The following is a 57,671-nucleotide window of genomic DNA, read 5'->3' as shown; positions in this document are numbered from 1 at the left end:
AAGTACCACGGTAAGCATGACATTTGACGTCAGTCCACCCTGGCTGATGTGGGGCGAGGCGGTTAGCTTAAACGCCATCTGTATCACCTTTATTATTGTCTTTGGCGGCTAGCTGAGCCGCGCGTTTGGCTTTTGCCTTGGCGACTGCGCGAGCAATGGCGGCCTTTTTCGGATCTTCAGGCATAGGCTCTGGCTCGTTTGCCGTTTGGGTTTCAACCTTGGCGGCCTGTTGTTTGGCTTTGGCCTTGGCGACTGCGCGAGCAATGGCGGCTTTTTTCGGGTCTTCTGGCACAGCCTCAGGCTCGTTTGCCGTTTGGGTTTCAACCTTAGCGGCCTGCTGCTTGGCTTTGGCCTTTGCAACCGCACGGGCAATAGCCGCTTTTTTCGGATCTTCTACAGCTTCTGTGGTTACCTCGGCGTTTTCCGCTTGAGCCGCTTGCTGCTTGGCTTTGGCCTTGGCAACCGCACGCGCAATCGCCGCCTTTTTAGGGTCTTGGCTGATCGCTTTGCCGGTTGTCGCCACTGCGTCATTCGGTTTGGTAGCTGGGCTTGCTACATCAGCATCTGGGTTGTCGCGTTTGGCTTTGGCCTTCGCAACCGCGCGGGCGATGGCTGCTTTTTTGGCATCGGCCTGTGGTGTGCTATCGGACGCTTGAGCTTGCTTTTTAGCTTTAGCTTTAGCCAAAGCTCTGGCGACAGCGGCTTTTTTCGGATCGGTTTCAGTCGCCGTCGACTGCTCAGATTCAGCGACTTGCTTTTTGGCTTTAGCGCGGGCTAATGCCTTGGCCACGGCCGCCTTCTTAGCATCACCAGGGTCGCTCTGAGGCTCTGACTCTGGTTGCGATTGCTTGGCTTTCACTCGCGCCATGGCTTGCGCGACCAAGTCTTTTTGGTCAGCTGACATACTGGCCTGACGTTTTTGCGCGGCTTTTTTGTGCTTGTTAGCACGGGCCTGTTTTTCTTGCTCTAAACGCTGGATACGAGCTTCAAAACGGATTTTCGCTTCTTCGGCGGCTTGCTGTTGTATTTGTTTGGCGCGAATGTCTGCTTTTTGAATGCGGTAGGCTTCAACCAAAGGAATATCTGACGGGCACACGTAAGCACAACAGCCACACTCGATGCAGTCAAACAGGTTGTAGGCCTGAGATTTTTCGGCGTCATTGGCTTGGGCGTACCAATACAGTTGTTGCGGCTGTAACTTAGCTGGACAGGCCACGGCACATTCGCCACAGCGGATACAAGCGCGTGCCTGAGGGCTTTCGGTCATCTCTTGTGACGATGCGGCGAGCAAGCAGTTAGTGGCCTTCACGACTGGTGAGGCGATACTTGGCAGCATAAAGCCCATCATAGGCCCGCCCATCACCACTCCGAGCTTGGCTTGAGGTTGATAGCCGCATTGCTCCAGCACCGCGTGAATTGGCGTACCTATCGGAACCCACATGTTTTGTTGTTCTGACAAGGCACCGCCGGTCACGGTAACCACCCGTTGAATCAAAGGCTCGTCATCGTATACCGCTTTTTTAACGGCGTAGGCTGTGGCGACGTTGTGGCTAACAATACCTAGAGCGCTTGGCAGCTTTCCGCTGGGCACTTCTTGGCCAGTGAGAATTTGGATCAGCTGTTTTTCACCGCCAGAAGGGTACTTGGTTGGAATGACTCGCACGCTCGCCTCGGCCGACTCAAACTCGGCTTGGTTGAGCGCGGCTTCCATCGCTTTGACGGCGGCCGGCTTATCGTCCTCGATGGCGATCAAGATGCGTTTTGGTGTTAGCAAGCGCTCTAGAATGGCAATGCCTTGAGTAATTTCTTGCGCGCACTCTTGCATCAGGCGATCGTCGGCAGTGATATAAGGCTCGCACTCGACGCCGTTAATAATCAGCAGCTCGGTTCCGCTTAAGGCTAGCTTGGTGTGGCTGGGGAATACCGCGCCACCAAGACCGGCGATACCCGCCGACTGAATGATGTTAAGCAGAGTGTCGTTTTCTAGACCTTGAAAGCCCAGTCGCGGTGAGCGGGCGCGCCAATGGTCCTGGCCATCCGCTTCGATACACAGTGTAATCTCGCTCAATCCTGAGGGGTGGCTGGCCTGCAGGGGTTCGATAGACACAACATGGCCGGAGGTGGGCGCGTGCACGGGCAGGGCGCGTGGGCCTGAGGCCTGAGTCAAAGCTTGGCCTTTGAGAACCTTATCACCCACTTTGACTAACAAACGGCCATGGTCGCCGATGTGCTGAGAAACGGGCACGTAATAGCGCGGCACTGGCGCCATGGTCGCAATTGGGCGCGCGCTAGTGTGGGCTTTGTTGGTCGGCGGATGAATGCCCCCGGGAATATTCCACAATTTCCCTTGGTCAATTTGTTCTAACAAAGTCTGCATTAATTTCTCGTCGGTGCTTCGCTGTTCACCGGAGTGGTTGGTATTTGATTCAGTTTCCAATCCCAAGTTTTGGTAGTTTGCGCAATTGGACGCATATCGATGCAATCAACAGGGCAAGGGTCGACACACAAGTCGCAACCGGTGCACTGAGATTCGATGACTGTGTGCATTAGTTTACCAGCGCCAACAATTGCATCGACTGGGCATGCCTGAATGCACTTAGTACAGCCGATGCACTCAGCTTCGCGTATGTAGGCCACTCTGGGCACCGAGGCTTCGGTTTCTTCTACTGGCTGAGGGTCTACTCCCATCAGGTCAGCGATTTTTTCCATGGTCGATGTGCCGCCCGGCGGACATTTATTGATGGCTTCACCATTGGCGATAGCTTCTGCGTATGGCTTGCAGCCGGGGTAGCCACACTGACCGCATTGAGTTTGCGGCAATATGGCGTCGATTTGATCGACTAGCGGGTTGCCCTCAACGCGAAAGCGAATCGCAGCAAAGCCCAATAGGGCGCCAAATAGCAGGGCGATAAGTGCCAGAGTGACAATGGCAATAACGACTTCAGACATGCTATTTCACCAATCCAGTAAAGCCCATGAAGGCCAGCGACATCATGCCCGCGGTGATCATGCCTATAGCGGCGCCTTGAAACGGTTGCGGCACATCGGCGGCGGCCAAGCGCTCACGCATGGCCGAAAACAAAATTAGGACAAGTGAGAAGCCGGCAGCCGCGCCAAACCCGTACAGCACGGACTCAATAAAGTTATGCTGTTCGTTGACGTTGAGAAGGGCGACACCCAAAACGGCACAGTTACTGGTAATTAGCGGCAGATAAATGCCTAGGGTTCGGTAGAGCTGGTCACTCATTTTCTGAACCAGCATTTCGGTAAATTGAACCACCACCGCAATCACCAGAATAAAGGCCATGGTGCGCAGGTAGGTCAGTTCCAGCGGGTCGAGCAAATACTGATTTATCAGGTAGCTCGTGGTAGAAGCGAGGGTCAGTACGAAGGTGGTTGCCATAGACATGCCAATGGCAGATTCCAGTTTACTGGACACCCCCATAAATGGACATAGCCCAAGGAATTTAACCAGTACGAAATTGTTGACCAATACGGTACCGACTAGTAGGAAAAAATACTCGCTCATTAACTCACAAAACTCCAAATAGTGATCTGCTTATTATCGGGGTTATGCCGATGATAAACAACACATAAGCTGTATGGATAATGCACATTTGTGCAAGTGCGAGTGTTGTCTTGATGATCTCGGTGATACACTTGCGCGCAATTTGTAAGCCTCAGAATTTATTGCCAAATGCGCCTTCAACCAGATCCGAGATTAGCCTTGGTTATCGCCACACTTTTGTGGGCCTCCAGTTTTATCGCTCTAAAGTGGGCTTTTGACGTTTACCATCCCAACTGGGTTATCGCCGGTCGAATGTTGGTTGCCTTGGCTTGTTTTAGTCTGTTTTATCGTCAAATTCTCAGGTTTCAATATCGCCAAGGTGACTGGAAAGTGCTGGTCATCATGTCTGCTTGCGAGCCGTGTCTTTATTTTATCTTTGAAAGCCAAGCTTTGCTTTACACCTCAGCGACCCAAGCGGGCATGATGACGGCTATGGCACCAGTGCTTACCGCCGCCGTTGCTTTTGTGTTTCTAGGCGAGCGCCTGACTCGTAGAAATGGCTTAGGTTTTGGCTTGGCGGCTATCGGAGTCATTTGGCTTACGCTGGCGGGCAGCGAGGACCAACACGCACCGAATCCACTATTGGGCAATACGCTTGAGTTGTTGGCTATGTTGTGCGCGGCGGTGTACGGCGTGTGTTTGAAACTGTTGAGCAAGCGCTACTCGGCACTGACCTTAACCTCTCTTCAGGCGGCGGTTGGCAGCTTGTTTTTTGTGCCATTGGCGGCCGTTAGCGAGCAAACCTGGGTGTTGGATTGGTCGGGGATAGGGGCGATAGTTTATCTCGGGGCTTGCGTCACTTTAGGGGCGTATTTGCTGTACAACTATGCGGTGAGCCAAATTCCTTTGACCCAAGCGGTCATCTACGTCAATTTAATTCCGGTGTTTACCGCGATCATGGCAATGCTGTTGTTGGGAGAGCGGCTGAATGGCTATCAATGGTTAGCGGCCATCTTGGTGATGGCCGGTGTATTCCTGGGTCAGGATAAGAAGCGCATCTAATTGGGTTGCGCTTCTTTTTGGCTGAGGTTCATCACTTCTGGCTGGCCGATGTAATAGCCTTGAAGGCCGTCGACAAGTAAGCGTTCGAGTTCCATTTTTTCTTGCTGCCTTTCCACCGAGGTGGCAAACACCAAAATCCCCATTCTTCGGGCGATATCTACGACCATTCGTACGAAAAAGGCATTGTCGCGGTTTTGGTCGATACCATGGCTGTATTCGCCAGCGAGTTTGATAAAGTCTGGACGAACTTCGCGGAAAAAGCGGAACGAGGTAAAGGCCAGACCAAAGCGCTCTACCGACACTCGAGCGCCAGTTTTATGCACTTCACGAACGAATGATTGGCTGGCAGCCAAGTTGGATTGCAAACCCGCTTCACTGATTTCAAACACTAAGCGACCTGCAAGGGCTTTGTTCTTACTGCAGGTGTCGCGCAACCATGCCACAAACTCGGTGTTGTGCGCTGACATCGCACTGATATTGATCGCAAAGGCACCTTTGAAGCCTATGTCTTGGGACAGCAATTGCAGAGCATTTTGAATGATCATTTTGTCCAGCTGAGGCGCCAATCCGTAGCGTTCGGCCATAGCAATCACAGTCGCGGTAGGGATTGGGTCGTTATTCTCATTGCTAAACCGCGCCAGCAATTCGCGATAGGCGCGAACGTCATTGCGCATCGGTTGGATGCTTTGCTGTAAAAAGAAGACTTTTCGATTGGCGATGACGTGGCGGACCACATTCTGCCATTGATGCTCGGATACCGAGGCTGATCCGTGCTGCTCTTCATAGATGGAGAAGCTATTAGGCCCCAGGGATTGCGCCAGATTGACCGTGGTGTCGGCCATTCCCAACAGCTCTAGGGCATTCATACCGCTTTCGTAGCAAACCGCTGCGGTGTATGCACAAGCGTTTAACCCCAGCGAGGCTTGCAAATCATCGTATCGAGTCTTTAACGCTTCACAAAACCGTTGCGCGTCTTTGCGGGTAGCCAGGGGTAAAATGGCCGCGAAATCGGAACTGGCGAGACGAAAAGCCTCGGCCTTGGGATGCGCACCAATTACCGCGCGTAAGGATTGAGCCACCTCGGCCAAGTAATTGTCACCGCCACCCATGCCTTGAGTCTGGTTGACCATCCCAAGTTCGCTGGCGCGCACTGTGATTAACACGCCGATTTGCTGCTGAGATTGAGACAGGGTTTGTTCCAATTGTTCGATGAATCGAACTCGAGTAGCGAGTCCTGAGACAGCATCGAGATTACTGGTTCGTGCTAGGGATTCGCATTTCTCCTGTAGTGCCTCGATTTTTTGTTTTAGTTCGACTCTCGTTTCGCTTAGCGCATCCGCTAGTGGCTGGCTTTCATTACTTAGGCGACTGACTTCTATGGATTCAAATCGAAACGATGGAATTCGCGAAATGTAGTTTGCCGCGTAGCGAATCTGATTTCGAATCCTGCGAAACGCAGAAAAGAAGGAAAAGCCAAGAAGGATGAGACTTGTTAGGACGATGATCCAGCTAACCAGCAGTTGTCTTGCTAGCAACGACTGAACGGTTTGACTGTCGGGACGAAAAGTCACCGCGCCACGACCTAAAAACTGCTTCTTGGGTTGGTTGGCTCCATACCAGCTCAGTATTTGGCCAGTAATGGATGGTTTTTCTAACAGTTGGCCAAAGGTGTAATTACGATTGAAATCTTCGGTGGCCGCGTATTGGAAGAAGCTCAGCCTTTGAGTCGCTGACAGTTGTTGGTATAAGGCGAAACCATCGCTATCGATATCATCCAGGGTGGTGACTGCGGCGGCGATGCGGCGTTGTTGCTGTTCTAGGTTGTCTTGGGCAACCACAACATAAAGATGGCTTTGGACCAAGCCAACACACAGCAAGACAATGCTAAGCATCAACAAGAAAGTTTTTGAGAAGCCCATGGCAACGTCAGTCCTTTGATTAGAGTTATTTTGCCACGGCTATCTGCAGTGGCTTTGCGCACAGTTGAAAAAGTACCACAATCCATTAACTAAGTAATCGAAAAATACCAACTGAATGCGTGAGTGAAATAGAAAGGGGGCAGGGTCGTTTTAAATGCTTTTAATCAAACGGAACTCGCAGAGCCATGAGTCTTCTCCGAGGAGACAGAAACAAAAAAGCCACTCTTGCGAGTGGCTTCTTCTTTAAAGTGGCTCCCCCGCTGGACTTGAACCAGCGACATATGCCGGATTGGTAACAGTACAGTCCACCGTTCTTTTCTTGGAGCGCTAAAAACAAAAAAGCCACTCTTGCGAATGGCTTCTTCTTTAAAGTGGCTCCCCCTGCTGGACTTGAACCAGCGACATATGCCGGATTGGTAACAGTACAGTCCACCGTTCTTTTCTTGGAGCGCTAAAAACAAAAAAGCCACTCTTGCGAATGGCTTCTTCTTTAAAGTGGCTCCCCCTGCTGGACTTGAACCAGCGACATATGCCGGATTGGTAACAGTACAGTCCACCGTTCTTTTCTTGGAGCGCTAAAAACAAAAAAGCCACTCTTGCGAATGGCTTCTTCTTTAAAGTGGCTCCCCCTGCTGGACTTGAACCAGCGACATATGGATTAACAGTCCACCGTTCTACCGACTGAACTAAGGGGGAATAGTAGCTAGTATAGCTAGCAAATCTTGCGCTAAAATTCAGCGACTTAAATAAAGTGGCTCCCCCTGCTGGACTTGATTCAGCGACATATGCCGACTTGAAACAGTACAGTCCACCGTTCGGGGAACTCGCGTTAGAAAACTAGCGACTTAAATAAAGTGGCTCCCCCTGCTGGACTTGAACCAGCGACATATGGATTAACAGTCCACCGTTCTACCGACTGAACTAAGGGGGAATCGCAGCTAGTTGAGCTAGCTAATCTTTCGCCGAAACTTCAGCGACTTTAATAAAGTGGCTCCCCCTGCTGGACTTGATTCAGCGGCATATGCCGACTTGAAACAGTACAGTCCACCGTTCGGGGAACTCGCGTTAGAAAACTAACGACTTAAATAAAGTGGCTCCCCCTGCTGGACTTGAACCAGCGACATATGGATTAACAGTCCACCGTTCTACCGACTGAACTAAGGGGGAACAAAAGTCTTTGTGACAGCAATGTCGTGAAGACGGAGCGCATAGTAAAACTAGGCAGGGCTTGAGTCAACTAGGATTGCAAAAAAAGTTGGGGATGTTAGATCGTTTGTTTAAAGCGTGTGCAGTAGGGTTAGCCTTTAATCAATTGATTGGAATATAAGCCTAATAACTGATCAAGTGTCATCTCGACTGTGTGCAATAGAATCTCACAAAGTGGGGTCTGATTTCTTAGACGGGAATGAGTTAAGCTATGGGGATATTCTGGATCCATGATCCGATGACGGCTTCGATGTGCTGCAAATGCTTGTGCTATATGGCTTTGCGCCAGTTATCCACTGTTTCTGTGGATAACCCTGTTGATTAATCTCAATTATGGCGCTAAAACCCTTGTGGAATCTGCGTTTAAGTTAAAATCAAAAAAATTAATTGCATTTAAAAAATGACAATAAAAACAATGGTTTATATATTTTGGTTTGACGGCGGATTTTTGACACTAGCCGATCGCGGTGAGTAAAATTTCAGCAGTCGATCGCTTGTGAATTAAATTTAAGTACACCGTAATATATGTTGCTGAATCGACAATTTTGAGGACAAATTTTGGCAAAGTTCTCGTTAGAAGTGGTTTTCACTAAAATTTAAACATTCTGCAACATAGTTGTCAGTAAGAAGCGTTCGTAAGTTACTCCAATGTCTAAAAATTAGGTTCGTATGTCAGACAAATCATTCCAGTTAGTCTCCCAATTTAAGCCCGCCGGAGATCAACCCAAGGCCATCGCAGAGCTAAAGGACGGCATCGAGTCTGGTCTTGCGTGTCAGACCTTGCTTGGGGTTACCGGCTCAGGTAAGACATTCACTGTCGCCAATCTGATTGCTGAGTTGGATCGTCCCGCTATTTTGCTTGCACCGAATAAAACTTTGGCGGCACAGCTCTACGGTGAGATGAAAGAATTTTTCCCACACAACTCAGTGGAATACTTCGTTTCCTACTACGACTACTACCAACCAGAAGCCTATGTCCCGACCACTGACACCTTTATCGAAAAGGACGCGTCCATTAACGCTCATATCGAGCAGATGCGTTTGTCGGCGACCAAAGCCTTGCTCGAGCGTCGCGATGTGGTGTTAGTCGCGTCGGTATCAGCCATATACGGGTTGGGCGATCCTGAGAGCTACATGCGGATGTTGCTGCACGTCAGCCTCGGCGACATCATGGGCCAGCGTGAAATATTGGCGCGACTGGCGGAAATGCAATACAACCGCAACGATATGGATTTTCAGCGGGGTACGTTTCGAGTGCGCGGGGAAGTTATCGATATCTTTCCTGCGGATTCTGAAAAAGAGGCGGTACGCGTCGAACTATTCGACGACGAGGTTGAGCGAATTAGCCTATTTGACCCCCTGACCGGTGCTGTTTCTAAAAACCTCAGCCGAACCACAATTTACCCGAAAACTCACTATGTAACGCCGAGAGAAAAAATTCAGGAGGCCTCTGAGCACATTAAAGAAGAGCTCAGAGAGCGCAAAGCTCAGTTCTTGGCCAACCACAAACTGATTGAAGAGCAGCGCATTACCGAGCGGACTCAGTACGACATAGAGATGATGAACGAGTTAGGTTATTGCTCGGGCATTGAAAACTATTCGCGCTACCTATCGGGGCGTGCGCCAGGCGAGCCTCCGCCAACCTTGCTGGACTATTTACCCAAAGACGGCTTGCTCATTATTGATGAATCCCATGTAACCGTGTCTCAAGTCGGGGGCATGTACAAAGGGGATCGCAGCCGTAAAGAAAATCTCGTGGAATACGGCTTTAGATTACCTTCAGCGTTGGATAACCGCCCGCTGAAATTTGAAGAATTCGAATCACTGATGCCGCAAACTATCTTCGTCTCGGCGACGCCCGGAAAGTACGAGTTGGAACACTCGGCGGATGACGTGGTAGAGCAGGTCGTGCGGCCAACAGGCTTACTTGACCCCGAAGTGGAAGTTCGCCCTGTGGCGGTACAAGTGGATGATTTACTGTCAGAAATCAACAAACGCAGCGCTATCAACGAAAGGGTATTGGTCACCACTTTAACCAAGCGAATGGCAGAAGACCTGACCGAGTACTTTGCTGAACACGGGGTAAGGGTTCGTTACTTGCACTCGGACATCGATACGGTGGAGCGAATGGAGATTATTCGCGATCTGCGCCTTGGTGAGTTTGATGTCCTGATTGGGATTAACTTGTTGCGAGAAGGTCTGGATATGCCGGAGGTGTCTTTGGTGGCCATTCTTGATGCCGACAAAGAGGGCTTCTTGCGCTCAGACCGCTCCTTGATCCAAACCATAGGCCGTGCTGCTCGTAACCTCAATGGCAAGGCGATTTTATACGCGGACAAGGTGACAGGCTCGATGGAAAGGGCCATTTCTGAAACCCAGCGCCGACGTCAGGTACAAAAAGAGTTCAACGAAGCCAATGGCATTACGCCAAAAGGCGTGGTCAAAAAGATTACCGACGTGATGGAAGCGCCAAGTAAAGTCACTGATTCAGTGGCAGAGAGCGTATCTGAACACTATCACGCCAGTAATCAAGGTAAGGTCAGCATCTCTGAGCTAACTCAGTCGATTGAACAGCTAGAAAAACAGATGCTGGAGCACGCTAAGAACCTAGAGTTTGAGCAAGCCGCTGCGCTTAGAGATAAGGTACAACGCTTGCGTCAGGACATGATGCTAGCGGGTTAGCTTGGTTTTCGATCCAACACCAACCAAACCAAGGCGATAAGGGTGCCCGCGAGGGCGCCCAGCCAGTGGCTTTCGGTAGCCACTCGAGCCTGAATCAAGCTTTCCAGTTGAGTGCTAGCACCCGCGCTGAGCTCGTACCCCAGTTTTACCACAAGCCCCAAAGCCAACAGATAACCGCTGCGCCAACCGCGTTTAATATCGGCAATCACGCCAAAGGCAAACAGGCCGTGTAATAAGCCACTAAGCCCCACGTAGAGCTGAGTGTCAGGGTAATAAAACCATAAGCCGGCACTGATAAGCAGGGGACCACAGAGCAACAAACTCAACAGACTGGCGTTGCGATAATGCATGCCGTGTAAAGCGGCAAGTACTAATAACCCAGCGAGGTTCATCAGTAGATGCCAGTGATTGGTGTGGGTGAAATGGCCGCTATACAAGCGCCAAAACTCGCCCTCGCCGATCAGCTGGCGATTGTAGTCTAGCCAGTCAATAGGGAGAGCTAGACTGGCCAGCAGAACGACGACACTGACGCCCATCCAGATAGGCCAAACCGGGCCAAACCACTTAGCTAATCGATTTAGCATCGACCCTGCAGTGCGCTTTGGTGTTTAGGTTTGTCGGCTAGGTACTCAGCCAAGCCTTGAGAGCGCAATTGGCAGCTTGGGCATTCGCCGCAGCCATCACCAACAATGCCGTTGTAGCAGGTTAGTGTGTCGGTTCTGACCATATCCAGGGCGCCATACTTATCGGCAAGCGCCCAAGTCTCCGCCTTGTTGAGCCACATAAGCGGAGTTTCTAATGACAATTCGCGGTCCATGCCAAGCACCAAAGCTTGTTCGAGCTTTTGTACAAAGGAATTGCGACAGTCAGGGTAACCAGAGTAATCGGTTTCACACACGCCGGTAATCACCGACTCGGCGCCCACTTGGTAAGCAAAAATACCCGCCAGAGTTAAAAACAGAATATTGCGCCCAGGAACAAAAGTGTTAGGTAGGCCATTGTCCATTAGGTCATTAGAAACAGGGATCTGGTCGCGGGTTAACGCAGAGGCCGCAAGTTGGTTGAGCAAGCCAACATCCATCACTTTGTGGCTAGCCACGCCTAAGCGTTTGCACAAGTCTTTGGCGACCTGGATTTCTTGCTTATGTCGCTGACCATAATCAAAGGTAATGGCGTGGACTAAATCGTACTCGTCCAAAGCTTTTACTAGGCAAGTGGTGGAATCTTGGCCGCCACTAAACACTACAACCGCTGTTTTCATGTTTTTTTCTCTGGGATGAACACGCGGCTAGTTTAGCCAATAAACGCAATGATTTATACTAGCGCGGTTCTCAACAAAGAGTGATCTAGCTTGTATCCTGTAAACGAAGTTTTCGAAACCATTCAAGGTGAAGGCAGTCATTGCGGCGTGCCTTCGATTTTTGTGCGCTTGCAAGGCTGTGATGTGGGTTGCCCTTGGTGTGACACCATGCACACCTGGGAATTAGACCCGGCCAATCAAGTGGTAGAAATCGAGGTAATGCAAGTGGATGGTAGTGTTGGCCGCTGGGCTAATCTATCGGCGCAGAATTTGGCGGACCGCTTGTCGCAAGGCAATTATCAGGCGAAATGGGTAGTTATCACAGGCGGTGAGCCTTGTATGCACGACTTGAGACCTTTGACTCACGCGCTTGAGGCCAAGGGGTTTCGTTGCCAAATCGAAACCAGTGGCACTTACCCGGTACTGGTCAGTGACGACACCTATGTGACCGTGTCGCCTAAAGTCGACATGAAAGGCGGCAAGGCGGTGCTAACTCAAGCGTTAGCGCGAGCGGATGAGATTAAACACCCAGTGGCTCGTCAAGCGCACATCGACCAGTTAGACCAACTCTTGGCTGACATTGATACTTCAGATAAAAGCGTTTGTTTGCAGCCCATTAGCCAAAAGCATGCGGCGACTCAACTGGCGATCGATACCTGTATTCAGCGCAATTGGCGTCTGTCTGTGCAAACCCACAAGTACCTCAACATCGACTAACCCCAAATCAAGCCGATGGCCAACAGGGTCATTAACAGGCCCAAGCAGGTTTCAAACACTCGCCACGCGCTGGGACGCTCAAAAATGGGCGTCAACAATCGCGCGCCGTAGCCTAGCGAGAAAAAGAACACGAACGAGGCGGTGATGGCGCCTGAGGTAAACTGCGGCAGGGCATCGGCAAATTGGGTGGAGATCCCGCCGATTAATAACACGGTATCTAGATATACGTGAGGGTTAAGCCAGGTAAAAGCCAAAGTGAGCGCGGCGACTTTCCACTTAGAGGCCGGCGCACGGTTGTCGGAAACGGTTAACCTGTGGCGATTCACCGCGGCGCTGTGAAAACTCAAACTGGCGTACCCCAGCAACAAAGCCGCCCCAGCGTATCGCGCCCAAGTTTCCACCCAAGGGTAGTGGCTTAAGAAAGTGGCAAAGCCTCCAACACCTGCACCAATTAAAATAGCATCGGAACCAGCGCAAATTGCGCAAACCAAGAACACGTGTTGGCGCTGAAGACCTTGTTTAAGGACAAATGCGTTTTGCGCGCCAATGGCGAAAATCAACGAAAGACCGAGGCCGAATCCGGCGAAGTAGGCGAGCACTGAGTATTTCCCTTGGTTTGAATCGCAATCGTTAGCATAACCAGTATGTGATTGGATTTATACGGAAATATGTTTGAGGTAGACAGCAAAAAGCCCAACCGAAAGGTTGGGCTTTTTGACTCGAAATAGTGGTGGAGGGGGAAGGATTCGAACCTTCGAAGGCTGAGCCGTCAGATTTACAGTCTGATCCCTTTGGCCACTCGGGAACCCCTCCACGAGTGCAGTGCATAGTAGTGAATTGGCCTGGCAAAGTAAAGCCTACCAAAGGCTAATTCTGCGCATTGGCTGCCGACTGGCTTGTTTTTGTGCAAACCACATTTCAGCCGCCACATTTCCCTAATTCGAGAAACGCGCTAAAACGAAAAAACGCCCAACCTTTCGGTTGAGCGTCTTATCGAAATAGTGGTGGAGGGGGAAGGATTCGAACCTTCGAAGGCTGAGCCGTCAGATTTACAGTCTGATCCCTTTGGCCACTCGGGAACCCCTCCACGAGTGAGGCTGCATACTAGAGAAAGCCTTTGAGCTTGTAAACCCTAATGCCAGTGTTTTTCGCAAAATTTTGAGCGTTCGCGCTGAATTTGAGCAGCAGTGATTGAAAACCGTGCAAATGCCTATCGATTGATCAGTTGCGCTAAAGGATTTTAGCAACCGGCCGTTAGTTAATGTAACTCGTTATCGGAGCGCTCTCCTTGGTAAATCTAGACAACTTATTGGTGCATGAACGCCAACTAAGCGGCCAGCTCAACGCGGCCGTGCAGCAAACTCGTCGCAGCGAGTTTGGTCTGCTGTTGTCTTTGCTTTCTGAAGAAGTGGCTTGTATGAGCCAAGCCAATGAAAGCCGTCCTGAGTTGCGCGCCAATTACCAATCACATCAGCTCAAAAACGACATATACCACAGCCATGGGTTGACGGGACAACGTTTACAAGATGCCCTGTGCCCACCACCTTTGGTGTACGACAGCGAGCCGCCAGTGTCGATGAAGCGTGCACTGAACAACTGCGCACCAATTAAGTCGCTGGAAAATCGCCTAGCCAGCAATCAGCAGCAAGTAGGCAGTGAACTTTTAAACCAGTTGCAACAAAGTCAGGTTTTGGCAAATCATATGGCGTTAGCCTAGATCCACGCTAGGCTGTAGTAATCAACCCATGCATTAACGAGGCGATTGTGTCTGAGAAAAATCCTTTAGATCAGGTGGTAGACGCCTGCAATAACGTTGTTGAAATTGGTACCGTGATTGACGAGTCTGACACCGCTCTGAGCATAACCTTTGGTGATGATACGCCAGAAAACCAGGCCGCCAGAGAGGCGGCTACGCAAGCCATTACCAAACGCTTCCCTAAGGCCACAGTAGCCGCAGAAACGCAGAATGGACAGCTGTTATTGGCGGTGACTTTTGATTGTGCGGCCGAAAAATTGATTTATCAGATGGAGCAAAGGTAGCGCTTAGGCACCGCAACACTTTTTGAATTTCTTTCCACTGAAGCAGACGCAGGGTTCGTTACGAGACGGCAAGTTGACTTTGCGCTGCTGCCCTTGGGTGTAATACCACTGCTGATTGTGGCGTACGAATTGAGACACTTCCCAAATGGCATCCACTTTGCCCGAGTCACTGTCTTTGAACCAGGCCTTGAATTCGACCCAGCCAGTGCTATCGCTGTCTTGCGCACTGCTGACAATCTCTAACCCTAGCCACTGAGTGTGCTCGAATACCTGTTGCAACTCTTCAGCACTTGGTACTTGTAAGTGCTTGTGAGTCGCAATCAAATATTCGCTGTCACGGCGACAAAAAGCTGAAAACCGAGAGCGCATGAGCGCCTCGGGTGTGTCTGCGGTGGCAGGGTCTCGGTGTTTGGGTTGGCAGCAATCCTGATAGGCCAGTTGGCTATTGCAGTAACAAGCCGAGCTCATTTCTTCTTTTTCCAGCCGTTGTTTATGGTTTCAGGAGCGGAACCGTAGTAGCTGTCCTTATGGGGTTTGGCGGACATATAGTGCTTGGTGTCGGTGTGGCTGGCAGCGTCAACTGCAATCTGCCATTTACCGTCGCTCTGTTTCTCAAACACGTAAACAAACTTACCGGCAAAGTGGGTTGTGGGTTGCTCTGAGTTTTCAGCAGGTCGAAACTCAATCAAGTAGTAGCCCACGTCGGTGACACGCTCTGGGTGATAGCGTCTTTGAGTCACGCGAAAGTCGATGCGTACTTGTGCTTGCTTTGCTTTAACTTTGGAGAAAAACTCTTCGTAGGAGGCTCGTATGGCCGGCGTTCCTACTATGGTGCTTTTTTTCGAATTGCCAGGCACGTAAACGGCGTCTTTGGTGTACAGAGTCTCGACGAAACTCAGGTCCAAATCCACAAAACTCTGTTGAGTTATTTGATAAGCCTTGTTCAGCTGACCCAGGTCTTTGTTATTATCTTTAGTGGCCGCATAGCCGAACGACATGGAAAGCATCAAAGCTCCAAACAGTCCGGTCATGGTCAGTAGTCTAGTCATGCTATTAAATATCAATCAGATAAAGTCCAGTAGACTATAAACTAGGGGCGCGAGCCTAGGTAGGATAAGATCTTTACAATTTGTGTATAGGCAAAACAACACAGTGCAAAACGACGATTTCGATGCTTTTAAAGCTGAGATGGGCGATGTCCAGCCTTTAAAGTCAAACAACAAAGTAGTTAACCGAGTAAAATCGGCTCCGACCGAGGCGCAGCTGGCCCGCAGAAATGCCGCCACCGCCGAAGAGCAAGTCAACATGCTGACTGACGATATCGCCATGATCCCTAAAGTCGACCCTGACGATTTGTTGGAGTACAAAAAGTCCGGTGTACAGGAAGGGGTGTTTAAGAACCTGCGTCTAGGCAAGTATGACGTTGAAACTCGCCTAGACCTGCACAGTATGTCGGTAAAACAAGCACGCCATGCCTTGCTCAACTTTGTGCAGGACTGCCAAAAGCGCAATATGCGTTGCGTGATCATTAATCACGGCAAGGGCCTCAACTCTAAGCCTGTCAAAGGATTAATGAAGAGTTTCATCGGTCACTGGCTAACCCAATTACCTGATGTATTGGCGTTTCACTCAGCCCAGCGTCACCATGGCGGCATGGGCGCGGTGTACGTCATGCTCAGAAAAAGTGCCGAGAAGAAAACCGAGACCAGAGAAATGCACCGCAAGGGGTAAGCACTAGTGTGCAGTCGCTATGAGTTTCAACAACACAAGGACGTATCCATTGGCTAAACAAGATGCATTAAAAGCTATCCCGACCAATATCATCACAGGGTTTTTAGGAAGCGGTAAAACCACCACCATTTTGGAACTACTCAAAAACAAACCCGCAGATGAGCGCTGGGCGGTGTTGGTTAACGAGTTTGGCGAGATAGGCATCGATGGCAATTTAATCCAAGGACAGCACTCGCAGCAAGGTGGAGTGTTCATCAAAGAGGTGCCAGGCGGGTGCATGTGCTGTAGCGCCGGGCTTCCCATGCAAGTGGCTTTGAACGCCTTACTGGTGCAAGCTCGGCCGGATCGATTGTTAATTGAACCAACAGGCTTAGGCCACCCAAAAGAAGTGTTAGATGTGTTGGCTGGAGTGCAATATCGCGACAGTTTGTCGCTGCAAAAAATCCTAACTTTAGTGGATGCACGCAATATTGCGGACAAGCGCTATACCCAACACGAAACCTTTAATCAGCAAGTGGACATAGCCGATGTGTTAATTGCCAGCAAGGCGGACAAATACTCGCAGGCAGAGGTCGATGCTTTGGCTCAATACGCAAATCAGTTGGCCGGCAGCGCCGTTCAGGTCGTAGCAGCGCAACACGGAGCGATAGACCCCGACTTACTGAAGGGGCTAACTAAATCCGTTGGAAAACCCGCTTGTGGACATAGTCACGCTCATTCATCAAAGCCGGACATCAATCAGTTAGCTTTCCCAGAAAACGGAGTGCTCAAAGTGGAGAATAGCGGCCAGGGATTTCACAGTGTTGGTTGGCGATTTGCGCCACATCTGGTGTTTGACCGGGACCGTTTGTATGGCTTTTTGTGTGGAATTAACGCGGAGCGAATGAAAGCCGTATTTGTGACCCAACAGGGCAGCTATGGTTACAATTTCAGTAAGGATGCACTGACCGAGATGGTGCTTGAAAATAGTGGTGAAAGCCGAGTTGAAATTATCGCCAACGAGATATCCAGCGAATGGGAGCGCGGTTTGTTGAATTGCTTGCTGAAACAAGCACCAAATCATTAGGTCAACACAGCCTTTACCGAGCAAATTAGCTTGTTAATTCCGTGTTGCCAGCGGTGATGGGGATTATTGTCAGTCGCATTCGCAATACCTGGTCGTTTTTCGAATACTCTAGTACGCACATCAAGGCTAAGGCTCTAGTTGCCGCCCAGTTTTGACGGCGCCTGTCGCGCTAATTCGAGGTTTTATCACAGCATGCAAAACGCTTGTATTTGGGTTTTGTGGTGACTTTTTTCGAAACTTCTAAATTTGACTCAAATCAAGTATTTATCTGTTCTTTAAAACAAACGGCTACAGGCTTTGAAATCCTCGCAATGCTCTGATAAAAAAAGGGTGTCGTTGGGTGATGTGTTGCGCAACCTTGGCCGGAAATTTGTAGGTCAACAAAAGGTGCTGCTGTAGACCTGTGTGAGGCATTGCGAATAGGCACCTAGCGTCTGAAGGTTCGTTATTTACCCAGCAGTACACAAGGAGATCGTCGTGAAGTACATAATGCTGTTGATTGCTAGTCTATTGCCAAGCCTTGCGGTTGCCCATGAAGGTCATGACCACGGCCATTGGTCCAGTGGCTTAATTCACTTGATTACGCTTGCTGCTGTTGTTGCCGTGGTTGCAGTTGCCGTGTTCTTAATCAAGCGCAACAAGGCGAAAACCTGCGAACAGTCTTAAATTCGCTTCAGCCATACGTGCAGTAGATACAAAAAGGGATAGCTTGTGCTATCCCTTTTTTGTTCGTCTTGCCGACTTTCTGAGTTCGAGTCAGCGTTAGCTCTTGTTGAGGCGAGATTCAATCAGCACATCAATCACCGAAGGATCCGCAAGCGTGGTGGCATCACCTAAGTTGGTCACTTCGTTGGCGGCAATCTTGCGCAAGAAGCGGCGCATAATCTTACCGGAGCGAGTCTTAGGCAAGCCAGATGCCCATTGAATCAGGTCTGGAGTCGCCAGCGCACCGATCTCTTTGCGTACCCATTGGCGCATTTCCTGGCGCAGCTCTTCGGTTTCTTCGATGCCGTGATTCAAAGTGACATAGGCGTAAATACCTTGTCCTTTGATGTCATGGGGGTAACCCACAACAGCAGCTTCGGCCACATCGTGGTGAGCCACAAGCGCGCTCTCAATCTCTGCGGTGCCTAAGCGGTGGCCCGATACGTTAATCACGTCGTCAACGCGGCCTGTGATCCAGTAGTAACCGTCTTCGTCGCGTTTCGCGCCATCACCGGTAAAGTACATACCGCGGAAAGTCTTGAAGTAGGTCAACACAAAGCGGTCGTGGTCGTTAAACACGGTGCGCATTTGGCCAGGCCAAGAATCTAGGATCACCAAGTTACCTTCGCCAGCACCTTCGATTAGGTTGCCCAAGTTGTCGACCAAAGCGGGTTGTACCCCAAAGAATGGGCGGGTTGCTGAACCTGGTTTGGCATCAGTCGCACCTGGAAGCGGAGTAATTAGGATGCCACCGGTTTCGGTTTGCCACCAAGTATCGACAATCGGGCAGGTGTCCTTACCGATAACGTCGTTGTACCAACGCCAGGCTTCTGGGTTAATCGGCTCACCAACCGACCCCATGATGCGCAGTGAGCTGCCATCAAAACCGTCGAACTGCTCTTCGCCTTCGGCCATCAAAGCACGGATAAGGGTTGGTGCTGTGTAGAGTATGTTGACCTTGTGACGGTCGACCATCTCGCCTAAACGGGCAGGGGATGGATAGTTTGGTACACCTTCGTGCATCAAAATGGTGGCGCCATTGGCCAGTGGACCATAAACCATGTAGCTGTGACCGGTGATCCAGCCCACATCGGCGGTACACCAATAGATTTCACCCGGCTTGTAGTCAAACACGTACTCATGGGTCATGGACGCGTACACCATGTAACCACCTGTGGTGTGAAGCACACCTTTAGGGTTACCGGTTGAACCAGAGGTGTATAGCAAGAACAGCGGGTCTTCGGCTTTCATTTCAGCCGCAACACAATGCTCGGAGGCGACTTTCATAGTGTCGTGCCACCACACATCGCGATTGTCTTCCCAGTGAATGTCACCGCCGGTGCGCTGCAAAACAATGACTTTTTCAACCGTGTTGACGTCTGGGTTTTTCAAGGCTTCGTCGATGTTGGCTTTCAGTGGGATTTTGCGACCCGCGCGAATGCCTTCGTCAGCGGTCACAATCACTTTGGCGCGACCATCGATACAGCGGGCAGCAATCGAATCTGGCGAGAAACCACCGAAAATCACAGAGTGGATAGCACCGATACGGGCACAGGCCAGCATAGCGACTGCGGCTTCTGGCACCATAGGCATGTAGATGGTGACGACATCACCGCGGCGAACGCCCTGGCCACGCAAAGCGTTGGCAAACTTACACACCTCTTGGTGAAGTTCGGCGTAGGTTAGGGTGCGTTGGTCGGCGGCATCGTCGCCTTCCCAGATGATAGCGGTTTGGTCACCGCGCTCCGCTAGGTGACGGTCGAGGCAGTTTTGCGAGGCGTTTAGGGTACCGTCGTAGAACCACTTGATGTAAAGGTTGTGGTCGTCAAATGATACTTTACGCACTTTGGAGAAAGGTTTAATCCAATCGATGCGTTGGCCGTGTTCACGCCAGAAACCTTCTGGGTTAACAATCGACTCTTGATACATTTTTTTGTACTGCTCTTCATTGATCAGAGCATTGGCGGCGATCTCCGGCTTAACCGGGTACAGAGAAGGCGTGCTCATAACTGTCCTTGGTACTGAATTAATGCTTGGCTAAAGTATCCGAAGAATTGGCGGTTTGTCACCATTAGACCATAGTCTAGTTTGTGCGACCTAAGTGCGATTTGGCGCATTTAAGCTAGCCAAAATAGGTCAATTTTTGATTCAATGACAAATAGTTACTAAATCAGATTAGAAAGCTTGGCCCAACCAAGCGCGCACGAGTCCGAATGAATTTATCTTTAGTGGCGGTGGTAATCGCCCTTTTATACGTTTCCTTGTTGTTTATTTTGGCCTGGGGTGCGGAGCGCTGGTTTAGTGGTGCTCGCCGAAAATTACGCCCAAGCATTTACGTGCTATCGCTGGCGGTGTACTGCTCCTCTTGGAGTTTCTTAGGCACAGTGGGCTCGGCTGCCGACAACCTCTGGTCTTTCGTTCCCATCTATCTCAGCCCCATTCTAATTTTTGGGTTGGCGTTTCCCGTGCTGATGAAAATGGTGCGAGTGTCCAAGGCGCAAAACATTACTTCGGTGGCGGATTTTATTGCCGCTCGCTACGGCAAATCGCAGGGATTGGCCGCAGTAGTCACGCTAATTGCGCTGTTTGGCATCATGCCCTACATAGCGCTGCAAATTAAAGCCATGGTGTTTAGCTTTGGACTGTTTCAAAGCGAATCAGAAACCGGCTCGGGCAACACCATGGCTCTGGTTATCAGCCTAACGCTAGCGCTGTTTGCCATTTTATTTGGCACGCGCAAACTGGATGCCACCGAGCACAATCCGGGCATGATTTTAGCCATTGGCTTTGAGTCGATTGTCAAACTGCTGGCTTTCTTGCTGGTAGGGCTTGTTATCACTTGGCAAGTATTCGACGGGCCGTCTGACTTTTTTGCACAAGCCAGTGCCAACCCAGATTGGTCCACTTTGCATTGGAACTCGTTTGCACCCGAGTTGATTGTGTCCTGCGCGGCATTTTTGTGTATGCCTAGAATGTTCCACGTGATGATGGTGGAGTGCGAGTCTGAAAAAGACTTGGTGCGCGCTCGTTGGCAGTTCCCCTTGTATCTGATTTTGTTTGCCGCCTTTATTGCACCGCTGGCTTTAGCTGGACGCCAAGTGTTTGGGGTAGCGGTGGACGCCGACACCTATGTAATCAACCTGCCGCTTCATTTTGACTCGCCTTGGTTGGCTATGATTGCGCTGCTGGGCACCATTTCGGCAGCGACCGGCATGGTGATTGTGGCCGTAGTCACCATTAGCATCATGATTTCAAACGAGTGGTTGCTGCCTTTGCTGTTGAAAAGCGGCAAGCTCAAAAATCGCAACTACGCCCAGTTCTCTCAACTCTTACTGAATACCCGACGTGTGGCCATTCTGCTGATTTTGCTGCTTGGCTACTTTGCTTATGTGTCACTAACCGATACAGGTTCGTTGGCCAAGTTGGGAATGCTGTCCTTTGGCGCTTTCGCACAACTGGCACCCGCATTGATTGGCGGCATGATATGGACTCAAGGAAATCGCGCTGGAGTTTTCTTAGGTTTGACGGTGGGCTTTGGGATTTGGCTGACTATTTTGCTTGAACCGTTGACCGCGACTCAGCTGATTGGAGACTATCAGTTGCCCCTGTTAGCCCAATTAACGCCGCAAATTCGCGATGTATTGTTGGCCCTCTGCGCTAACTTGGTGTGTTACGTGTTGGGTTCGCTGTGGTTTCGCGCCAGTGTGGCCGAGCGTATTCAAGCGTCGAGTTTTGTGTTTCCCGAACGCTCTAAGAAATCCAATCACGGCAAAATCATTGTTAGTCAGCAAGACCTACTGATTTTGGCCTCGCGCTTTATTGGTCCTGAGCGGGCGTACGAGCGCTTTACTCAATTCGCCCCTGAATCAGTGAGCTCTGACACTTGGCACAAGGCGGCATCGCCCGAATTAATCAATCACACCGAGCATTTGATCTCTGCTGTGCTTGGCACCTCGTCTACGCGTTTGGTGATGCAGTCGGTGCTCGATGGGCGCGATTTAGCGCTTGATGAAGTCTTCTCGATTGTGGATGAGGCCTCCACCAAAATCATTCTTAGCCAAGACATGCTACGTGGCGCTATCGAACACGCCTATGAGGGCATGAGTGTGGTGGACAAGGACTTGCGTCTGGTCGCTTGGAACTACCGCTATCAAGAACTGTATCAATACCCTGAAAACTTTCTGCAGGCGGGCATGCCGGTGGCAGAGATCATTCGTTTTAACGCCAAACGAGGGTTTTGTGGGCCTGGTGAAGTCGAAGAGCACGTCTCTCGTCGAGTACAACACATGCGCAATGGCACACCGCACTCGTCAGAGCGTCAGCGCAACGACGGCACGGTTATCAAAATCTCAGGTAACCCCATGCCAGATGGCGGCTTTGTGATGACCTTTACTGACATTACTCAATACCGCCAACAAGCCCAAGCCTTGCAAGAAGCCAACGACAACCTAGAGGCGCGGGTAAAAGAGCGTACCAAAGAGTTGGCACTGCTAAATGCGCGTTTACTGGAAAGCAAGGTGAAAGAGGAGCAGGCCAACGCTACTAAATCTAAGTTCCTGGCCGCCGTGGGCCATGATCTGATGCAACCCTTAAACGCCGCCCGCCTGTTTACCGCCTCCCTTGGGCAGGACAAACAATTACCTGTTGGCCTTGAAACCACGGTGGATCATATCAATAACTCACTGCGCGCTGCGGGTGAGTTGCTTACTGACTTGCTGGATATCAGTCGCTTTGATTCGGGTAAGGTTGAAATCAATCGCAAAGCCTTTGTGCTCAATGAGTTGTTGTCGGAGCTAGCGGTCGAGTTTAACGCCATGGCCGAAGATCAGGGAACTCAGTTTTCCTGGCAGGGCAGTCAGCAAGTGGTGGATTCCGACATCAACTTGCTGCGCCGAATTTTACAAAACTTCCTGACCAATGCCTTCCGTTATGCCAAGGGGCAGCGAGTATTGCTTGGCGTACGCCGCAGCGGCGACAAGCTATCGCTGCAGGTCTGGGATACCGGCTGTGGCATCGAGCCAAACCAGTGCCAACAAATTTTCGATGAGTTTTGGCGCTCTGACAGTGGTAAGAAAACCTCGTCGCAAGGCTTAGGTTTGGGACTGGCGATCGCCAAGCGCATTGGCAAAGTCATGGAGCACCCATTGGCGGTGCGCTCTTGGTACGGCATGGGCTCGGTGTTTAGCGTAGAGGTGCCCTTGGCCAAAGAAGTAAAAGCTCAGCCAAAAGCTGTGCAGCCTTCGCTATTACAGCCACTGGCTGGGGTTAAGGTACTTTGTATTGACAACGAAGAAGCGATTTTGGCCGGTTACGAGAGCTTGTTAAGCCGTTGGAAGTGCGACGTGATTTGCGCCACCAGTTTGGCCGATGCGCGCATCAAGCTCGGCCTTAAAGGAGTCGCTCCAGAGATAGTGCTGGCGGATTACCAGCTCGATGACGATGAGAACGGCTTAGATGCCATGGTGAGTATTCGCGAGGCCTATGGTGCTCAGCTACCGGGTATTTTGATTACTGCCAACACCTCTAAACGCTTGGTCGAAGAAGTGGAGCAGTTGGGCTTTAAGTACATGGCCAAGATGGTACGCCCGGCTGCGTTGCGGGCGTTAATGTCGAGTATGCTAACCACAAACCAGCACTAGATGCTGGTTTTTTCCATTTCCAATCGCTGCAGTTCAATGACCGCCTGAGTGCGGTTACGCACGCCAAGCTTGCGGAAAATCGCGGTGGCGTGGGCCTTAATGGTGGCCTCGGAAACCCCCAAATCATAAGCGATTTGCTTGTTGAGTAGGCCCTCGGCAAACATGTGCAGCACCTTGTGCTGTTGTGGGGTTAGCTCCGACAATTTGTTGGCAATGCCATCCACTTCATCGCTCTCTTGCGCTTCAATGGCCACACCCGCTGGCAACCAAATCTCGCCATCCAGTACGGTTTGCAACGCGCTGGCCAAGGTTTGCATGTCAGAAGATTTAGGAATGAAACCCATGCTGCCATAGTGCAAAGCACGGCGAATGGTTTGGGCATCTTCGTGGGCAGATATCACTACGACCGGGGTGTCGGCGTGATGGCTGCGTAGGTGAATCAGGCTGGAATAGCCGTGGGAGCCCGGCATCTGCAGGTCCAACAAGACCAAATCATAGCTGGTTTGCTGAGACTCTAAGCGCTCGCGCAAAGCGTCACCACTGTCGGCTTCGTGCCATTCGGCATCGGGAAAATGCGACGCCAATGCCTGTTTCAATGCATTGCGAAACAGGGGATGATCGTCGGCAATCAAAATGGTGAGCTGGTCTTGGGCAAACATGCTGGACGCTTCCTTGTTGTTGAGCAAAGGCCAGTAAAAAGCTGCTTTAAACTTAGCAGAATCTTATTATTTTTAAAGTACTTAGTTCTTGTTTTAGTGCCTAGCAAGTCACTGCGTGGCCGAGATTAATTCTCGGCCAGTTTTTGCAATCGTGCGCGTGACGCTGCGGCTAAGTCCCGAATCAGTTTTTCGGAATCTTCCCAATGCAAACACGCATCGGTAATTGACTTACCATACTCAAGCTCGCCGTCCGGGGAAAGGGCTTGATTGCCTTCTTTTAGAAAGCTCTCTGCCATTATGCCCGCGACTTTGGTGGAACCAGCGCGCATTTGACGCATGATTTCCTCGGCAACTTCAAACTGACGTTTGTGCTGCTTTTGGCTGTTGCCGTGGCTAAAGTCCACTACCATGCGTTGAGGTAGTCCGGCTTTTTCTAGAGCAAGGGCACAGGTGTCAATGTCGTGTTCGTTGTAGTTAGGCGCTTTACCACCGCGCAGAATAATGTGGCCCCAAGGGTTACCATGGGTGCGATAGACCGCCATTTGACCGTCTTTATCCGGCGAGTAGAAAATGTGCTTGGCGCGAGAGGCACGCACTGCGTCCACCGCAATCTTTACGTTGCCATCGGTACCGTTCTTAAAGCCCACAGGGCAAGACAAGGCAGACGCCATTTCGCGGTGAATCTGACTTTCGGTGGTACGAGCGCCAATCGCGCCCCAAGTAATCAGGTCGGCGATGTACTGACCATTCACCATGTCCAAAAACTCGGTGGCAATCGGTAACTTGAGTTCGGTAATTTTTTGTAGCAACTCGCGGGCCAGTCGCAGACCCTTATTGGCACTAAAGCTACCGTCCAAATCTGGATCGGATATCAGACCTTTCCAGCCGACAATGGTGCGTGGCTTTTCAAAGTAGACTCGCATTACTAAACAGATGTCTTGCTTGAGTTCGTGATGAAGCTCAGTCAGGCGCTCGGCGTATTCAATGGCGGCTTGGGTATCGTGAATCGAGCAGGGGCCAATGATCACCAGCAAGCGCTGGTCGTCACCATTGATAATGTCTTGGACTTGCTTACGCGCCTCGATCAGATAATCGGCGGCGTCTTGAGATAATGGAAATTCGTCGGCCAGTTGAGCCGGAGTAATTACGTTACACAGCAGACTGGTACGAAGTTCGTCTGTTTTAATGGTCATTGCACAACCTGTGTTAGGGGAATACTGCGTGTTTGCGCCAAAGTATACCCAATGGCGCTAACTAACACATCTTTAAAAACAGTGTTTTAAAACATGTGTCGTTCTAAGCCTGTTTCCGCAAGAATTTTAGTCGCTATTTCTTCAACTGACTTGTTGGTGGTATCGACATACTTGATACGCTGCTTTTTGTATAACTGTTCAACTTCCATGACTTCAGCACGACATTGACGCACCGATGCATACCGGGAGTTACTCATGCGGTTTTGGCGAATTTCGTGTAGACGCACTGGGTTAATGGTGAGCCCAAATAACTTGTCTTTATGCGCCAGCAATTGAGTCGGCAATCGCAGATTGTCCATGTCCTCTTCGACTAACGGGTAGTTAGCGACTTTGATGCCGAACTGCATAGACAGGTACAAGGAAGAAGGGGTTTTGCCACAGCGAGACACGCCCAGCAAAATCAGGTCGGCTTTATCTAAGTTCTTTAAGGTCTGACCGTCATCATTGTCTAAAGCGTAGTTAATGGCTTCGATACGACCGTCATAGGTTTCATTGGCAATCCCGTGTGTGCGGTGCATCACAGGTTTGGCAGAAACTCCCAGCTGCTGCTCCAGAGGAGCGACAAAAGTATTCAAAAAGTCGTGATCCAGACCTTCACTTCCGTAAATTACATCCCGAATTTCAGGCGAAACTATTGAATGAAAGACTAAAGGACGTTCGCCTGTTGTAATAAAACTTTCATTGATTTGCTCCACAACGTCGAAGGCTTTATCGACGGTTTCCACAAACGGTATTGTTATCGCGTTGAATTCCATTGGAAATTGGCTTAATACCGCGTGTCCAAAAACCTCAGCAGTAATCGCTGTGCCATCCGAGACGTAGAAAACTTGTCGTGCCATGTGGGCCTCTTGTAGTAATAAAATTACATTAAAAAATAGCGTTTTACGTGTAACGGAGGCCAGTGTATGATTTGCCTGCCCTTAATTAAAGGGGGCCAATCTATTAAATTTTTCGGAGAAAAATACAGTGCAAGAATACGTACTTTGGTACCAAGAACTCGGAATGCATGACGTTAATTCCGTTGGTGGAAAGAACGCATCATTGGGCGAAATGATCAGCAATCTGGCCAACGCAGGAGTGCAAGTCCCAGGCGGCTTCGCAACTACCTCTCACGCCTTCAATGAGTTTCTTGAGCAAAGTGGTCTCAACCAGAAGATTTATGCCGTATTGGATGAATTGGACGTTGATGACGTAAATGCATTGGCTGAAGCCGGCGCCAAAATCCGTCAGTGGATTATTGACACCCCGTTCCAGCCAGAACTGGAAAAGGCCGTTTCTGAGGCTTACGCCAAGCTAGAAGACGGTATGGAAGGTGTTTCTTTCGCTGTTCGTTCTTCGGCCACTGCTGAAGACATGCCAGACGCTTCGTTTGCCGGTCAGCAAGAGACTTTCCTTAACGTACGCGGCTACGACGCAGTAATCGTCGCAGTTAAGCACGTATTTGCTTCTCTATTTAACGACCGCGCCATTTCATACCGCGTGCACCAAGGCTACGACCATCGCGGTGTAGCACTGTCTGCCGGTATCCAGCGCATGGTTCGCTCTGACATCGCTTCTTCAGGCGTTATGTTCACCATCGACACTGAGTCTGGCCACGAAGATGTAGTATTCATTACTTCTTCATTCGGTTTGGGCGAAATGGTTGTACAGGGTGCAGTAAACCCAGACGAATTCTACGTACACAAACCAATGCTAACCCAAGGCAACAAAGCCGTTGTTCGCCGCAACATAGGTAGCAAAATGGTTCAAATGGTGTACTCGGACGACCAAGGCCACGGTAAGCAGGTGAAAATTGAAGACGTTGACGCTGACAAGCGCAACCAGTTCTCGATCACCGACGCTGAAGTGGAAGAGTTGGCCAAACAAGCCATGATCATCGAAAAACACTACGACCGTCCAATGGACATCGAGTGGGCCAAAGACGGCCTAGATGGCAAGCTATACATTGTTCAGGCCCGTCCTGAAACCGTACGCTCTCGCGAAGACGTACAACTGATTGAGCGCTACAACCTCAAGCAAAGCGGCAAATCTATCGTTGAAGGTCGCGCCATTGGCCATAAGATTGGCTCTGGTACTGCTAAGGTACTGGCTTCTATCGATGAGATGGACAAGATTCAGCCAGGCGACGTACTGGTTACCGACATGACTGACCCAGATTGGGAACCAATCATGAAGCGCGCCAGCGCAATTGTTACCAACCGCGGTGGCCGTACTTGTCACGCAGCGATTATTGCTCGTGAGCTAGGTGTTCCAGCAGTCGTTGGTTGTGGCGATGCTACCGACATCATCAAGAATGGCGAGATGGTGACCGTGTCTTGTGCCGAAGGCGACACTGGTTTCATCTACCAAGGCGAGCTTGAGTTTGAAGTGGTTTCTTCTCGCGTAGATTCTATGCCTGAACTGCCAATGAAGATTATGATGAACGTGGGTAACCCAGACCGCGCCTTTGACTTTGCTCGTCTGCCAAACGCAGGAGTAGGTCTTGCGCGTCTTGAGTTCATCATCAACCGCATGATCGGTGTTCACCCGAAAGCTCTGTTGGAATTTGACCAGCAAGACGAGCTGACCAAGGCTGAAATCCGCGAAATGATGGCCGGTTACGAGAGCCCAGTTGAGTTCTACGTAAGCCGTCTGGTTGAAGGTATCTCGACCATTGGTTCGGCTTTCTACCCGCAGCGCGTTATCGTTCGTATGTCTGACTTTAAGTCAAACGAGTACGCTAACTTGGTGGGTGGTAACCGCTACGAGCCAGAAGAAGAAAACCCAATGTTGGGCTTCCGTGGCGCTAGCCGTTACATCTCTGAGTCGTTCCGCGACTGTTTCGCCCTAGAGTGTGAAGCGATTAAGCGCGTTCGCAACGACATGGGTCTGAAGAACGTGACCATTATGATCCCGTTTGTTCGTACCCTAGAAGAAGGTCGTCAGGTTATCGAGCTACTGGCTCAAGAAGGCCTGAAGCAAGGCGAAGATGGCCTAGAAGTGATTATGATGTGCGAACTGCCATCAAACGCACTGCTGGCTGACCAGTTCCTGGAAATCTTCGACGGTTTCTCAATCGGTTCTAACGATTTGACTCAGCTGACTCTGGGTCTGGACCGTGACTCTGGCATCATCAGCCACTTGTTCGACGAGCGCAACGAAGCCGTTAAGGCACTGTTGGCGATGGCTATCAAAGCCGCTAAGAACAAAGGCAAGTACGTGGGTATCTGTGGCCAAGGCCCATCTGACCACGAAGACTTCGCTGCTTGGTTGGTAGAGCAGGGCATCGACAGCGTATCGCTAAACCCAGACACTGTGGTTGATACCTGGTTGTACTTGGGTAACCAAGACAAGTAAGACGCTTCATTGCGAAACGAAAGCCGCTGACTACAGCGGCTTTTTTGTGCCTGCGAGCTCTTTGGTTATGTGCTCAGTAGGTTCTGGACTCGTCCATACTCGCGATAAACAGCGCGCGGATTTTTCCACTGCCATCGTCATTGGGCATGTTTCGGGTGAAAACGAAGTCACCGCCAAAGTTTTCAAAGTCTCTGAGCTCTTGCGGATCTAGGGTGATGTAATTGATCGACAGTGCGCAGACTTTGCCGGTACAAACCAAATCTTCGTTGTAGGTCATGGTGCTGCGAAACACACCAAGATGCATGGTCAAACCGACTTCTCGCTGAAAGTCATTGTCCGAGCCGGACAGCACCCTCATACGGTTGATAAAGCGGTTAAAGTTTTCTTTTGCCAAGGTTTGCTCGATATTCACGCGCGACAGCACATCATTGTGGTCGACAAACGAGCGATTGAGATCCGACACTGAATCAAACGCCAGCCCGTGGTCGGCATAGGCGCTAAAAACCAGTGCTGAACTGAGTAATGCGGGTATGATTTTAGGCCATTTCACCTGTTGCTACTCCTTTTGAAGTAGGTCTGCTTCAACTCAAGTGTAGATTGGCTTTTCAAACACGCAAAAAAAAACCTCGCACAAGGGTGTACGAGGTTGCATAAATATCACATTAGCATAGGGATTTGGTTGGTTAGCCAACTGGCTAATCGATGAGTTAAGTATCCCTTAGCCTCTGCTTTTAATCTGTGTCATCATCCGTCTCGTTTGTGTTGTTAAGTGGCTTCAGAATGTCTGACTCGAATCTAAAGCAATCTCGCCGTCCTTCCGCGACTCGGTTGGACCGCTGGCTGGCGGGTTTCTATCAAAAGCCGCAAGCAGAGGTCAGGTTACTGATTGCCGCGGGCAGAGTGGCGTTGGATGGCCAGGTTTGTCTCGAGCGTCAAGCCAGAGTGACACAGTTCTCCAAGGTGGTGGTAGATGGAGAGGTGCTGCAAGCGCTGCAACCTCTGTATCTGCTGCTGAACAAGCCTGCTGGAGTGGTGTCGGCCACAAAGGACCCTCAACATCAGACGGTCATCGATTTAGTTGACCACCCGCAAGCGAGCACGCTGCATATCGCCGGTAGGCTAGATAAACACAGCTCGGGAATGGTACTGCTCACTAATGATGGTCAGTGGAGCCGCAGTTTAACCTTGCCAGAGTCCAAAGTTACCAAGCACTATCGAGTGCGTTTGGGTAACTCTGTACAATCCGCACAACACAGGCTTGAATATCAGCAGGCTTTCATCAAGGGAATGCATTTCGACTTTGAAGATATGCAGGTTCAGGCTGAGTCGCTTGAGTTTTTGAGTGAGGATGAGGTGGAGGTAGTACTGACCCAAGGTCGCTATCACCAAATCAAGCGTATGTTTGGGGTGTTTCGCAATCCCGTGATTGAACTTCACAGATTTCGAATTGGCGATCTAGCGCTGCCATCAAATTTACACACAGGTCAGTGGAAAAGCTTGTCAGAACAGGAGCTCGCGGCTATCAAAAGTCCTCAATAACTACACATCGCTTTGAGGCACAAAGTTTTTTATACTGGGCGAAAATAAAACTTAGCTAATCGAGAACGTTACGCTGTTATGACGCCTAGACTTTCCCAATCCCATAGCCTTGAGCCTATTTACCAATCCTTTCTCGATGAGTTAGCAGGCAGCGCCTATTCGGGTGACATAGAAACCAGCTATGGTGCGCGAATGGCCCAAGCGGTCGACAACTCGGTTTATCAATTTGTGCCGCAGGGCATTTTGTATCCCAAGAACCACGATGATGTCGCACGAGTGATGCGCCTAGCAGCGGCACCCAAATACGACCAAATCAACGTGAGTGCTCGCGGTGGCTGTACCGGTACAAATGGTCAGTCGCTCAATTTCGGCTTGATCATGGACCTATCCCTGTACTTAAACCAAGTACTTGAGATAAACGCCGAAGAGGGTTGGGCTCGCGTACAAGCCGGGGTGGTAAAGGATGCTTTGAATGATGCGCTGCGTCCTCATGGACTCTTTTTTAGCCCAGATTTATCGACCTCGAATCGAGCCACTATCGGCGGAATGATCAATACCGATGCCTCGGGCGCAGGCTCGTTGAAGTACGGCAAGACGTCCGATCATGTACTCGGACTCAAGTTGGTGTTAGCCAATGGCACAAGCGTAGATAGTGACAAGGTCGCCAAAGACGCGTTTGAGCGCCAGTTTTCCGGTGATGCGCTGGAGTTAAGCCAGTCGTTGGCGCAGCTCACTCTGGAGCACAGAGAAGAAATTGACAGGCGTTTTCCCAAGCTCAATCGGTTTTTAACCGGTTATGACTTAAAGCATGTGTGGGACAAAGAGTTTGAGACCTTTGATTTAAGCCGTATTGTTTGCGGTTCGGAAGGTACGCTGGCTTTGGTGACCGAGGCCAAACTCAACTTAACTCCAATTCCACAGCAACGAGTGCTGGTCAACGTAAGTTACGCCAGCTTTGAAGCGGCACTGCGCCATGCGCCGGCGTTAGTCATAGCCAAAGCAACCGCGGTGGAAACCATTGATTCCAAGGTGCTGGGGCTGGCTAAGCAAGACATCATTTGGCACTCGGTTGAAGCCTTGATAGAAGGTGCTGAGCTAGCGGAAATGGATGGACTCAACATGGTTGAGTTTGCCGGCGAGCCAGAAGAAGTGATCCGCGGCCTGGCGGGGCTCGAATCCATGCTGACCTCAGAGCAGGCTCGCGAGCAAGGCGTGATTGGCTTTAAAATCTGCCGCGACTTGCCATCGATTAACAAAATTTACGCCATGCGCAAGAAAGCCGTGGGTCTTCTAGGTGCCGCTAAAGGCTCGCGCAAACCCATTGCTTTTGCCGAAGACACCGCGGTACCGCCAGAAAAACTGGCGGACTTCATTATGGAGTTTCGCGAGCTTCTGGATAATGCCAAGCTAGATTACGGCATGTTTGGTCACGTGGATGCTGGCGTACTGCACGTCCGCCCGGCATTGGATATGTGCGACCCATCGGACGAGGCGCTGCTAAGACAACTGTCGGATCAGGTGGCGGAATTGACCCACAAGTACGGCGGTTTGATGTGGGGCGAGCACGGTAAAGGGGTTCGCGGCGAGTACGCACCTGCAGTATTTGGCGAGACCTTGTATGGGGTGCTGCGCCAGGTAAAAGCCCTGTTTGACCCAGACAATAAGCTCAATCCGGGCAAGTTGGTAACTCCGGCGAACAGCAACGACCAACTTATCGATATTGACGCGCAAAAGCGCGGTAGCTTTGATAGACAAATCCCGGTAACGGTAAAACAAAGCTACCCAGATGCGATGAACTGCAACGGTAACGGCTTGTGTTTTAACTACAGCCATTACTCGCCCATGTGTCCGTCGTTTAAGGTATCTGGCAATCGCCAACAATCGCCAAAAGGGCGCGCGACTTTGATGCGCGAGTGGATCCGTCAGGTGCAAGCGCAAGGCGTTGACCCAGAAACTTTGGCCGACCAGCCAGACGCTACTTTCTTACAAAAGCTGCAAAACACCCTCAAAGCCGACAAAGAGTACGATTTTAGCCACGAAGTGATGGATGCGATGCGCACTTGCTTGGCCTGTAAAGCCTGTACCGGCCAGTGCCCGGTAAAAGTGGATGTGCCCAAATTCCGCTCAGAGTTCATTGAGCTTTATCACAAGCGCTATTTGCGCCCGGTAAAAGACTATCTGGTGGCGGGTATTGAAGACGCTTTACCTATGATGGAACGCCTGCCGCGTCTTACCAATTTTGCGAGCCAAAACCCGGTTTCTAAATGGGTCGTTAAGCACGGCCTAGGCTATGTGGATGCGCCAAAACTGTCATATCCGACACTGCGACAACAATTGGCGGGCCATCCAGCGCTAGGGTACGATCTGGAGACTCTACAGGCAATTCCTGAGTCTGAGCGTCAAGATTATGTGCTGATTGTGCAAGACCCGTTTAACAGCTTTTACGATGCCCAAGTGGTGGCTCGTGCTGTGTTGGTGTGCGAACTGCTTGGATTCAAGCCGGTGTTATTGCCTTATAAACCCAACGGCAAGCCTATGCACATTAAGGGCTTTTTAAAGCAATTTGCCAAAACCGCGCAATCGAGCGCCGATTTTCTGAATCAGCTGAGCCAATTGGGTATGCCCATGGTTGGGGTGGACCCAGCCTTAGTATTAACGTATCGAGACGAGTATCGTCAGGTGCTGGGCGACAAACGCGGCGATTTTCACGTGGAAACCGTGCAGCAGTGGTTGATTGACCATCTAGAGCGGGTTGAACGACGACCCGCTAGCGGCAAAGCCTATACCTTAATGAGCCACTGCACCGAGACCACGGCGCTACCGCAAAGCCTAGGCCAGTGGCAAACCATCTTTGAACACTTAGGTGCAGAGCTCAAGGGCAAAGCCCTTGGTTGCTGTGGTATGGCCGGCACCTATGGCCATGAAACTCAGAACTTGGCGCGCTCTAAGCAACTGTTTGGCATGGGCTGGCAACAGGCGCTAGAAGCCGCTGAGCCTGGTAGTGTGTTGGTGGCCGGATACTCTTGCCGTTCGCAGGTGAAGCGCCTGAGTGAGCACAAGGTCAAGCATCCACTGGAAGCCATCTTAGAGATTCTTCAAGCCGACAAGACTTAACAACCCGCCCTGAGCTGCTAGTATGGAGCTAACGAAGCAGTAAAAGGGTTGGGTTATGCAGCAGCGAGATAGTCTGGTTTATCAGGTCGGCTTGCTCAATGGTAAGTTGGTGCAGTCGTTGGACGAACAGCTGGAGCGCTATCAGTTAGATGCGCGCTTATGGCCAGTGTTGTTTGTGCTTTGGCAACAGCAGGGCCTGACCCAAACTGAACTCGCCGCTAAGTGCAATGTACAAGCCTATACCATCACTCGAATGCTAGATCAGTTGCAAAAGTTGGGCTTGATTGAGCGCCGCCAAGAGCCGGACAATCGCCGCATACTGCGTATCTTCCTGACCGACTGTGGCCAAGCCATCGAACAAGACCTGATTTTAGAAGCTCAAAAAGTCGAAGATGGTTTAACTCAGAAGTTGACCGAGCAGGAGCGCGAACAGCTCACTCTTTTACTGGCTAAGCTCAATGCTTCTAATGATTAAACTGAACACTCGCGCGTAATCGGCTAGTGAAGCCTAATGGAGCTTAATGAAGCATAGTAACGCTGACCGAGAGCATTTCTTGCTCTTCAGCGGATTGCTCTTCGCCGCTTAACTCTTGAGAGAGTAGGCTGGTTTGTCGAGTAAGGCGATTGAGCCAGTGTTCGAACTGCTCTTGAGAAATTCCAGTTTGGGTAAACAGAGTATGCATCGCCAATAGGCGCGGCAGTTCACTGTTGTCCATTTCAATGAAGAACTTCAGTTCTGGGTAGTTCATGCTCATGCTGGCTAAACTGGCTTGCAGCTGAAACAAGTCAACCGGTGCCACTTCAAAGGCCGCTACCCAATACAAATCCCCATCCATCAATTCGACTTTGCAATCGTAGACGCCGGCCTGTTCGGTCAAAAGCTTGATGTGCAGTCCGTCGCATTGGTCACACAAGGTGTATTCAACCTGTAATTCTTCAAGCCAAGTGCGGATTTGAGACTGAGATAAAGCGGACATGCGAACTACTCGTACTGCTGGGGATAAAAAAAGGTGTGTAAGCCTAGCGCTAATCGGACTTAGGTGCAAATCTTTGTCGGGGAATTTGAAGCTGAATAGCGGCCGCTGTTGCGACCGCCATTAATGGGCTAATTAGCCGTTGGCACGGGCGTCAGCAATGATGCTGCGAGCCATTTCATCAGCCACTTCACCGGTAGGACGGTTTTCGGCTTTGGCTTGGTCGAAAATCTTAGTCAAAGTGTTGTAGATTTCAGCGACCTTGGCTTTAGATTTATCGGCACAGTAATCGCGCTCAAAGTATACGTTGATGATACCGCCTGCGTTGATCACGTAATCCGGGGCATACAGGATGCCCAGATTCTTCAGAACTTCGTCGTGACGTTTTTCGGCCAACTGGTTGTTGGCACAACCGGCGATAACTTTGGCTTTGATTTGCGGAATTGTGGTGTCGTTAATGGTCGCACCCAGCGCACAAGGGGCATAAACGTCAACGTCTTGAGCGTAGATTTCATCCAGACCCACCACTTTAGCACCAAACTCGGTAGCCACGCGGTCAAGAGATTCGGTGTTGATGTCGGTTACGATAAGCTCAGCACCGGCTTCGTGTAAGTGGCGGCATAAGTAGTAGCCTACGTGGCCAACACCTTGTACTGATACCTTCAGACCTTTTAGGTCTTTATGGCCCAGGTGATGTTCTACGGCGGCTTTAATGCCCATGTAGGTACCGTAAGCGGTAAATGGCGATGGGTCACCAGATTTGCCTTCTAGACCCGCCATGTACGGAGTCTCTTGGTGGGCAATCATAATGTCTTTGGTGGTAACGCCTACGTCTTCTGCTGAGTAGTAAGAACCGCCAAGTTTGTGAACGGCGCGACCAAAAGCGCGAAACAGGGCTTCGCGATCTTTGGTGCGAGGGTCAGCCATGATTACTGACTTACCACCACCAAAATCCAAGCCAGCTAGTGCGTTCTTGTAAGTCATACCGCGGCTCAAGCGCAGTACGTCGTTAATGGCCTCTTCGTCGGACTCGTAGTTCCACATGCGACAACCACCCACGGCTGGACCTAGGGTAGTATCGTGCACGGCAATAATAGCGCGAAGCCCAGTTTCTGGGTCCTGACAAAATACCAATTGCTCGTGGTTGTCGAAGGACACGTGATTAAAAACTGTCACTAGTTAGTCTCCAAATTTCTGCTTTGAGCCGTCTTTAACTGCGGCTTTCTCATTGATTTGCGGCAACCTTATCAAAGCCGCCGAACTAGCCCAATCCTTAGGGCGTAAAAAAGTGTGATCAAGTTGGCAATTTTTCTTTCCGCTGCGGATTCTACCCAAAACTTTTGAAGAAGGGCACTCTTACCAGTTAGCCCATTAACACTGGGCTCGAGCGGAGTAGGTCAGTTTGTAATCAGACTATTGCCATTGTGGATTTCGGCAAGTAGAGTGGCTAGACGATTTTCAGGTGGTAAGAAAAAAATGACTCAAGAAAACACCCCTAGCATTGAAAATGCCGAACAAGAAGCTCAATGGGCCCGCGAACAATTTCAAAAAGCCAACCGTTTCCTCGCCGAAAAGGGCATTGTTCCCGATACAGTCAAAGTCGACGAAAGCCGGTTTTTGGCACCGCTAGTTGCCGTGTGGAAGCTAAAAGCCAGCGCACCAAAAGGCGACTATTGGGTGATCTCAGGTGATGTGCCAACTGACTGCGTTGAAGTAAAAGCGGCGCAGGACGCACGTGAAGCCATGCGTTACTTCTCCTTGCAGTGGCAGCTTAAGGCGCAAAACTTGGTAGACAGTGGCGCTGTGAAAGATCCAACCCAAGCTCAGTTCGCTCAGTTGCTGGTATCTCGAGCACAGGGATTGTACGAGCTGTACGAAGATGAGAAAGTGTGGACTAACGAAACCGCTTAATAGTTTGATTGCATTCATTAAAAAGCCCTCGCAGTTGCGAGGGCTTTTTTGATTCTATCGTCATTGCTAACTTGGCGACTACCGTCATTCCTGACGCAGTGACTACCGTCATTCCCAACTCGATTGGGAATCTACCTAGCGGCTAATAGCAACTGGCTAGATTCCCGCTTTCGCGGGAATGACAAGCTGAAGGCCGCGGGAATGACGAGCTGGGACCGCGGGAATGACGAACGAAAAGCTTACAGCTTATCCGTCAGCTCAACCGCTTGGCCGATGTAGTTCATCGGAGTCATTTTCTTAAGCTCAACCTTCACGTCTTCTGGAAGCTCTAGGTTGTCGATGAACTCAGCCATGCCTTGGGCGTCAACACGCTTGCCACGAGTCAGCTCTTTTAGCTTCTCGTATGGCTTCTCAATACCGTAGCGACGCATAACGGTTTGTACAGGCTCTGCCAGTACTTCCCAGTTCTGGTCTAGCTCAGATACCGTGTTGCTCTCGTTTGGCTCAAGCTTGCTGATGCCTTTTAGAGTCGCTTGATAGGCGATAACCGCGTGAGCAATGCCCACACCTAAGTTGCGCAGTACGGTTGAGTCAGTCAGGTCGCGCTGCCAACGAGAAACCGGCAGTTTAGACGCTAGGTGCTGCATAACCGCGTTTGCGATACCCAAGTTGCCTTCTGAGTTTTCGAAATCGATTGGGTTAACCTTGTGCGGCATGGTTGATGAACCAATCTCGCCTGCAACGGTTTTTTGCTTGAAGTGACCCAGTGCAATGTAGCCCCAGATGTCACGGTCAAAGTCGATGATGATGGTGTTAAAGCGCGCGATGGCATCGTATAGCTCGGCGATGTAATCGTGCGGTTCGATTTGAGTGGTGTACGGGTTCCAGGTCAGGCCTAGTGAGGTCACAAAGCGCTCAGACAGGGCGTGCCAGTCTACTTCTGGGTAGGCTGACAAGTGAGCGTTGTAGTTGCCTACGGCGCCGTTGATTTTACCCAAGATTTCCACTTGCTCGATTTGCTTCACTTGGCGACGCAAGCGCGCTACCACGTTGGCCATTTCTTTGCCCAAAGTGGTTGGAGAGGCTGGCTGGCCGTGAGTACGAGACATCAGCGGAATTTCGCGATACTGAACCGCAAGTCCGGCAATGGCGTCAACCAATTGGTTGCAGTACGGCAAAACCACAGACTCGCGAGCGTTGGCAAGCATCAGACCATGGGACAGGTTGTTGATGTCTTCTGAGGTACAGGCAAAGTGAACAAACTCAGAAACGGCGTTTAGCTCTTCGTTGGCACCAAATTTTTCTTTAATGAAGTACTCAACCGCTTTTACGTCGTGGTTGGTGGTGGCTTCGATGGCTTTTACACGAGCAGCGTCTTCTTCGCTGAACTGGTCTTTAATCGCATCCAGTTGCGCAAGGGCGGCTTCTGAAAACGGAGGGACTTCCTTAATTTCTGGGCAGCTAGATAGCAGTTTTAGCCAGTTAACTTCCACTTCAACACGAAACTTGATCAGACCGTATTCGCTAAAGATATCGCGTAACGCTTTGGTTTTGCTGCCATAGCGACCGTCAACAGGAGAGACGGCGGTCAGTGCGGAAAGTTCCATTAAATGCTCCTTGAGTAAAGCCGATTTATTGAATGAGTAAACTGCGCGCGCTTTGAATTAATGACTTGCGGGAGAACACCAAATGTCGGCGCTTGCCCCCAAGTTGTCGCCAAAGTACGGCGCTGCGCATCGCTGCTAACAGCAATGCGCGGATTTTTTGTTGATTATGAGTCTGTTGCAACTGATTAGGATTGCCCGTGATTTGGATCTTAGGGCCCAAGTCGCTAATGACATCCACATAAATGCCAGACAAATTGGCAATCACTTGGCTGTCGGTAATGCTGAAATGATTGAGTTGACGCTTCACTTGGTCGATACGTTGCGCTAGCAGGCCCAGTTGGCCATTGCGAGCGACTAACTTGCGCTCTAGCGCCAAGATGCCCACCAAATAACGGGTCACCTCTAGGTCTTTGCGTTTTTGATCGCCGAGTTGGTGGATCATAGTTTGCAGACCTAGGGTCAACTCCCGCGGCGAGCCGTAAATGTCGTCTAGGTTATCAGGATCGGTAACCACAATCGGTGATAAGGCGCGACTGATGTCCTCGTCGTCCGCAGACCCTTTGCGAGCAACCTCTTGCACCAGTCGCAGACACTGACAAACAGCGGAAAAAGCCAAACAGCGCTGTTGTTGAATGTCGTATTGCATGCCTTTATTCCTTGATGAGGCTGTCGATTATGCCGCCGCCCAAACAAACTTCGTCTTTGTAAAACACAGCCGATTGACCTGGGGTCACTGCCGCTACAGGGCTGTCGAAGTGTACCTTAATGGTGTCATCAGATACCACTTCCACGCGACAAGGCACGTCTTTTTGGCGATAGCGAGTTTTCACCGAAAGCACGGCGCCATTTTCAATGGCATCGCGGTTAACCCAGTGCAGTTGATTGACCATCATGCCCACAGACATCAGGCGAGGGTGGTTGGCGCCTTGTCCAACGATCAGATGATTGTTGTCCATGTCTTTATCCACCACGTACCAAGGGGCTTCGCCCGCATCTTTCAGACCGCCAATGCCTAAGCCTTTGCGTTGGCCTAGGGTGTGGTACATCAGACCTTGGTGCTCACCAATGGTTTCGCCATCAACCGTGACAATTGGACCAGGTTGAGCAGGCAGGTACTGCTTTAAGAAGTCGGTGAACTTGCGTTCGCCGATGAAACAGATACCCGTGCTGTCTTTTTTGTCCGCGGTGATCAAGCCTAGCTTGTCGGCAATGGCGCGTACTTCTGGCTTCTCAAGCTCACCCACAGGAAACAGCGTTTGAGCGACGTGCTCGTGGCTTAGGGTGTACAAGAAGTAGCTTTGGTCTTTGTTGCCGTCCAAGCCGCGCAACATTTGGAATTGACCGTCTTGCTCGCGACGACGCACATAGTGGCCGGTGGCGATGTAGTCAGCGCCGAGGGCTTCTGCAGCGAATTCCAAGAAGGCTTTAAATTTGATTTCCTTGTTGCACATGATGTCCGGGTTTGGGGTACGACCGGCTTTGTACTCTTGTAAAAAGTACTCAAACACATTGTCCCAATACTCGGCGGCAAAGTTTACCGTGTGCAATTCGATACCTAGCTTGTCGCAAACCGCTTGAGCGTCGGCCAAGTCTTCTGCGGCGGCGCAGTATTCATCCGTGTCGTCTTCTTCCCAGTTCTTCATGAACAGACCTTCGACTTGGTAGCCCTGTTGTTGCAACAAGTAGGCAGATACAGATGAGTCAACACCGCCGGACATTCCGACAATGACTTTAATATCAGAGTTTGACGACATAGATTCCAGAATCGTTGAACCAAAATTTGAGGGCGCACATTCTACCACGGCACCCAAGCCAAGGGCTAGACCCGCTAGCCTTTGGATTCCGAGGTCGGCAGAACGCGATATTCACCGTTGGCTAGATCGCCAAGTTTGTACTGGCCGATTTGAGCGCGAATCAGGCGTAGCGTGGGAAAGCCTATGTGGGCGGTCATGCGTCTAACCTGGCGGTTGCGCCCTTCGCAGATGCTAATGGCTAACCAGCTAGTGGGAATGGATTGGCGCTCGCGAATTGGCGGATTTCGCGGCCAGATTTTGGGCTCGCTGATCAATTTCACGCGAGCCGGCAGGGTGGGGCCGTCTTTGAGCTCAACTCCATCGATGAGCTTTTGCAGATCGTCTGCAGTAGGGGCGCCTTCGACTTGCACCCAATAGGTCTTCCAAGTCTTTTTGCCTGGTTGGGTTAATTTGGCCTGCAGTCGACCGTCATTGGTCAACAGCATTAGGCCTTCGCTATCTCTGTCTAAGCGGCCGGCGGGATAAACGTTGGCAATTGGCACAAAGTCTTTGAGAGTCTGACGGCCCTGCTCGTCGCTGAACTGACTAAGTACGTCAAAGGGTTTGTTAAACAGTACCACCTGACTTGGGCCGCTGGGCTTTTGTCCTTTAGACGGGCTGCGTCGAGCAGGGCGGCGTTTGGACTCGGCGTTGCTTCGCTTATCCTTGGTTGAACGCTTATCTCGACTTAAAAAACGACTCATCGACTTCTCATTGATACAAGTGCACGGCTAGTGGCTCGATTCTATGTAAATTTGGCGGGTGTGAGTAGCAAAACAGACGACTCCTTAATTGTCATATGACAAAAATGTCAGTTTTTAACCACTGATTGTTGAAAATTTCAGCGAACAGGCGTTTCCAAGCGTTACTCATATGCTCTATAGTGTGGCCAGACTGTGATCCAAGTCGCATCAGTAGACCTGGGAAATAAGGAGAACACAATGGAAAGTAAGCTAGTCGTACCAAGCGAAGGTCAGGCGATTACCTTAGACGCGGACAACCGTTTGAACGTACCAAACAACCCTATCATTCCTTTCATCGAAGGCGATGGTATCGGTGTTGATGTTACCCCTCCAATGATCAAAGTGATCGACGAAGCGGTTAAGCGCAGCTACAACGGCGAGCGTAAAATCCACTGGATGGAAGTTTACTCTGGTGAGAAAGCCACTCAAGTTTACGGTGCAGACACTTGGTTGCCACAAGAAACTCTGACTGCGGTTAAAGAGTACTGTGTTGCAATTAAAGGTCCTCTGACTACGCCTGTTGGCGGCGGTATTCGCTCTTTGAACGTAGCCCTGCGTCAAGAGCTAGACCTGTACGTTTGTTTGCGTCCAGTACGCTACTACAAAGGTACCCCAAGCCCACTTAAGCAACCTGAGCTAACCGACATGGTTATCTTCCGCGAAAACTCGGAAGACATCTATGCAGGTGTTGAATTCCAAGGCGGTACTGCCGAAGCCGATAAAGTTATCGATTTCTTGAAAAGCGAAATGGGCGCTACCAAAATCCGTTTCGATAAAGACTGTGGTATCGGCATTAAACCAGTATCTAAAGAAGGTACCGAGCGTTTGGTTCGCTCTGCCATTCAGTACTGTATCGACAACGATCGCGACAGTCTGACTCTGGTACACAAGGGTAACATCATGAAGTTTACCGAAGGTGCCTTTAAAGACTGGGGCTACGAGCTGGCTCAAAAAGAGTTTGGCGCTGAGCTTCTAGAAGGCGGTCCATGGTGTACCTTCAAGAATCCAAAAACCGGCAAGACTATCGTTGTTAAAGACGTGATTGCTGATGCTTTCTTGCAGCAAATCCTACTTCGTCCTGCTGAGTACGACGTGATTGCTACCATGAACCTTAACGGTGACTACATCTCTGATGCGCTAGCGGCTCAAGTTGGTGGTATCGGTATCGCACCAGGCGCTAACATCGGTGACGGTGTGGCTCTGTTCGAAGCGACTCACGGTACTGCGCCTAAGTACGCCGGTCAGGACAAAGTAAACCCAGGTTCGCTTATCCTGTCTGCGGAAATGATGCTGCGTCACTTGGGTTGGACCGAAGCCGCTGACCTAGTGGTTAAAGGCATGGAAGGCGCGATTGCTGCCAAGACTGTGACCTACGACTTTGAGCGTTTGATGGACGATGCGACTTTGCTGTCTTGCTCTGAGTTTGGCGATGCGATAATCGACAACTTCTAAGTTGAAACGTCATCGCATCGGTTTACAAAACCGTCATCCCAGCGAACTGGCCATCGTCATCCCCTCGAAGGAGGGGATCTAACCAAAGGCCACTAGCGGTTGGATGGATCCCCAGTAGAGCTGGGGATGACAGGGATGACAGGCCAAAGCGGCAATGACAGAAGCAAACAAAAAGGCAACCTTGCGGTTGCCTTTTTCAGTTTTTAAATAAAAAGCGATTCGTCGAATCGATTTTTATTTAACAGGACTAATCTCAGAGGCATGCATGCCTTTTGGTCCTTGCTCGACTTCGTAGTTCACAGGCTGGCCGGCCTTCAACGTACGATAGCCTTCCATTTGAATGGTTGAATAATGTGCAAACACATCATCGCCACCTTCTTCTGGACAAATAAAACCAAAACCTTTGGCGTTGTTGAACCACTTCACAGTGCCCATTGCCATACTTCTGCTTCCTTATTCGCTATCCTTCCCAGTATTATGTGAGAGTTCGATTCATTGATATCGATCACTCAAATACCAGAATGTAAGCATGTTCTTAATCTGTCAAGAATTAATTAACATCTTTCTAACATTTATTTATTGGGTACAATCCAATTAGCAAACCCAAAAATGAGAGGCTAAGCTAAATCCATGGGCCAAGAGAACGACTTTGATTTTGCAAAAGAGTTGGTTGTTGAAAAGGAAGTCCTTGCACCACCTCCGATGTATAAAGTTATTTTGAACAACGATGATTACACGCCGATGGACTTCGTTGTCGAGATATTGCGTTTATTCTTCGTCATGAGCGAAGAACAAGCCGTGCAGCTTATGCTTACGGTTCATAATGAAGGCAAAGCGGTCTGTGGGGTCTATAGTAAAGACGTTGCAGAATCAAAAGCTATGCAAATTAACCAGTATGCCAGAGAGAATCAGCACCCTTTATTGTGTTCAGTGGAAAAAGGGTAGCGGCAACGGATGCATAAGCGACACTTGGGGGTGCCATGCTAAATAAAGAACTCGAACTGACCTTGAACGCGGCTTTTCAACAGGCGCGCGATGCTCGTCATGAATTTATGACGGTAGAGCACTTGCTGCTAGCATTGCTAGAAAATCCTGAGGCGGTAGAAGCGCTCGATGCCTGTGGGGCGAATATTGCCAAGTTAAAGGCAGAAATCACCGAATTTGTCGAACAGACAACGCCAATCATTCCTGCGGAAGACTCACAAAGAGAAACTCAGCCAACCCTGGGCTTTCAGCGGGTATTGCAACGCGCTGTGTTTCACGTCCAATCCTCGGGACGAAACGAAGTCAATGGCGCCAACGTGTTGGTGGCCATCTTTAGCGAACAAGAAAGTCAGGCGGTGTACATCTTGCGCCGCAGCGACATCAACCGTCTCGATGTGGTGAATTACATCTCTCACGGCGTGGCCAAGCACGACAGCCCGTCTAACGACGCCGAAGCCGACGAAGAGATAGCGACTCAAGTCAACGAAGCGGATAACCCGCTCAGCCAATACTCCTCCAATCTCAACCAACTGGTCAAAGATGGTCACATCGACCCGCTAATCGGCCGTCACAATGAGATGGAGCGCTGCATTCAGGTCCTGTGTCGTCGCCGCAAGAATAACCCTCTGTTAGTGGGTGAAGCAGGCGTGGGTAAAACTGCGATTGCTGAAGGTTTGGCCTACCGAATCGTTCACGGCGAAGCCCCTGAGGTAATGCAAGATGCGATCATTTATTCGCTAGACCTGGGTGGTCTGTTGGCCGGTACCAAGTATCGAGGTGATTTTGAGAAGCGCTTCAAGGGCGTGTTAAAGCAGCTGCAACAGGACAAGCACGCGATTCTGTTTATCGATGAAATCCACACCATTATTGGTGCAGGTGCGGCTTCTGGCGGCATGATGGACGCCTCTAATCTACTAAAACCTCTGTTGTCCAACGGTCAGTTGCGCTGCATAGGATCGACCACGTATCACGAGTATCAGGGCGTGTTTGAAAAAGATCGCGCCTTGGCTCGTCGTTTTCAAAAGGTGGATATCAAAGAGCCAAGCATCTCCGAGACCACCAAAATCCTTATGGGCCTCAAGCCTAAGTACGAGGCGCATCACGGTGTTAAATATTCGTCATCGGCCATGTCGGCAGCGGCGCGATTGGCGGCTAAGTACATCAACGAGCGTCAATTGCCCGATAAAGCCATTGACGTTATCGATGAGGCAGGGGCTCGCGTGGCCTTGTTACCGCAAGGTAAGCGCAAGAAAAACATTGGCGAGCACGACATTGAGAGCATCATCTCTAAGATGGCGCAGATCCCTGAAAAGTCAGTGTCGGCGTCCGATGTAGAACTGTTGAAGAACCTAGACCGCAACCTGAAAATGGTGGTATTTGGTCAAGACAAGGCCATCGACAGCTTAACCTCTGCGATTCGACTGTCTCGCTCAGGCTTGGGCGGTGAAGACAAGCCTGTGGGCAGCTTCTTGTTTGCAGGGCCCACCGGTGTCGGTAAAACGGAGATTACCTCGCAACTGGCCAAAGCGCTGGGCATCGAGCTGCTGCGCTTTGATATGTCCGAGTACATGGAGTCGCATACTGTGTCGCGTTTGATTGGTGCGCCTCCTGGTTATGTGGGCTTTGACCAAGGTGGCTTACTCACCGATGCGGTGATTAAGAACCCGCACTCAGTGGTGCTACTCGACGAAATCGAGAAGGCCCATTCCGACATTTACAACTTGCTACTGCAAGTGATGGATCACGGCACCTTAACCGATAACAACGGTCGAAAAGTGGATTTTCGCAACGTGATTGTAGTGATGACCACCAACGCCGGTGTTCAAGAAACGGTGCGCAAGTCCATAGGCTTCCAGCAGCAAGACCACTCTCATGATGCGCTGAGTGAAATTAACCGAGTGTTCTCCCCGGAATTCCGCAATCGCCTAGACGGCATTGTTTGGTTTAATCATCTTGATATGACTGTGATTGCCAAAGTGGTGGACAAGTTCTTGGTTGAACTACAAGCCCAGTTGGACGACAAACGAGTGACCTTGCACGTGTGCGATGAAGCCAGAACCTGGCTTGCAGAAAAAGGTTACGACAAGTCCATGGGTGCCAGACCCATGTCTCGGATTGTCATGGAAAACCTCAAGAAGCCACTGGCCAACGAGATCCTATTTGGCGAGCTGACTCAAGGTGGTGATGTCAATGTAGGCGTTGACGATGAAGGGCTAACCCTAGAGTATGTCGCTAAAAAGGCGCCAGAGAAAACACCTTCTTCGAGCTAATATCTGAATGTTTCTAGGTTAGATTTAAAGCGGCGCTAGCGCCGCTTTTTTACGCCTGGGGTAAAGTAGAACAGTGTCTTTTTAGGGCTTTTTAGCGGACACAAAAAAAGCGCTTATTCAGTAAGCGCTTTTTGGCATTCGGTGCAGCTCGGGATTAGCGCGCGCGGAATACGATACGGCCTTTGCTCAAGTCGTATGGAGTAAGTTGTACTGTGACTTTGTCGCCAGTCAAAATGCGGATGTAGTTTTTGCGCATTTTACCTGAGATGTGTGCGGTAACTACGTGGCCGTTTTCTAGTTCTACCCGAAACATGGTGTTGGGCAAGGTTTCTAGAATGGTGCCTTGCATCTCAATACTGTCTTCTTTCGCCATTTTGCGTGGACTTCCCGTTAATTCTTAAACTGATTCAAAATAAAAAACGCCGCTATGATGCAACATTTGACCCTCTGTGTAAAGCATAACCCATAGTTGAGAAAAGGTCTGTATCGCGCGGTCGAGCAGGAATTATGCGATCAAGCTGCGGGGTATCCAACTGAGTTCGGGAAGCGATTTGTCGCGATAGCGCTTGAGCTCGCTAAGAAATTGATTTCTCGTCACTAATTCCGCACCTAGGTTCATCAGATGAGGGTTCTCTAGTTGCGCGTCCACCAGCTCAATGCCCAAGTTGTGAAAAAGGCGCATAGCCTGCCAAAAGGCAATTTTTGAGGCACCACTGACTCGGTGGAACATGGACTCGCCGCAGAAGACTCGTCCAACGCAGATGCCGTAAAGGCCACCGACCAGCTCATCGTTTAACCAAACTTCGACAGAGTGAGCGTGTCCTTGTCGGTGTAGCTGACGGTACGCCTGGATCATGGCCGGATGAATCCAAGTCTCAGGCTCGTTGGCTCTGGGCTCGGCGCAGGCATCAATCACCTCATCAAAACTGCGATTGACGGTTAAGCGCCAAGGGTGCTTTCGGTACAACTTAGCAAGTGAGCGCGATGGGCGATAATCGGCTGGGTGAAACACGGCCCTTGGGGTGGGAGACCACCACAGGATCGGGTCGCCTTCGTTGAACCAGGGAAAGATACCGTTATAGTAGGCTGCCATTAATCTATCGGGCGACAAGTCACCGCCGATGGCCAATAAGCCATTGGGTTCTCGAACCGCAGTGGTCGGGCAGGGAAAGCCCAGCTCCTCTTCGTGAAGGTAGTAGATCTGATGGTTGATGGGGAACAACTCCAACGACTTTTCGATTCATTGTAAGCTAGGGTTCAGCGGTTGCCAATTCGCAAGGGCGGTTGCATAGGGTATTATGCTACTGAGCTAAAGCTAGGAGGTAGGTATGACTCGCTCTATTTTTGTGGCCATTCTGATGGGCCTAATGCTCAGTTTATCAGCAACTAGCAGTATGGCTTATGACCGCAACCAAGCGGTTCCGGTACAAAAAGTCGAGTACGGCTCAATTGAGTCGGTTCGCACTGTGACCAAAGAAGAGTTGGTACGCGATCGCAACTCAGGCTGGAAGACCTTTGGCGGCGCCTTGCTCGGCGGCATTATTGGTGCTCAGTTCGGCGGAGGTTATGGACAAGACGTTGCCACGGTACTTGGTGCAATTGCCGGTGGTTCGATTGCCAACCGCTCCAATCCCAGCCATTACAAGGTGCGTCATAAGTTGGTGGAGTTGATGGTTAAACAAGACTCAGGCCAAAGCATTATGATCATGCAAGACTATGATCCGGGCATGGTGTTTAAGGCCGGTGATGAGGTTCGCGTGGTGTATCTCACTGGATATGTTCGCGTCGATAAGGCGATGTAATTAGTCGAGATTTTTCAAGTGAAAGCGAGCGCTCATGGCGCGGTGATCAGAAGACTCTAGATTGCTGTGAACATGGGCGCTGTTGGGTATCAGTTCCAAATAGTTCTCGCTGTAAAAGATATGGTCTAGCGGATAACCCATAAAGGATGCCAACTCGGTTTGCTGCTCGCCAAAATCCACTTGCGCCAGTGACATCCAGCCACGTAATTCCTCTAAAAACTGCAACCGTTGCGGACTCCAAGAGTTGAAATCACCAGCGATGATCACCGGACCTAGATGGCCGCCCAACAACTCTTGCACCTTACCCAGTTGCTGCTCAAACGCTTTGAGCGTCAGTTGAAAATTAATTCCGTGTAAATTTACCAGCACTAAGCTTTGATCGCTGCCGGCAATCGGGTAGCGAGTGATTAAGGTGGGCTTGGCCGTGTCCGTGATGGGTTCGGTAATGCTGGTCAATCGGGCCAAACGCATATCCGGGCGGACTTTGGCTTGAGTGAGTACCCCTGAGTAGCTATCAAACTCAGGCTGATACAGATTGGCCACATATTCCCAGCCGTACTGAGTCAGCTCGCTAAACCAAGCGCGACTCTCCACCGATAGGTCGACTTCCTGCAGTAGCACAAAATCTGGCTCGAGCGCCACAATCGATTGAAGGAACTCTTGCTGAAATTGTCGCTGTCCGGTTTCTTTGTGAATATTCCACACCAGCAGGCCAAACTCGCGAGACTCAAGCTGTTGTTGCGGATAATGGCCACCGGCCAATTGCATGTCCGATTTAACAGCAACATAGCCACAACCACCGAGCAGCACACTGATAGTCAACAGCGCGGTGACAATTTGGAGTTTCAGCAAAGACATTGGTGACAAGGACCATTCCTTAAAAAGACAAAACCCCCAGACCTTGGCCTGAGGGCTTTACAAGACTCTGTAGAGTTTAGGCGTTTTGTTTCTCTAGGTAACGCTCAGCGTCTAGGGCGGCCATACAACCACTACCGGCACTGGTTACCGCTTGGCGATAGATTTGGTCCATCACATCGCCACAGGCAAATACGCCTTCAATGCTGGTCTGAGTGGCGTTACCACGCAGTCCGCTTTCTACAATCAGATAGCCATTGTCCATTTCCAGTTGGCCTTCAAACATTTGGGTGTTTGGTTTGTGACCAATGGCAATGAATACACCTGCGACCTCTAGCTCGCTGAGCGAGTCATCGGCTTTGTGGCGCAATCGAACACCAGTAACACCCATGTCGTTGCCCAAGACTTCGTCTAAGGTTTGGTCTAGGTGCAAAATAATCTTGCCTTCCTCGACCTTTTTCATCACACGGTCTACTAGGATTTTCTCGGCGCGGAAGGTGTCGCGACGGTGCACCAAGTGAACTTCTGAGGCGATGTTGCTCAGGTATAGCGCTTCTTCAACAGCGGTGTTACCACCACCAACCACGGCAACCTTTTGGTTACGGTAGAAGAAACCGTCACAGGTAGCACAGGCTGATACGCCTTTACCCATGAAGGCGGTTTCAGACTCTAGGCCCAAGTACATGGCTGACGCACCGGTGGCAATAATCAGCGCATCACAGGTGAATTCGCCATTGTCGCCTTTTAAACGAAACGGACGCTGTTGCAAGTCCACTTCGTTGATGTGATCAAAGATAATTTGGGTATCAAACTTCTCGGCGTGCTTTTGCATGCGTTCCATCAGCAGTGGACCGGTCAGGTCGTCGGCATCGCCCGGCCAGTTTTCCACTTCGGTAGTGGTGGTCAATTGGCCGCCTTGCTGCATCCCAGTGATCAGCACTGGATTTAGGTTGGCGCGAGCTGCGTAAACTGCAGCTGTGTATCCTGCAGGGCCGGAACCCAAGATCAAAAGGGGAAAGTGCTTAACATCGCTCATGGTGCTATTCGCCTTGTGGCAATCCTTTTAAATTAAACTGGCTCGAATTCTAAGGAAATCCTTAGGTGGGGTAAAGCAAAGCGGCATGCGAAAAATCGAATGTGCTGATAACAAAAAGGGAAGCAAGCGCTTCCCTTTGTTCGTTAAACCCTACTTAGAACAAGCTGTTTGGGTCAACAAAGGCCATTTCGTGGGCTTCGGCAACTTCTTTGCAGGTGATATGACCGTGCATTACGTTCAAACCATTCATCAAATGCGCATCGGATTTCAGTGCGGTCTTGTAACCTTGGTCGGCTAGACGAATGATGTAAGGTAGAGTCACGTTGTTAAGCGCGAAAGTTGAAGTGCGTGCAACCGCACCTGGCATGTTAGCCACACAGTAGTGAACCACTTCATCAACGATGTAAGTTGGGTCTTGGTGAGTGGTTGCCTTAGAAGTCTCAGCACAACCACCTTGGTCAATGGCTACGTCCACAATCGCTGCACCTGGCTTCATGTTGGCAATGTGCTCGCGAGTAATCAGCTTAGGAGCAGCAGCACCTGGGATCAGTACGCCGCCAATCACCAAGTCGGCTTCTAGCACGTGCTTTTCAATGGCATCAGCGGTTGAGTAAACCGCTTTGGCAGTGTTGTTGAACTGAACGTTCAGTGCGCGTAGCACGTCGATGTTGCGGTCAAGAATGGTTACATCAGCGCCCATGCCCACTGCCATTTGTGCAGCGTTGCGGCCTACCATACCACCACCAATGATGACCACTTTGGCAGGCTCAACACCCGGTACGCCGCCAAGTAGCATGCCACGACCACCGCGTGACTTTTCAAGCGCTTGTGCGCCGGCTTGGATTGACATACGACCAGCCACTTCGGACATAGGCGCAAGCAGAGGAAGTCCACCGCGGTTATCGGTTACGGTTTCGTAAGCAATACACACAGCGCCGCTATCTACCAACTCTTGAGTTTGTGGTAGGTCAGGGGCCAAGTGTAGATAAGTAAACAGGATTTGGTCTTTGCGCAGCATGGCGCGTTCAACCGCTTGAGGCTCTTTAACTTTAACAATCATATCCGCCTTGGCGAACACTTCCGCGGCGGTATCAATGATGTCCGCGCCTACGTTTTGATAGTCTTCGTCGCTAAAGCCAATACCGTTACCAGCTTTAGTTTCGATTAGTACCTGATGGCCACGTTGAATCAGTTCGCGAACACTTGCTGGCACCATGCCGACACGATATTCGTGGTTTTTGATTTCTTTTGGTACACCAATGATCATTTTTTTGCCTCACAGATAATTTTTACCGGCGCGCGGTTTGTTATATAGTGTTTTATCAGGGCAGGGCGTATCACCCTGCGCAGGATGCTAGTATAAGAGCAAAATTGCAGTGTTTGCTGCTGTTATTATCCTATTTGCCAGACAAAACGCTTTTTTAACAGGGAAAAGAAGAATAAACGTATGTCCAATCAAGCCAAGAAGCCAGTGAAAGATCTGGATAGAATTGACCGCAATATACTTAGCGAACTCCAAAAAGATGGCCGGATTTCAAACGTTGAATTGTCAAAGCGCGTAGGTTTGAGTCCTACTCCTTGCCTTGAGCGCGTGAAACGTCTTGAGAAACAAGGCTATATCAACGGTTATACCGCCTTGGTCAACCCGCACTACTTAGGTGCTTCTCTTTTGGTCTTCGTAGAAATCACCCTTAATCGCGACACCCCAGAAGTGTTCAACCGCTTTAACCGTGCGGTTCAAAGCTTAGATGATATTCAGGAGTGTCACTTGGTATCTGGTGATTTCGACTATCTATTAAAAACTCGTGTGTCCGACATGTCGGCCTATCGCAAGTTGCTCAGCGAAACCTTGCTAAACCTACCGTCAGTATCGGACACCCGTACCTATGTGGTAATGGAAGAGGTTAAGCAAACCAATCACATTGCAGTACTGAACAACGAAGATTAGACCGTTATTCGCGTTATCGGCAAAAAGTGCGGTAAGCCTCTAGCTTTGGGCTTACTGCTGGGCTTTTGCGCTGATTTTTCCAAAATCCTCTGATATCTTAGGCATCAGCAGAGATCAAACTCAGGGTCGAGGTTGACAGTTTGAGCCAACAACAAACAAAAACACTATCCGGTGTACAACGCCTTCTAGAAGGCGGGCTTATTTTTTGCGGTCTGGCCGCCACGTTCGTGGTGATTGCCCTTGCCAGCTTTGACGCCGCCGATCCCGCCTGGAGCCAAACTAGCCTAAACGAAGAAATCAAAAACTACGCGGGTAGCGTTGGCGCTTGGGTCGCCGACGTCCTGTTTTACATCATGGGCTTCTCTGCCTGGGTGATGCCGGCGATCATCATCGCTGTGGGCCTGTTGATTTTCCGTCATCCAAAACACTTAGCCGAAGTGGATTATTTTGCGGTTGGCCTGCGGATCATTGGTTTTCTACTAATGCTGTGCGGTATGACCTCGTTGGCGAGCATGAATGCCAACGACATATATTACTTCTCCGCTGGCGGTGTGATTGGCGATGTCATCAGTAGCACCATGCTGCCATACTTCAGCCAGCTAGGTACTACCCTGATTCTGTTGTGGTTTGTTGGCGCAGGATTCACTCTGCTAACTGGCGTGTCTTGGATTACTCTGGTGGAATCGATTGGTTCTTGGTGTATTGTGGCCGGCCTTTGGTTATGGAGCATTCCGAAGCACTTTAGTGGTGATGGTCAAACCGACGAGCCTGCGGCCAATGTGGATGACGCCAAGGCAGAAGAGGGCACCGATGACACCAGCCGCTTTATGTCGATAGTCAATCGCTTTAGGGCCAAACGCGATAGCGAAGCGCAAGCGCAAGAGCAAGAGCGACGAGAGCCGACGTCAGATACGACAAAGCGAGCCGAGCCTGTATTGGCGTCTTCTTTGAACGATGAGCTAGAAGCCAACCGTCTCGAACCCAACTTTGGCGAAAAGCCTGCTGTCGACGATTTACCTCAGTGTGCCAAAGACGATGCACTAGAAGATGAATTGGACAACAAATTTAGCGATGGCGGAGATGCGCCTTGGCCTAGCGACGACAGCGCCGACGATGGCAAAGCCAAGATTGTCGACGGGCAAGTGGTACTGCCAAAAGCGTCAGCCAAACCTGCGATGCCGCCGCTACCAGACATTAGCCTGTTAGACGTACCGAATCGCACCGAGAATCCGATTAGCCAAGAAGAGCTCGACCAAGTGGCGCGTTTGGTCGAGGCCAAACTGCTCGACTTTAATATCACAGCGCAAGTGGTGGATGTGTGTCCTGGTCCGGTGATCACCCGTTTCGAGCTGGATCTAGCGCCGGGTATCAAGGTGTCTAAGATCACCGGTCTTGCCAAAGACTTGGCGCGTGCTTTATCCGCCGTATCGGTACGCGTAGTGGAAGTCATCCCTGGTAAGTCGGTGATTGGCCTCGAACTGCCAAACAAATTCCGCGAAACCGTGTTCATGCGCGACGTGCTGGATACCAAAGCCTTTGAAGACAGCAAGTCGAACCTGACCATGGTGTTAGGCGCCGATATTGGCGGTCAACCTGTGGTGGTGGATTTAGGCAAGATGCCGCACTTGTTGGTGGCCGGTACTACTGGCTCGGGTAAGTCGGTGGGCGTGAACACCATGATTGTGTCGCTGCTGTATAAGAGTGGCCCAGAAGATGTGCGTCTGATTCTGATTGACCCGAAAATGCTGGAATTGTCGGTATACGAGGGCATTCCACACTTGTTGTGCGAAGTCGTAACCGACATGAAGCAAGCTTCCAACGCGCTGCGTTGGTGCGTCGGCGAGATGGAGCGTCGCTACAAGTTAATGTCGGCATTGGGTGTGCGTAATCTCAAAGGCTACAACGCCAAGATTGCCGAGGCCGAAGCCAAGGGCGAGGCCATCATGGATCCGCTGTGGAACCCAACTGAATCTATGGCGGTACAACCTACCAAGCTTGAGAAAATGCCATCGATTGTGGTGGTGGTCGATGAATTTGCCGACATGATGATGATTGTTGGTAAGAAGGTGGAAGAGCTGATAGCTCGTATCGCTCAAAAAGCCCGTGCCGCAGGTATTCACTTAATTCTGGCCACTCAACGTCCGTCGGTAGACGTGATTACCGGTCTGATTAAAGCCAACGTGCCGACTCGTATGGCCTTCCAGGTATCGTCTAAAATTGACTCCCGCACCATTTTGGATCAGCAGGGCGCTGAGACTCTGTTAGGTATGGGTGACATGCTTTATTTGCCACCGGGTACAGGTGTGCCCGTTCGAGTTCACGGCGCCTTTGTTGACGATCACGAGGTTCACCGTGTGGTGGCCGACTGGAAGCAAAGGGCAGAGCCGGATTACTTAGAAGAGATTTTGGCCGGTACAAGCGAAGGCGAGCAGGTATTGATGCCTGGCGAGGCCGCTGAAACCGATGAAGATACGGATCCTCTCTACGACGAAGCCGTGATGTTTGTGACCGAGTCTCGTCGCGGCTCTATCTCAAGCGTGCAACGCAAATTTAAGATTGGTTACAATCGTGCCGCTCGCATTATTGAACAAATGGAAGGTGCTGGCGTCGTAAGTACACCATCCCATAACGGAAACCGAGAAGTGCTGGCACCGCCGCCAGTCAAAGTGGATTAATGAAAAAACTGATTCTAACCGGGCTGGCAATTACTGGCCTTAGCACGTCAGCATTGGCCGATGACGCCAGTCGCGACGCGCTGCAAGCACAGATGCAGGCTAATGCCGAGTTCACTAGTACCTTTGAGCAAAAGGTAACGGATGTGAACGGTCAATTGCTACAACAGGGCAAGGGTACTTTGAGTATTGCTATCCCAAATCGCTTTAACTGGCACGCCACCGAGCCTGATGAGTCGCTGATTGTGGCCGATGGTACCGACCTGTGGGTGTACAACCCATTCATCGAGCAAGTGTCAGTGATGACCTTGACCCAAGCCATGCAAGCCTCACCCATGGCACTGTTAGTACAGTCCGACAGCTCTGCCTGGCAAGATTACCAAGTCGAGCAACAAGGGCAGTGTTATCAGATTCAGCCTAAACCTGAACTACTCTCTGGCGCGAACCCAAGTTTACTCAGAAACGCGCAAGCGTGTTTTGAAGGCGATAACTTAGCGAGTTTGGAGCTGCTAGATGCCCAAGGCAATACCACGTTATTTAGCCTAAGCGCCCACCAAAGCACGGTTGATCCTCAGCTGTTTGTGTTTGAGTTACCGGAAGGAGTGGATCTGGATGACCAAAGGCCCTGAGTTGGGACTGGCGTTTGACAAGGACTTTGAACCACTGGCCGCGAGAATGCGGCCAGTGTGCTTAGAGGACTACCTAGGGCAAGAGCACTTGCTTGGACCGAATAAGCCGCTGCGCAAGGCGCTAGAAGCCGGCCGTAGCCATTCAATGATTCTGTGGGGGCCACCGGGAACCGGTAAAACCACCTTAGCCGAGTTGATTGCCCGCTACGTGGATGCTCACGTGGAGCGAATTAGCGCAGTGACCTCAGGGGTGAAAGACATTCGCGCCGCGATTGCCAATGCCCAGCAAGTGGCCGATGCCAAAGGCCAGCAAACTCTGTTGTTTGTGGACGAGGTGCATCGCTTTAACAAATCTCAGCAAGACGCCTTTTTACCCTTTATCGAAGACGGCACAGTGGTATTTATTGGTGCCACTACCGAAAATCCGTCGTTTGAGCTTAACAACGCGCTGTTGTCTCGCGCTCGTGTCTATCAGATTAAGCCCATAGGCGAGACTGAGTTGGTGGCGCTACTGCAAAAGGCGCTAACTGACAGCGAGCGTGGTTTGGGCAAGCGTAACATCGAGGCTGAGCCCGAGTGTCTTAGTGCGATTGCCAAGCTAGCTAACGGTGATGGGCGCAAGTCGCTCAATTTGTTGGAGCTGGCTAGCGACATGCTGGAAGATGGCGATACGTTAACTTCGGATCAACTGGCCGAAGTGTCCGGCTTGAATGTGGCGGCGTTTGATAAGGGCGGCGATGCCCATTACGATTTACTCTCGGCCTTGCACAAATCGATTCGCGGTAGCGATCCTGACGCGGCGCTGTATTGGTATGCCCGGATTTTGGTGGGCGGGGGTGACCCGCTTAACGCCGCTCGACGTCTGCTAGCCATTGCCTCTGAGGACGTGGGCAATGCGGATCCTCAGGCGATGACAGTGGCGCTCAATGCGTGGGATTGTTTTCATCGTGTCGGACCTGCTGAAGGTGAGCGAGCTATTGCGCAAGCTGCCGTGTATCTGGCTTGTGCGCCGAAGAGCAACAAACTCTACAGCGGATTTAAGGCAGCGTTGGAGCTAGCCAAAGAGACCCATCACCTAGAAGTACCGCATCATCTGCGCAATGCGCCCACCAAGCTGATGCAATCCCTTGGTCATGGCGAGGGCTATCGCTACGCTCACAACGAACCCAATGCATACGCAGCTGGCGAGGTGTATTTACCGGCCGATTTGGCCGGACATCGACTGTACGAACCCAGCGATCGCGGCTTTGAAAAGCGAATTGCCGAGAAAATGCAGCGATTACAGGCGCTCGATGACACATCCGAGCAAAAAAGGTACTGAGTTAAGCAGACCCTTTTGTTACACTTAGGCCAATTTTCGCAGGGGGCTTAAATCGCTCCCTAAGTACTGAATTTTACCGATAAGACGAATAACCATGCTGGACCCAAAGTTTCTAAGAAGTGACATTGAAACCGCCGCCGAACGATTGGCAACCCGTGGCTACATTTTGGATGTAAGCCGTCTAAACGAATTGGAAGCTAAGCGTAAGTCGCTGCAAGTAGCGACCGAAGAGCTTCAAGCCAAGCGTAACTCCAGCTCCAAGTCTATCGGTCAAGCCAAAGCTCGTGGCGAAGACATTCAGCCTTTGCTGGCGGAAGTGGCCAACCTAGGCGACCAACTGGACGCCAAAAAAGCCGAGCTTAGCGAACTGCAAACCGAACTGAACGACATTGCTGCCGGTATTCCTAACCTGCCAGCGGACGAAGTACCGGTCGGTAAAGACGAAGACGAAAACGTTGAAGTGCTGACCTGGGGTGAGCCAAAGACATATGACTTTGAAGTAAAAGACCACGTTGACCTAGGCGAAGCCGTAGACGGGTTGGACTTCAAAAACGCGGTTAAGCTAACCGGCTCGCGCTTTATAGTGATGAAAGGCCAAGTAGCTCGTTTGCACCGCGCATTGACTCAGTTCATGTTGGACACTCACACCACAGAGCACGGTTACGACGAAATGTACGTGCCTTATTTGGTAAACGCCGACAGCCTGCGCGGTACTGGTCAACTGCCTAAGTTTGGCGAAGACTTGTTCCACACCAAGCCTGCCACCGAAGAAGGCCAGGGCTTAAGCCTTATCCCAACCGCTGAAGTGCCGCTCACTAACATGGCGCGCGATACCATTGCGGAAGAGAAAGCACTACCGATTAAAATGACCGCTCATACGCCTTGCTTCCGCTCAGAAGCGGGCTCATACGGTCGTGATACTCGCGGTCTTATTCGTCAGCACCAGTTCGACAAGGTGGAATTGGTTCAGTTGGTGAAGCCTGAAGATTCGATGCAAGCGCTAGAAGAGTTAACCGGCCACGCCGAAGTGATTCTTCAAAAGCTGGGCCTGCCGTATCGCAAGGTGATCCTGTGTACCGGTGATATGGGCTTTGGTGCCGCTAAGACTTACGACCTAGAAGTTTGGCTTCCAGCACAAAACACCTACCGCGAAATCAGCTCTTGCTCGAACATGCAGGACTTCCAAGCCCGTCGCATGCAAGCTCGCTTCCGTCCAGTCGGTGCCAAGAAGCCAGAGCTTCTGCACACCTTGAACGGTTCTGGTCTAGCGGTTGGCCGTACTCTGGTAGCTATCTTGGAAAACTACCAGCAAGCGGATGGCAGCATTGAGATCCCAGAAGTCTTGCAAAGCTACATGGGCGGTTTGACCAAGATTGGTTAAATTTTGGGATTAATACGCGAATGAATTGAAACGGGCAGTCTAAGGGCTGCCCGTTTTTTTGACTCGTTGATTGAGCTTTTCCGCTTGGGAGGTGTTGGCCCGCTCCCGCGTGTCATTCCCAGCTTGACTGGGAATCCAGCTAGTTGCTACGGGCTTTAGTTGGCCCGCTCCCGTGTGTCATTCCCGGCTTGACTGGGAATCCAGCTAGTTTGTGTACTGACCGGGCACATGGTTGCCGTTCGTATTCAGCCAATCTCTCCGATGGTTCATTGCATCCCGTTCAGGGCCAACTTACCCAAAGCGATATTCAACATTATGTGTCGCAGTCTGCTAGGTTTAAACCAAATGGATTAGGCTTGGCTGGACTACAAATGAGCAACTTTTTCAAATTCTATGGATATTTTGCGAGCTTCATTGGAACAGTTACCTTAGTCACTGTGCTGATTTCAGTTGTAACGAGAGATAACATTCAATTTGGTTTGTTTGGTCTATATGGTATCCCGATCTTAGGATTGATTTATGCATTCCTTAGAGTCAGCGGAGTCATTGTTGGAAAGTGGGAAGTGTTAGAGCGAAATCGTCTAGCGAGACTAGAAGCGGAAAATAACGAATTTAAGAGCAACAGGGTGTATAGTCTTAGACAGAATTAGAGATTCAACGGTAAAGAACTTTAGTGGCTAATTGAGTGCGCAGAAATTAACCATGAAAGGGTTTTTAGAGATGGTATGACGGGCTCAGTATGGCCCTTAGCGGTCGTTCGTATTTTGGCCAAAATAGTATAGGCTCTTCAAAAAGAGCATTTAACCAATGGATTAGA

50 protein-coding genes and 5 tRNA genes (1 of these 55 running past the window's edge) are annotated in these 57,671 nt (G+C 50.5%); 23 read left to right on the top strand and 32 right to left on the bottom strand.

What is annotated here, in order from left to right; all coding sequences use genetic code 11:
• The 4 genes in view from rsxD to rsxA are tightly spaced (at most 1 nt apart) and all read right to left on the bottom strand, a layout consistent with a single transcriptional unit that may run on beyond the window.
• Positions 1-78: the 5' end (the start) of an electron transport complex subunit RsxD gene (gene rsxD / locus CLC93_RS15070; protein ID WP_095506813.1), read on the bottom strand. It extends 975 nt beyond the left edge of the window; the window shows 78 of its 1,053 coding nt (coding positions 1-78); the start codon lies at positions 76-78; its stop codon lies beyond the left edge, outside the window.
• Positions 68-2,377 (bottom strand): electron transport complex subunit RsxC, encoded by a 2,310-nt coding sequence (rsxC, locus tag CLC93_RS15065; protein ID WP_095506812.1) that lies wholly within the window; start codon positions 2,375-2,377, stop codon positions 68-70. Before rsxC ends, rsxD begins: the two co-directional genes overlap by 11 nt.
• Entirely contained in the window at positions 2,377-2,949 is a 573-nt protein-coding gene (gene rsxB, locus CLC93_RS15060; RefSeq protein WP_095506811.1) for an electron transport complex subunit RsxB, read from the bottom strand. The genes rsxC and rsxB overlap by 1 nt, the downstream gene beginning before the upstream one ends.
• A gap of 1 nt (position 2,950) precedes the next feature.
• Entirely contained in the window at positions 2,951-3,529 is a 579-nt protein-coding gene (rsxA, locus tag CLC93_RS15055) for an electron transport complex subunit RsxA (RefSeq protein WP_095506810.1), read from the bottom strand.
• A 168-nt stretch (positions 3,530-3,697) separates the two neighbouring features.
• Between rsxA and CLC93_RS15050 the strand changes: the two genes are divergently transcribed.
• A complete protein-coding gene (locus tag CLC93_RS15050) occupies positions 3,698-4,570 on the top strand; it encodes a DMT family transporter (protein WP_095506809.1) in 873 nt (290 codons plus the stop codon).
• Here the strand turns inward: CLC93_RS15050 and CLC93_RS15045 are convergent.
• The 4 genes from CLC93_RS15045 to CLC93_RS15030 all read right to left on the bottom strand — a co-directional run bounded on the left by CLC93_RS15045 (position 4,567) and on the right by CLC93_RS15030 (position 7,656).
• The gene (locus CLC93_RS15045) at positions 4,567-6,489 is read right to left on the bottom strand and encodes an EAL domain-containing protein (RefSeq protein ID WP_095506808.1); all 1,923 of its coding nucleotides are present in this window, start codon (positions 6,487-6,489) and stop codon (positions 4,567-4,569) included. The two genes, CLC93_RS15050 and CLC93_RS15045, sit on opposite strands and share 4 nt — an antisense overlap.
• Before the next feature lie 620 nt (positions 6,490-7,109).
• Positions 7,110-7,185 (bottom strand) — tRNA-Asn (locus CLC93_RS15040).
• Positions 7,186-7,344: 159 nt separating this feature from the next.
• Positions 7,345-7,420 (bottom strand) — tRNA-Asn (locus tag CLC93_RS15035).
• 160 nt (positions 7,421-7,580) lie between these two features.
• A tRNA-Asn gene (locus CLC93_RS15030) sits at positions 7,581-7,656 on the bottom strand.
• 708 nt (positions 7,657-8,364) lie between these two features.
• On the opposite strand from CLC93_RS15030, the gene uvrB reads away from it, so the two are divergent.
• Complete coding sequence (gene uvrB, locus CLC93_RS15025) at positions 8,365-10,377, top strand: excinuclease ABC subunit UvrB (protein ID WP_095506807.1); 2,013 nt, start codon at positions 8,365-8,367, stop codon at positions 10,375-10,377.
• Here uvrB and rrtA read toward each other — a convergent pair.
• On the bottom strand, positions 10,374-10,961 hold the full coding sequence (gene rrtA, locus CLC93_RS15020) for a rhombosortase (RefSeq protein WP_095506806.1): 588 nt from the start codon (positions 10,959-10,961) through the stop codon (positions 10,374-10,376). The two genes, uvrB and rrtA, sit on opposite strands and share 4 nt — an antisense overlap.
• Positions 10,955-11,638: a 7-cyano-7-deazaguanine synthase QueC gene (gene queC / locus CLC93_RS15015; protein WP_095506805.1), complete on the bottom strand. Its 684-nt coding sequence runs from the start codon at positions 11,636-11,638 to the stop codon at positions 10,955-10,957. The genes rrtA and queC overlap by 7 nt, the downstream gene beginning before the upstream one ends.
• 90 nt (positions 11,639-11,728) lie before the next feature.
• Here queC and queE point away from each other — a divergent pair, with 90 nt between their 5' ends.
• Positions 11,729-12,394 (top strand): 7-carboxy-7-deazaguanine synthase QueE, encoded by a 666-nt coding sequence (gene queE / locus CLC93_RS15010; protein WP_095506804.1) that lies wholly within the window; start codon positions 11,729-11,731, stop codon positions 12,392-12,394.
• Here queE and CLC93_RS15005 read toward each other — a convergent pair.
• The 3 genes from CLC93_RS15005 to CLC93_RS14995 form a co-directional block, all read right to left on the bottom strand.
• The gene (locus CLC93_RS15005; protein ID WP_095506803.1) at positions 12,391-12,993 is read right to left on the bottom strand and encodes a LysE/ArgO family amino acid transporter; all 603 of its coding nucleotides are present in this window, start codon (positions 12,991-12,993) and stop codon (positions 12,391-12,393) included. The two genes, queE and CLC93_RS15005, sit on opposite strands and share 4 nt — an antisense overlap.
• A gap of 129 nt (positions 12,994-13,122) precedes the next feature.
• Positions 13,123-13,207: transfer RNA gene (locus CLC93_RS15000), tRNA-Tyr, on the bottom strand.
• Positions 13,208-13,396: 189 nt separating this feature from the next.
• A tRNA-Tyr gene (locus CLC93_RS14995) sits at positions 13,397-13,481 on the bottom strand.
• Positions 13,482-13,682: 201 nt separating this feature from the next.
• Between CLC93_RS14995 and CLC93_RS14990 the strand changes: the two genes are divergently transcribed.
• Positions 13,683-14,111 (top strand): VC2046/SO_2500 family protein, encoded by a 429-nt coding sequence (locus tag CLC93_RS14990; RefSeq protein WP_095506802.1) that lies wholly within the window; start codon positions 13,683-13,685, stop codon positions 14,109-14,111.
• A 47-nt stretch (positions 14,112-14,158) separates the two neighbouring features.
• Entirely contained in the window at positions 14,159-14,434 is a 276-nt protein-coding gene (locus CLC93_RS14985; RefSeq protein ID WP_169903052.1) for a DUF406 family protein, read from the top strand.
• 3 nt (positions 14,435-14,437) lie between these two features.
• Here the strand turns inward: CLC93_RS14985 and CLC93_RS14980 are convergent, their stop codons facing one another.
• Both CLC93_RS14980 and CLC93_RS14975 read right to left on the bottom strand, forming a co-directional pair.
• A complete protein-coding gene (locus CLC93_RS14980; protein WP_095506800.1) occupies positions 14,438-14,902 on the bottom strand; it encodes a YchJ family protein in 465 nt (154 codons plus the stop codon).
• Positions 14,899-15,483, bottom strand: coding sequence for a YybH family protein (locus CLC93_RS14975; protein ID WP_095506799.1), 585 nt, complete (start codon positions 15,481-15,483; stop codon positions 14,899-14,901). Before CLC93_RS14975 ends, CLC93_RS14980 begins: the two co-directional genes overlap by 4 nt.
• 103 nt (positions 15,484-15,586) lie before the next feature.
• On the opposite strand from CLC93_RS14975, the gene smrA reads away from it, so the two are divergent.
• The 3 genes from smrA (at position 15,587) to CLC93_RS17645 (ending at position 17,897) form a co-directional block, all read left to right on the top strand.
• Positions 15,587-16,165, top strand: a complete 579-nt coding sequence (smrA, locus tag CLC93_RS14970; RefSeq protein WP_095506798.1) for a DNA endonuclease SmrA — start codon at positions 15,587-15,589, stop codon at positions 16,163-16,165.
• 49 nt (positions 16,166-16,214) lie between these two features.
• Positions 16,215-17,231, top strand: a complete 1,017-nt coding sequence (locus tag CLC93_RS14965; RefSeq protein WP_245837174.1) for a CobW family GTP-binding protein — start codon at positions 16,215-16,217, stop codon at positions 17,229-17,231.
• A gap of 477 nt (positions 17,232-17,708) precedes the next feature.
• On the top strand, positions 17,709-17,897 hold the full coding sequence (locus CLC93_RS17645; RefSeq protein WP_141237410.1) for a hypothetical protein: 189 nt from the start codon (positions 17,709-17,711) through the stop codon (positions 17,895-17,897).
• A 96-nt stretch (positions 17,898-17,993) separates the two neighbouring features.
• Here CLC93_RS17645 and acs read toward each other — a convergent pair whose 3' ends face one another.
• A complete protein-coding gene (gene acs / locus CLC93_RS14960) occupies positions 17,994-19,943 on the bottom strand; it encodes an acetate--CoA ligase (protein ID WP_095506796.1) in 1,950 nt (649 codons plus the stop codon).
• A 206-nt stretch (positions 19,944-20,149) separates the two neighbouring features.
• On the opposite strand from acs, the gene CLC93_RS14955 reads away from it, so the two are divergent.
• Entirely contained in the window at positions 20,150-23,575 is a 3,426-nt protein-coding gene (locus CLC93_RS14955; protein ID WP_095506795.1) for a PAS domain-containing hybrid sensor histidine kinase/response regulator, read from the top strand.
• Here the strand turns inward: CLC93_RS14955 and CLC93_RS14950 are convergent.
• The 3 genes from CLC93_RS14950 to ppsR all read right to left on the bottom strand — a co-directional run bounded on the left by CLC93_RS14950 (position 23,572) and on the right by ppsR (position 26,326).
• Positions 23,572-24,234, bottom strand: coding sequence for a response regulator transcription factor (locus CLC93_RS14950; RefSeq protein ID WP_095506794.1), 663 nt, complete (start codon positions 24,232-24,234; stop codon positions 23,572-23,574). The genes CLC93_RS14955 and CLC93_RS14950 overlap by 4 nt on opposite strands.
• A gap of 125 nt (positions 24,235-24,359) precedes the next feature.
• Positions 24,360-25,427, bottom strand: coding sequence for a 3-deoxy-7-phosphoheptulonate synthase (locus CLC93_RS14945; RefSeq protein ID WP_095506793.1), 1,068 nt, complete (start codon positions 25,425-25,427; stop codon positions 24,360-24,362).
• Positions 25,428-25,513: 86 nt separating this feature from the next.
• Positions 25,514-26,326, bottom strand: a complete 813-nt coding sequence (gene ppsR / locus CLC93_RS14940; protein ID WP_095506792.1) for a posphoenolpyruvate synthetase regulatory kinase/phosphorylase PpsR — start codon at positions 26,324-26,326, stop codon at positions 25,514-25,516.
• A 127-nt stretch (positions 26,327-26,453) separates the two neighbouring features.
• Here ppsR and ppsA point away from each other — a divergent pair, with 127 nt between their 5' ends.
• On the top strand, positions 26,454-28,823 hold the full coding sequence (gene ppsA, locus CLC93_RS14935; RefSeq protein WP_095506791.1) for a phosphoenolpyruvate synthase: 2,370 nt from the start codon (positions 26,454-26,456) through the stop codon (positions 28,821-28,823).
• Between the two features lie 73 nt (positions 28,824-28,896).
• Here the strand turns inward: ppsA and CLC93_RS14930 are convergent, their stop codons facing one another.
• Positions 28,897-29,373 (bottom strand): hypothetical protein, encoded by a 477-nt coding sequence (locus tag CLC93_RS14930; protein ID WP_095506790.1) that lies wholly within the window; start codon positions 29,371-29,373, stop codon positions 28,897-28,899.
• Between the two features lie 230 nt (positions 29,374-29,603).
• Between CLC93_RS14930 and CLC93_RS14925 the strand changes: the two genes are divergently transcribed.
• The 3 genes from CLC93_RS14925 (at position 29,604) to CLC93_RS14915 (ending at position 33,951) form a co-directional block, all read left to right on the top strand.
• Positions 29,604-30,362: a pseudouridine synthase gene (locus tag CLC93_RS14925; protein WP_095506789.1), complete on the top strand. Its 759-nt coding sequence runs from the start codon at positions 29,604-29,606 to the stop codon at positions 30,360-30,362.
• 78 nt (positions 30,363-30,440) lie between these two features.
• Positions 30,441-33,476 carry a D-2-hydroxyglutarate dehydrogenase YdiJ gene (ydiJ, locus tag CLC93_RS14920; RefSeq protein ID WP_095506788.1) on the top strand — a complete coding sequence of 1,012 codons (3,036 nt, stop codon included), beginning with the start codon at positions 30,441-30,443 and terminating at the stop codon, positions 33,474-33,476.
• Positions 33,477-33,531: 55 nt separating this feature from the next.
• Complete coding sequence (locus CLC93_RS14915) at positions 33,532-33,951, top strand: MarR family winged helix-turn-helix transcriptional regulator (RefSeq protein WP_095506787.1); 420 nt, start codon at positions 33,532-33,534, stop codon at positions 33,949-33,951.
• A gap of 43 nt (positions 33,952-33,994) precedes the next feature.
• Here the strand turns inward: CLC93_RS14915 and CLC93_RS14910 are convergent, their stop codons facing one another.
• Entirely contained in the window at positions 33,995-34,453 is a 459-nt protein-coding gene (locus CLC93_RS14910) for a YbjN domain-containing protein (protein WP_095506786.1), read from the bottom strand.
• Positions 34,454-34,585: 132 nt separating this feature from the next.
• Positions 34,586-35,626 carry a Leu/Phe/Val dehydrogenase gene (locus CLC93_RS14905; RefSeq protein ID WP_095506785.1) on the bottom strand — a complete coding sequence of 347 codons (1,041 nt, stop codon included), beginning with the start codon at positions 35,624-35,626 and terminating at the stop codon, positions 34,586-34,588.
• A 300-nt stretch (positions 35,627-35,926) separates the two neighbouring features.
• On the opposite strand from CLC93_RS14905, the gene CLC93_RS14900 reads away from it, so the two are divergent.
• Positions 35,927-36,361 carry a DUF4826 family protein gene (locus CLC93_RS14900; protein WP_095506784.1) on the top strand — a complete coding sequence of 145 codons (435 nt, stop codon included), beginning with the start codon at positions 35,927-35,929 and terminating at the stop codon, positions 36,359-36,361.
• 239 nt (positions 36,362-36,600) lie between these two features.
• Here CLC93_RS14900 and purB read toward each other — a convergent pair whose 3' ends face one another.
• The 4 genes from purB to rluE form a co-directional block, all read right to left on the bottom strand.
• A complete protein-coding gene (gene purB / locus CLC93_RS14895) occupies positions 36,601-37,968 on the bottom strand; it encodes an adenylosuccinate lyase (RefSeq protein WP_095506783.1) in 1,368 nt (455 codons plus the stop codon).
• A 25-nt stretch (positions 37,969-37,993) separates the two neighbouring features.
• Positions 37,994-38,614: a high frequency lysogenization protein HflD gene (gene hflD / locus CLC93_RS14890; RefSeq protein ID WP_095506782.1), complete on the bottom strand. Its 621-nt coding sequence runs from the start codon at positions 38,612-38,614 to the stop codon at positions 37,994-37,996.
• 4 nt (positions 38,615-38,618) lie between these two features.
• Complete coding sequence (gene mnmA, locus CLC93_RS14885) at positions 38,619-39,722, bottom strand: tRNA 2-thiouridine(34) synthase MnmA (protein ID WP_095506781.1); 1,104 nt, start codon at positions 39,720-39,722, stop codon at positions 38,619-38,621.
• Between the two features lie 74 nt (positions 39,723-39,796).
• A complete protein-coding gene (gene rluE / locus CLC93_RS14880) occupies positions 39,797-40,465 on the bottom strand; it encodes a 23S rRNA pseudouridine(2457) synthase RluE (protein ID WP_095506780.1) in 669 nt (222 codons plus the stop codon).
• Positions 40,466-40,702: 237 nt separating this feature from the next.
• Here rluE and icd point away from each other — a divergent pair, with 237 nt between their 5' ends.
• On the top strand, positions 40,703-41,956 hold the full coding sequence (icd, locus tag CLC93_RS14875; protein ID WP_095506779.1) for an NADP-dependent isocitrate dehydrogenase: 1,254 nt from the start codon (positions 40,703-40,705) through the stop codon (positions 41,954-41,956).
• Between the two features lie 234 nt (positions 41,957-42,190).
• Here the strand turns inward: icd and cspD are convergent, their stop codons facing one another.
• Positions 42,191-42,397 (bottom strand): cold shock domain-containing protein CspD, encoded by a 207-nt coding sequence (gene cspD / locus CLC93_RS14870; protein ID WP_095506778.1) that lies wholly within the window; start codon positions 42,395-42,397, stop codon positions 42,191-42,193.
• Positions 42,398-42,586: 189 nt separating this feature from the next.
• Between cspD and clpS the strand changes: the two genes are divergently transcribed.
• Together clpS and clpA are read left to right on the top strand one after the other, a co-directional pair.
• Entirely contained in the window at positions 42,587-42,901 is a 315-nt protein-coding gene (clpS, locus tag CLC93_RS14865) for an ATP-dependent Clp protease adapter ClpS (RefSeq protein WP_095506777.1), read from the top strand.
• Between the two features lie 35 nt (positions 42,902-42,936).
• Positions 42,937-45,210, top strand: a complete 2,274-nt coding sequence (gene clpA, locus CLC93_RS14860) for an ATP-dependent Clp protease ATP-binding subunit ClpA (protein WP_095506776.1) — start codon at positions 42,937-42,939, stop codon at positions 45,208-45,210.
• A gap of 154 nt (positions 45,211-45,364) precedes the next feature.
• Here clpA and infA read toward each other — a convergent pair whose 3' ends face one another.
• Both infA and aat read right to left on the bottom strand, forming a co-directional pair.
• On the bottom strand, positions 45,365-45,583 hold the full coding sequence (gene infA / locus CLC93_RS14855) for a translation initiation factor IF-1 (RefSeq protein WP_037439960.1): 219 nt from the start codon (positions 45,581-45,583) through the stop codon (positions 45,365-45,367).
• A gap of 132 nt (positions 45,584-45,715) precedes the next feature.
• Positions 45,716-46,423: a leucyl/phenylalanyl-tRNA--protein transferase gene (aat, locus tag CLC93_RS14850; protein WP_095506884.1), complete on the bottom strand. Its 708-nt coding sequence runs from the start codon at positions 46,421-46,423 to the stop codon at positions 45,716-45,718.
• Between the two features lie 115 nt (positions 46,424-46,538).
• Here aat and CLC93_RS14845 point away from each other — a divergent pair, with 115 nt between their 5' ends.
• Positions 46,539-47,012 carry an outer membrane lipoprotein gene (locus CLC93_RS14845; RefSeq protein ID WP_211286885.1) on the top strand — a complete coding sequence of 158 codons (474 nt, stop codon included), beginning with the start codon at positions 46,539-46,541 and terminating at the stop codon, positions 47,010-47,012.
• Here CLC93_RS14845 and CLC93_RS14840 read toward each other — a convergent pair whose 3' ends face one another.
• From CLC93_RS14840 to ald, 3 genes are all read right to left on the bottom strand, one after another.
• Entirely contained in the window at positions 47,013-47,870 is an 858-nt protein-coding gene (locus tag CLC93_RS14840; protein WP_095506775.1) for an endonuclease/exonuclease/phosphatase family protein, read from the bottom strand.
• A 76-nt stretch (positions 47,871-47,946) separates the two neighbouring features.
• A complete protein-coding gene (gene trxB / locus CLC93_RS14835) occupies positions 47,947-48,903 on the bottom strand; it encodes a thioredoxin-disulfide reductase (protein ID WP_095506774.1) in 957 nt (318 codons plus the stop codon).
• Between the two features lie 154 nt (positions 48,904-49,057).
• Positions 49,058-50,170, bottom strand: a complete 1,113-nt coding sequence (gene ald / locus CLC93_RS14830; RefSeq protein WP_095506773.1) for an alanine dehydrogenase — start codon at positions 50,168-50,170, stop codon at positions 49,058-49,060.
• Between the two features lie 180 nt (positions 50,171-50,350).
• Between ald and lrp the strand changes: the two genes are divergently transcribed.
• The 5 genes from lrp (at position 50,351) to serS (ending at position 56,854) form a co-directional block, all read left to right on the top strand.
• Complete coding sequence (gene lrp, locus CLC93_RS14825; protein ID WP_095506772.1) at positions 50,351-50,851, top strand: leucine-responsive transcriptional regulator Lrp; 501 nt, start codon at positions 50,351-50,353, stop codon at positions 50,849-50,851.
• Positions 50,852-50,991: 140 nt separating this feature from the next.
• Positions 50,992-53,526, top strand: coding sequence for a DNA translocase FtsK (locus tag CLC93_RS14820; RefSeq protein ID WP_095506771.1), 2,535 nt, complete (start codon positions 50,992-50,994; stop codon positions 53,524-53,526).
• Positions 53,526-54,152: an outer membrane lipoprotein periplasmic chaperone LolA gene (lolA, locus tag CLC93_RS14815; protein ID WP_095506770.1), complete on the top strand. Its 627-nt coding sequence runs from the start codon at positions 53,526-53,528 to the stop codon at positions 54,150-54,152. Before CLC93_RS14820 ends, lolA begins: the two co-directional genes overlap by 1 nt.
• The gene (locus CLC93_RS14810) at positions 54,136-55,473 is read left to right on the top strand and encodes a replication-associated recombination protein A (RefSeq protein ID WP_095506769.1); all 1,338 of its coding nucleotides are present in this window, start codon (positions 54,136-54,138) and stop codon (positions 55,471-55,473) included. Before lolA ends, CLC93_RS14810 begins: the two co-directional genes overlap by 17 nt.
• 94 nt (positions 55,474-55,567) lie before the next feature.
• A complete protein-coding gene (gene serS, locus CLC93_RS14805) occupies positions 55,568-56,854 on the top strand; it encodes a serine--tRNA ligase (RefSeq protein ID WP_095506768.1) in 1,287 nt (428 codons plus the stop codon).
• Positions 56,855-57,671: the final 817 nt, after the last annotated feature.

Origin of the sequence: Paraferrimonas sedimenticola, assembly GCF_002282855.1 — a bacterium.
Taxonomy (GTDB): Bacteria; Pseudomonadota; Gammaproteobacteria; order Enterobacterales; family Shewanellaceae; genus Paraferrimonas; species Paraferrimonas sedimenticola.
The sequence above is the reverse complement of the archived record's forward strand: the minus strand, read 5'-3'. Positions and strand labels throughout refer to the sequence as shown.

Bases quoted from the DNA above. Each gene is read 5' to 3' on its own strand.
- uvrB (WP_095506807.1), top strand. From the start codon at position 8,365: ATGTCAGACAAATCATTCCAGTTAGTCTCCCAATTTAAGCCCGCCGGA.
- CLC93_RS14955 (WP_095506795.1), top strand. From the start codon at position 20,150: ATGAATTTATCTTTAGTGGCGGTGGTAATCGCCCTTTTATACGTTTCC.
- CLC93_RS15045 (WP_095506808.1), bottom strand. From the start codon at position 6,489: ATGGGCTTCTCAAAAACTTTCTTGTTGATGCTTAGCATTGTCTTGCTG.
- CLC93_RS14810 (WP_095506769.1), top strand. From the start codon at position 54,136: ATGACCAAAGGCCCTGAGTTGGGACTGGCGTTTGACAAGGACTTTGAA.
- rluE (WP_095506780.1), bottom strand. From the start codon at position 40,465: ATGAGTCGTTTTTTAAGTCGAGATAAGCGTTCAACCAAGGATAAGCGA.
- ald (WP_095506773.1), bottom strand. From the start codon at position 50,170: ATGATCATTGGTGTACCAAAAGAAATCAAAAACCACGAATATCGTGTC.
- clpA (WP_095506776.1), top strand. From the start codon at position 42,937: ATGCTAAATAAAGAACTCGAACTGACCTTGAACGCGGCTTTTCAACAG.
- CLC93_RS14915 (WP_095506787.1), top strand. From the start codon at position 33,532: ATGCAGCAGCGAGATAGTCTGGTTTATCAGGTCGGCTTGCTCAATGGT.
- lrp (WP_095506772.1), top strand. From the start codon at position 50,351: ATGTCCAATCAAGCCAAGAAGCCAGTGAAAGATCTGGATAGAATTGAC.
- CLC93_RS14840 (WP_095506775.1), bottom strand. From the start codon at position 47,870: ATGTCTTTGCTGAAACTCCAAATTGTCACCGCGCTGTTGACTATCAGT.
- CLC93_RS14925 (WP_095506789.1), top strand. From the start codon at position 29,604: ATGTCTGACTCGAATCTAAAGCAATCTCGCCGTCCTTCCGCGACTCGG.
- rsxC (WP_095506812.1), bottom strand. From the start codon at position 2,377: ATGCAGACTTTGTTAGAACAAATTGACCAAGGGAAATTGTGGAATATT.
- acs (WP_095506796.1), bottom strand. From the start codon at position 19,943: ATGAGCACGCCTTCTCTGTACCCGGTTAAGCCGGAGATCGCCGCCAAT.
- CLC93_RS14950 (WP_095506794.1), bottom strand. From the start codon at position 24,234: ATGTTTGCCCAAGACCAGCTCACCATTTTGATTGCCGACGATCATCCC.
- CLC93_RS14980 (WP_095506800.1), bottom strand. From the start codon at position 14,902: ATGAGCTCGGCTTGTTACTGCAATAGCCAACTGGCCTATCAGGATTGC.
- CLC93_RS14900 (WP_095506784.1), top strand. From the start codon at position 35,927: ATGACTCAAGAAAACACCCCTAGCATTGAAAATGCCGAACAAGAAGCT.
- ppsR (WP_095506792.1), bottom strand. From the start codon at position 26,326: ATGGCACGACAAGTTTTCTACGTCTCGGATGGCACAGCGATTACTGCT.
- rsxB (WP_095506811.1), bottom strand. From the start codon at position 2,949: ATGTCTGAAGTCGTTATTGCCATTGTCACTCTGGCACTTATCGCCCTG.
- icd (WP_095506779.1), top strand. From the start codon at position 40,703: ATGGAAAGTAAGCTAGTCGTACCAAGCGAAGGTCAGGCGATTACCTTA.
- CLC93_RS14975 (WP_095506799.1), bottom strand. From the start codon at position 15,483: ATGACTAGACTACTGACCATGACCGGACTGTTTGGAGCTTTGATGCTT.
- ydiJ (WP_095506788.1), top strand. From the start codon at position 30,441: ATGACGCCTAGACTTTCCCAATCCCATAGCCTTGAGCCTATTTACCAA.
- CLC93_RS15050 (WP_095506809.1), top strand. From the start codon at position 3,698: ATGCGCCTTCAACCAGATCCGAGATTAGCCTTGGTTATCGCCACACTT.
- rrtA (WP_095506806.1), bottom strand. From the start codon at position 10,961: ATGCTAAATCGATTAGCTAAGTGGTTTGGCCCGGTTTGGCCTATCTGG.
- purB (WP_095506783.1), bottom strand. From the start codon at position 37,968: ATGGAACTTTCCGCACTGACCGCCGTCTCTCCTGTTGACGGTCGCTAT.
- lolA (WP_095506770.1), top strand. From the start codon at position 53,526: ATGAAAAAACTGATTCTAACCGGGCTGGCAATTACTGGCCTTAGCACG.
- rsxA (WP_095506810.1), bottom strand. From the start codon at position 3,529: ATGAGCGAGTATTTTTTCCTACTAGTCGGTACCGTATTGGTCAACAAT.
- CLC93_RS14910 (WP_095506786.1), bottom strand. From the start codon at position 34,453: ATGTCCGCTTTATCTCAGTCTCAAATCCGCACTTGGCTTGAAGAATTA.
- infA (WP_037439960.1), bottom strand. From the start codon at position 45,583: ATGGCGAAAGAAGACAGTATTGAGATGCAAGGCACCATTCTAGAAACC.
- serS (WP_095506768.1), top strand. From the start codon at position 55,568: ATGCTGGACCCAAAGTTTCTAAGAAGTGACATTGAAACCGCCGCCGAA.
- cspD (WP_095506778.1), bottom strand. From the start codon at position 42,397: ATGGCAATGGGCACTGTGAAGTGGTTCAACAACGCCAAAGGTTTTGGT.
- CLC93_RS14845 (WP_211286885.1), top strand. From the start codon at position 46,539: ATGACTCGCTCTATTTTTGTGGCCATTCTGATGGGCCTAATGCTCAGT.
- clpS (WP_095506777.1), top strand. From the start codon at position 42,587: ATGGGCCAAGAGAACGACTTTGATTTTGCAAAAGAGTTGGTTGTTGAA.
- mnmA (WP_095506781.1), bottom strand. From the start codon at position 39,722: ATGTCGTCAAACTCTGATATTAAAGTCATTGTCGGAATGTCCGGCGGT.
- trxB (WP_095506774.1), bottom strand. From the start codon at position 48,903: ATGAGCGATGTTAAGCACTTTCCCCTTTTGATCTTGGGTTCCGGCCCT.
- hflD (WP_095506782.1), bottom strand. From the start codon at position 38,614: ATGCAATACGACATTCAACAACAGCGCTGTTTGGCTTTTTCCGCTGTT.
- queC (WP_095506805.1), bottom strand. From the start codon at position 11,638: ATGAAAACAGCGGTTGTAGTGTTTAGTGGCGGCCAAGATTCCACCACT.
- CLC93_RS14945 (WP_095506793.1), bottom strand. From the start codon at position 25,427: ATGACCATTAAAACAGACGAACTTCGTACCAGTCTGCTGTGTAACGTA.